General features: G+C 61.3%; 43 protein-coding genes, 1 tRNA gene and 1 riboswitch (1 of these 45 running past the window's edge). Of the genes, 23 read left to right on the plus strand and 21 right to left on the minus strand.

Going from position 1 to position 43,177, the window contains the following annotated elements:
* The 6 genes from FXV83_RS16585 to FXV83_RS16610 form a co-directional block, all read left to right on the plus strand.
* On the plus strand, positions 1–266 hold the 3' portion of the coding sequence (locus FXV83_RS16585; RefSeq protein ID WP_148740482.1) for a hypothetical protein. The gene continues 211 nt to the left of window position 1, outside the view; only the last 266 of its 477 coding nucleotides appear in the window; its start codon lies beyond the left edge, outside the window; it ends in the stop codon at positions 264–266.
* Positions 267–285: 19 nt separating this feature from the next.
* A complete protein-coding gene (locus FXV83_RS16590; protein ID WP_148740483.1) occupies positions 286–471 on the plus strand; it encodes a hypothetical protein in 186 nt (61 codons plus the stop codon).
* Positions 471–806: a hypothetical protein gene (locus FXV83_RS16595; protein WP_148740484.1), complete on the plus strand. Its 336-nt coding sequence runs from the start codon at positions 471–473 to the stop codon at positions 804–806. The genes FXV83_RS16590 and FXV83_RS16595 overlap by 1 nt, the downstream gene beginning before the upstream one ends.
* 119 nt (positions 807–925) lie before the next feature.
* Positions 926–2,884: a hypothetical protein gene (locus tag FXV83_RS16600; protein WP_148740485.1), complete on the plus strand. Its 1,959-nt coding sequence runs from the start codon at positions 926–928 to the stop codon at positions 2,882–2,884.
* Between the two features lie 32 nt (positions 2,885–2,916).
* Positions 2,917–3,600: a nucleoside/nucleotide kinase family protein gene (locus tag FXV83_RS16605; RefSeq protein ID WP_148740486.1), complete on the plus strand. Its 684-nt coding sequence runs from the start codon at positions 2,917–2,919 to the stop codon at positions 3,598–3,600.
* Positions 3,600–3,857, plus strand: coding sequence for a DUF7220 family protein (locus tag FXV83_RS16610; RefSeq protein WP_148740487.1), 258 nt, complete (start codon positions 3,600–3,602; stop codon positions 3,855–3,857). The genes FXV83_RS16605 and FXV83_RS16610 overlap by 1 nt, the downstream gene beginning before the upstream one ends.
* 25 nt (positions 3,858–3,882) lie before the next feature.
* On the opposite strand, the gene FXV83_RS44065 is transcribed toward FXV83_RS16610, so the two are convergent.
* The 3 genes from FXV83_RS44065 to FXV83_RS16620 all read right to left on the minus strand — a co-directional run bounded on the left by FXV83_RS44065 (position 3,883) and on the right by FXV83_RS16620 (position 5,461).
* Positions 3,883–4,521: a hypothetical protein gene (locus tag FXV83_RS44065; RefSeq protein WP_235939707.1), complete on the minus strand. Its 639-nt coding sequence runs from the start codon at positions 4,519–4,521 to the stop codon at positions 3,883–3,885.
* 93 nt (positions 4,522–4,614) lie between these two features.
* The gene (locus tag FXV83_RS44070; RefSeq protein ID WP_235939710.1) at positions 4,615–4,890 is read right to left on the minus strand and encodes a hypothetical protein; all 276 of its coding nucleotides are present in this window, start codon (positions 4,888–4,890) and stop codon (positions 4,615–4,617) included.
* A 16-nt stretch (positions 4,891–4,906) separates the two neighbouring features.
* Positions 4,907–5,461 (minus strand): cyclin-dependent kinase inhibitor 3 family protein, encoded by a 555-nt coding sequence (locus FXV83_RS16620; RefSeq protein WP_148740488.1) that lies wholly within the window; start codon positions 5,459–5,461, stop codon positions 4,907–4,909.
* Between the two features lie 540 nt (positions 5,462–6,001).
* On the opposite strand from FXV83_RS16620, the gene FXV83_RS16625 reads away from it, so the two are divergent.
* From FXV83_RS16625 to FXV83_RS16640, 4 genes are all read left to right on the plus strand, one after another.
* Positions 6,002–7,387: a hypothetical protein gene (locus FXV83_RS16625; RefSeq protein ID WP_148740489.1), complete on the plus strand. Its 1,386-nt coding sequence runs from the start codon at positions 6,002–6,004 to the stop codon at positions 7,385–7,387.
* Complete coding sequence (locus FXV83_RS16630; protein WP_148740490.1) at positions 7,384–10,530, plus strand: helicase-related protein; 3,147 nt, start codon at positions 7,384–7,386, stop codon at positions 10,528–10,530. Before FXV83_RS16625 ends, FXV83_RS16630 begins: the two co-directional genes overlap by 4 nt.
* A 4-nt stretch (positions 10,531–10,534) precedes the next feature.
* Positions 10,535–14,011, plus strand: a complete 3,477-nt coding sequence (locus tag FXV83_RS16635; RefSeq protein WP_187435953.1) for a type ISP restriction/modification enzyme — start codon at positions 10,535–10,537, stop codon at positions 14,009–14,011.
* 127 nt (positions 14,012–14,138) lie between these two features.
* A riboswitch (SAM-I-IV-variant riboswitch) is annotated at positions 14,139–14,244 on the plus strand.
* A 41-nt stretch (positions 14,245–14,285) separates the two neighbouring features.
* Positions 14,286–14,660: a hypothetical protein gene (locus FXV83_RS16640; RefSeq protein WP_148740492.1), complete on the plus strand. Its 375-nt coding sequence runs from the start codon at positions 14,286–14,288 to the stop codon at positions 14,658–14,660.
* Positions 14,661–14,816: 156 nt separating this feature from the next.
* Here the strand turns inward: FXV83_RS16640 and FXV83_RS16645 are convergent, their stop codons facing one another.
* The 10 genes from FXV83_RS16645 to FXV83_RS16690 all read right to left on the minus strand — a co-directional run bounded on the left by FXV83_RS16645 (position 14,817) and on the right by FXV83_RS16690 (position 18,603).
* A complete protein-coding gene (locus FXV83_RS16645) occupies positions 14,817–15,044 on the minus strand; it encodes a hypothetical protein (RefSeq protein WP_148740493.1) in 228 nt (75 codons plus the stop codon).
* Positions 15,041–15,577, minus strand: a complete 537-nt coding sequence (locus FXV83_RS16650) for a CHAP domain-containing protein (protein ID WP_148740494.1) — start codon at positions 15,575–15,577, stop codon at positions 15,041–15,043. The genes FXV83_RS16645 and FXV83_RS16650 overlap by 4 nt, the downstream gene beginning before the upstream one ends.
* 12 nt (positions 15,578–15,589) lie before the next feature.
* The gene (locus FXV83_RS16655; RefSeq protein ID WP_148740495.1) at positions 15,590–15,934 is read right to left on the minus strand and encodes a hypothetical protein; all 345 of its coding nucleotides are present in this window, start codon (positions 15,932–15,934) and stop codon (positions 15,590–15,592) included.
* On the minus strand, positions 15,931–16,551 hold the full coding sequence (locus FXV83_RS16660; RefSeq protein WP_148740496.1) for an MT-A70 family methyltransferase: 621 nt from the start codon (positions 16,549–16,551) through the stop codon (positions 15,931–15,933). Before FXV83_RS16660 ends, FXV83_RS16655 begins: the two co-directional genes overlap by 4 nt.
* A 59-nt stretch (positions 16,552–16,610) precedes the next feature.
* The gene (locus tag FXV83_RS16665; RefSeq protein ID WP_148740497.1) at positions 16,611–16,790 is read right to left on the minus strand and encodes a hypothetical protein; all 180 of its coding nucleotides are present in this window, start codon (positions 16,788–16,790) and stop codon (positions 16,611–16,613) included.
* Positions 16,790–16,984 (minus strand): hypothetical protein, encoded by a 195-nt coding sequence (locus FXV83_RS16670; protein WP_148740498.1) that lies wholly within the window; start codon positions 16,982–16,984, stop codon positions 16,790–16,792. The genes FXV83_RS16665 and FXV83_RS16670 overlap by 1 nt, the downstream gene beginning before the upstream one ends.
* Entirely contained in the window at positions 16,981–17,205 is a 225-nt protein-coding gene (locus FXV83_RS16675; protein WP_148740499.1) for a hypothetical protein, read from the minus strand. Before FXV83_RS16675 ends, FXV83_RS16670 begins: the two co-directional genes overlap by 4 nt.
* A 65-nt stretch (positions 17,206–17,270) precedes the next feature.
* On the minus strand, positions 17,271–17,747 hold the full coding sequence (locus tag FXV83_RS16680; protein ID WP_148740500.1) for a deoxycytidylate deaminase: 477 nt from the start codon (positions 17,745–17,747) through the stop codon (positions 17,271–17,273).
* Positions 17,744–18,010, minus strand: a complete 267-nt coding sequence (locus tag FXV83_RS16685; RefSeq protein ID WP_148740501.1) for a DUF3850 domain-containing protein — start codon at positions 18,008–18,010, stop codon at positions 17,744–17,746. Before FXV83_RS16685 ends, FXV83_RS16680 begins: the two co-directional genes overlap by 4 nt.
* The gene (locus FXV83_RS16690; RefSeq protein ID WP_148740502.1) at positions 18,010–18,603 is read right to left on the minus strand and encodes a hypothetical protein; all 594 of its coding nucleotides are present in this window, start codon (positions 18,601–18,603) and stop codon (positions 18,010–18,012) included. The genes FXV83_RS16685 and FXV83_RS16690 overlap by 1 nt, the downstream gene beginning before the upstream one ends.
* Before the next feature lie 368 nt (positions 18,604–18,971).
* Between FXV83_RS16690 and FXV83_RS42770 the strand changes: the two genes are divergently transcribed.
* Positions 18,972–19,271 (plus strand): hypothetical protein, encoded by a 300-nt coding sequence (locus tag FXV83_RS42770; RefSeq protein WP_187435955.1) that lies wholly within the window; start codon positions 18,972–18,974, stop codon positions 19,269–19,271.
* An 11-nt stretch (positions 19,272–19,282) separates the two neighbouring features.
* Complete coding sequence (locus FXV83_RS16695; protein WP_187435956.1) at positions 19,283–19,879, plus strand: DUF4118 domain-containing protein; 597 nt, start codon at positions 19,283–19,285, stop codon at positions 19,877–19,879.
* On the opposite strand, the gene FXV83_RS45435 is transcribed toward FXV83_RS16695, so the two are convergent.
* The 4 genes from FXV83_RS45435 to FXV83_RS16715 form a co-directional block, all read right to left on the minus strand.
* Positions 19,824–20,207: an SLOG family protein gene (locus tag FXV83_RS45435; RefSeq protein WP_148740504.1), complete on the minus strand. Its 384-nt coding sequence runs from the start codon at positions 20,205–20,207 to the stop codon at positions 19,824–19,826. The genes FXV83_RS16695 and FXV83_RS45435 overlap by 56 nt on opposite strands.
* Positions 20,204–22,714 carry a type I restriction endonuclease gene (locus FXV83_RS16705; protein ID WP_148740505.1) on the minus strand — a complete coding sequence of 837 codons (2,511 nt, stop codon included), beginning with the start codon at positions 22,712–22,714 and terminating at the stop codon, positions 20,204–20,206. Before FXV83_RS16705 ends, FXV83_RS45435 begins: the two co-directional genes overlap by 4 nt.
* Before the next feature lie 531 nt (positions 22,715–23,245).
* Positions 23,246–23,321 (minus strand) — tRNA-Ile (locus FXV83_RS16710).
* Between the two features lie 340 nt (positions 23,322–23,661).
* Positions 23,662–24,639, minus strand: coding sequence for a Bug family tripartite tricarboxylate transporter substrate binding protein (locus tag FXV83_RS16715; RefSeq protein WP_148740506.1), 978 nt, complete (start codon positions 24,637–24,639; stop codon positions 23,662–23,664).
* 121 nt (positions 24,640–24,760) lie between these two features.
* On the opposite strand from FXV83_RS16715, the gene FXV83_RS16720 reads away from it, so the two are divergent.
* On the plus strand, positions 24,761–25,723 hold the full coding sequence (locus FXV83_RS16720) for a TAXI family TRAP transporter solute-binding subunit (protein ID WP_148740523.1): 963 nt from the start codon (positions 24,761–24,763) through the stop codon (positions 25,721–25,723).
* A 129-nt stretch (positions 25,724–25,852) separates the two neighbouring features.
* Here the strand turns inward: FXV83_RS16720 and FXV83_RS16725 are convergent, their stop codons facing one another.
* The gene (locus tag FXV83_RS16725; protein ID WP_148740507.1) at positions 25,853–27,067 is read right to left on the minus strand and encodes an ABC transporter substrate-binding protein; all 1,215 of its coding nucleotides are present in this window, start codon (positions 27,065–27,067) and stop codon (positions 25,853–25,855) included.
* Between the two features lie 104 nt (positions 27,068–27,171).
* A complete protein-coding gene (locus FXV83_RS16730) occupies positions 27,172–28,065 on the minus strand; it encodes a substrate-binding domain-containing protein (RefSeq protein WP_148740508.1) in 894 nt (297 codons plus the stop codon).
* Between the two features lie 304 nt (positions 28,066–28,369).
* Here FXV83_RS16730 and FXV83_RS16735 point away from each other — a divergent pair, with 304 nt between their 5' ends.
* Genes FXV83_RS16735 through FXV83_RS16745 form a run of 3 tightly spaced genes read left to right on the plus strand, consistent with a single transcriptional unit; the run spans position 28,370 to position 32,312 of the window.
* Positions 28,370–29,200 (plus strand): ABC transporter substrate-binding protein, encoded by an 831-nt coding sequence (locus FXV83_RS16735; RefSeq protein ID WP_148740509.1) that lies wholly within the window; start codon positions 28,370–28,372, stop codon positions 29,198–29,200.
* Between the two features lie 54 nt (positions 29,201–29,254).
* Positions 29,255–30,361 carry a molybdopterin-binding protein gene (locus FXV83_RS16740; protein WP_148740510.1) on the plus strand — a complete coding sequence of 369 codons (1,107 nt, stop codon included), beginning with the start codon at positions 29,255–29,257 and terminating at the stop codon, positions 30,359–30,361.
* Positions 30,362–30,374: 13 nt separating this feature from the next.
* Complete coding sequence (locus FXV83_RS16745; protein WP_187435957.1) at positions 30,375–32,312, plus strand: molybdopterin biosynthesis protein; 1,938 nt, start codon at positions 30,375–30,377, stop codon at positions 32,310–32,312.
* Between the two features lie 17 nt (positions 32,313–32,329).
* On the opposite strand, the gene mobA is transcribed toward FXV83_RS16745, so the two are convergent.
* A complete protein-coding gene (gene mobA, locus FXV83_RS16750) occupies positions 32,330–32,956 on the minus strand; it encodes a molybdenum cofactor guanylyltransferase MobA (RefSeq protein ID WP_235939713.1) in 627 nt (208 codons plus the stop codon).
* A gap of 1 nt (position 32,957) precedes the next feature.
* Positions 32,958–33,848 (minus strand): formate dehydrogenase accessory sulfurtransferase FdhD, encoded by an 891-nt coding sequence (gene fdhD, locus FXV83_RS16755; RefSeq protein WP_148740513.1) that lies wholly within the window; start codon positions 33,846–33,848, stop codon positions 32,958–32,960.
* Positions 33,849–34,054: 206 nt separating this feature from the next.
* On the opposite strand from fdhD, the gene mobB reads away from it, so the two are divergent.
* The 7 genes from mobB (at position 34,055) to fdhF (ending at position 43,099) form a co-directional block, all read left to right on the plus strand.
* Positions 34,055–34,582 carry a molybdopterin-guanine dinucleotide biosynthesis protein B gene (gene mobB / locus FXV83_RS16760; RefSeq protein WP_148740514.1) on the plus strand — a complete coding sequence of 176 codons (528 nt, stop codon included), beginning with the start codon at positions 34,055–34,057 and terminating at the stop codon, positions 34,580–34,582.
* A gap of 9 nt (positions 34,583–34,591) precedes the next feature.
* Positions 34,592–35,848 carry a molybdopterin molybdotransferase MoeA gene (locus tag FXV83_RS16765; RefSeq protein WP_148740515.1) on the plus strand — a complete coding sequence of 419 codons (1,257 nt, stop codon included), beginning with the start codon at positions 34,592–34,594 and terminating at the stop codon, positions 35,846–35,848.
* Between the two features lie 44 nt (positions 35,849–35,892).
* Positions 35,893–36,120: a sulfurtransferase TusA family protein gene (locus FXV83_RS16770; protein WP_148740516.1), complete on the plus strand. Its 228-nt coding sequence runs from the start codon at positions 35,893–35,895 to the stop codon at positions 36,118–36,120.
* Between the two features lie 349 nt (positions 36,121–36,469).
* Positions 36,470–38,125 (plus strand): OFA family MFS transporter, encoded by a 1,656-nt coding sequence (locus FXV83_RS16775; protein ID WP_148740517.1) that lies wholly within the window; start codon positions 36,470–36,472, stop codon positions 38,123–38,125.
* A gap of 77 nt (positions 38,126–38,202) precedes the next feature.
* Positions 38,203–38,484: a hypothetical protein gene (locus FXV83_RS16780; RefSeq protein WP_148740518.1), complete on the plus strand. Its 282-nt coding sequence runs from the start codon at positions 38,203–38,205 to the stop codon at positions 38,482–38,484.
* A gap of 149 nt (positions 38,485–38,633) precedes the next feature.
* Positions 38,634–40,337, plus strand: coding sequence for an NADH-ubiquinone oxidoreductase-F iron-sulfur binding region domain-containing protein (locus tag FXV83_RS16785; protein WP_148740519.1), 1,704 nt, complete (start codon positions 38,634–38,636; stop codon positions 40,335–40,337).
* Positions 40,334–43,099, plus strand: a complete 2,766-nt coding sequence (gene fdhF / locus FXV83_RS16790; RefSeq protein WP_148740520.1) for a formate dehydrogenase subunit alpha — start codon at positions 40,334–40,336, stop codon at positions 43,097–43,099. Before FXV83_RS16785 ends, fdhF begins: the two co-directional genes overlap by 4 nt.
* The last annotated feature ends 78 nt before the right edge of the window (positions 43,100–43,177 follow it).

A 43,177-nucleotide genomic window follows, 5' to 3' on the forward strand; every position in this document is an offset into this window, starting at 1 on the left:
AGCGGTCGAAGCCGGCTCCTCAGCCGGAGATCCCCGTCTGGCAGTGCAATGGCCCGAAAGAGACGCGCCATCCGCAGTGTCCGGACGAAGGCGCGGCCGATCGCGCGGACCAACTGGCGGGGCAACACGCCGAGTCCGAGGCGGCGAAGGCCAAACTCGAAAAGAAGGTCAAGGACTATGAAACGCAGCTGGCCCGCCGGCCTGCGAAGGCTGGGACTTTTACTCTGTCTCCCGCTGACGCTCGCAGCCTGCAAAACATTCGGTGATGCGTCGCCGCAGGAGCGGATGGACATCCAGTCCTGCATGCGCCTCGCCACCACCGTGGAGCTTCCGCCCATTAAGGCCGGCATGGATGCCCGGGCCGTGATCGCCCGCTACCGGGCCGCCCTGGCGAGCGCGAACGCCAACGTCAACGACACCAAGGCCTGTTTGGCCCTGCTCGATAGGGCAGAACAGGAGGGGACCTTTTAATGGCCCTCGCAGACGTAACGCTAGAGACGGTGCTCAGCCTCGCGGGGCCGACCATCGCAGCCGCCGGCTTCGTGTCCGGCGTCTGGTATCGCATGGAGACGAAGGTGGAGACCGTCCGCAGGGACGCCACCACCGCGGTTCATGCCGTGGAGAAGGAGCTGGCCGAGTTCAAGCTCAAGGTCGCCGAGGAGTACGCCTCCTGGGAGACCGTGAAGGCGATCGAGGCACGGCTCACCGAGCGCATGGATATGCTCTCCGAGAACGTGATGAAGATGCCTGACGCCATCGTTGGGCGCATCGTCGACATGGTCAAGCTTGCTCAACTTAAGTCTTGACGTTAGCTCGTTTGCATTCTAAATTTGCATGAATGCAAATAATGTGCTACCCCCGGGACCATAGATCTCGGGGGTGGTCACACCCCTAGAGATGGGTTCCCCACCATCAATAGGGTCAAATGACGCTCTCAAACGAAGAACGTGCTCGCAGAAAGAAGGTCATCGAAGATCTCCTGCAGCTGGGTTACCATCCGCAAGGGCAGCGTGGAGGCCTCGCCTCCGCTACCAAGACTGCGGAGCGCCGCGAAGGCATCAATTTTCCGAACTGGGTTCGCGCCGAAGAGGCGCTGAAGCGCAAGCGCAAGCCGCATTACGCGGTCGATTGGTCGCTGTATGTGCCGCCCGTCAAAACCGCCACCGTGATCAGAGGGTCCGAAGAAGCTGGCGAAGAACTGTCCGCCGAAGACCACGCCCACATGCGGGCGCTGGCCCTCTCGACGGAGGTTACCGAACTCATCACCAAGTCGAAGTATCCGGTCGTCAACCCGGAGTCCATCATCGTTGACAGCTACATGACCCGTCGCTGGGATCGTGAAGAGCAGGCCTACGTGCTGCGCGAGGGCAAGCCCCGCACCTGGATGAGCGACACCCTGCGTGTCGAGCCAATCAAGGACAGCCGCGGCAAGAGCTTCATCTTCACGGCAGCGCAGAACGACTCCATGCTCCATGAGGAGTTCTGGGCCAACCTCCAGGCCTATGCCGCCCACCTCAACGCCGAGATCGTTGTCGGGCCGTTCACCTACGAGACGCAGTGGTGGGCCGAGAACAATCCCCAGGCGCGTGAATACGCCCCCGAGCTGGCGGAGTTCATGTGCTTCGGCCAGATGAAGATCGGCTCGAACTTCGTGTTCTGCGGCGAGATGAACACGCTGCCGACAGCGGCGCAGCCGATCTCGGATCTCGTGACGTATAGCCGGGGCCGCTGGGCCGTGTTCCCGCACGCCAAGCGCCAGCTGAAGTCCGTCCCGTCAGACGATCCGGCCGTGCAGGCGCACCAGGTTATGACGTCGGGCTGCGTCACGCGGCCGAAGGTCATCCCGCGCAAGGCGGGCGTGAAGTCCATCTTTCACCAGGTGATCGGCGCCACCATCGTCCAGTTCGATGATGACGGCGACATCTTCTGCCGCCAGATCACCGCCAGCGACGACGGATCGTTCTACGATCTGGACGCCTGTGTGGCGAACGCTGAGGTGACGACCGGGCACCGGGTGACGGCGATCACCATGCCGGACATCCACGTCCGGAAGATCGACCAGAACAACTGCATGGCCATCTTCGGATGGGACATGCGGGGTGGCCGCGCGCAGTATCGCAACAGCATGATCGACGTTCTCAATCCCGAGAACATCATCCTGCACGACATCTTCGACAACGAGGCACGGAACCACCACCACATTCACGACAACGCCCACAGCTACGAGATGGCCATCCGTGGCCGCGACAGCGTGGAGGACGAGGTCGAGGGCGTCGGCGACTTCTTGGCGCTGCTGGCTCGCGAGGACCGCAAGACGATCATCGCCGAGGGCAACCACGACCTGGCGCTGGAGAAGTACGTCCGTGAGGGCCGGTACCGCATGGATGGCACGAACATCCGCTACGGCCTCCAGCTGGAGGATGCGTACCTCGGCTACGTCGAGGCGCGCTCGCATGCGCTCGACAACGAGCTGCCGGTGCCGAAGTTCTCGATGCTGGAGCACGCCGTCCGCCTCAAGCGCCCCGAGCTGGGCGCGTGGGTCGAGTGGTGTGTCGACGGCTACAGTTACCTGATCGACGGAATCCAGGTCGGCAACCACGGTTTCCGCGGCCCCAACGGCGCGCGTGGCACCGTGGCCGGCTTCGCGCGGGCAGGGCGCAAGATGTCGATCGGAGACAAGCATAGCCCCGAGATTATGGAGGGCGTCTACGTCTCCGGCGTCATGAACCTGCGCCACGGCTACAACAAGGGCCTGTCGGGTTGGGCGGTCACCGTGACCATCCAGTATCCGGATGGGAAGCGCTCGCTCGCGACGTTGCAGAACGGAAAGTGGCGGCCGGGGAAGCGGGTTATCCGCATGCCGGCGCCGTCTTTGGCTGCCTGAACGTTTGTTTGAATGCAAAGGAGAATGCAAATATGACGGTTATCGGCCTCTCGGGCTTCGCACAGTCGGGTAAGACCACGGCGGCGTTGTACCTGGAGAAGAAGTACGGCGTGCGGCGCAAGCACATTGCTGAGCCGCTGCGGGCCATGCTCGCGGTGCTGCTGAAGGCGAACGGCATGAAGTCCGACGAGATCACGCGCTACCTGGAGGGCGATCTCAAGGAGCAGATCATTCCGTGCCTGGGTGTCACGTCGCGCTACGCCCAGATCACGATCGGCACCGAGTGGGGCCGTGAGCTGATCAGCCAGGACCTGTGGGCCAACACCTGGGCGCGCGGCATCCATGATGGCGAGAGCGTCATGAACGACAGCGTGCGCTTCCCGAACGAGGCGGAGGCCATCCGACAGCTCGGCGGCGTGGTGATCATGATCAAGCGCCCCGGCACCAAGCCGGCGAAGTTCAAGTGGGGCAAGATCGGCGGGTTCCTGTACGACAAGTTCGGCCTGATGTGGGGCGTCCACGACAGCGAACGCAGCGACCGGATCAAGGCCGACTTCGTCATCCACAACGACGCCAGCGTCGAGCAGCTCTATGCCGACCTAGACGACGCGATGGCGGCGCACTTCAAGAAGGTGCAGCAGACCTCGTTTGATGGATCCCCGAAGGCGGCCGGTGCCGCTGTTGGGCTGGCGCTGGCAAGCGTAGTGGGACTGTAATGCAGTCCCGCGTCATGTCGCTGGTAGAGGTCGCGACGTCGAGCCTGATCGGGTTCGTCGTCTCGATCTTCGCCAACTGGGCGGTGCTGCCGATGTTCGGCATGCACCCCAGCTTCCATCAGAGCTTCTGGATCACCCTGATCTTCATGGTGATCTCGATCATCCGCAGCTACCTGGTCCGCCGGTTCTTCCACGTCTACGTGACGCGCTTCATGAACGGAGGAAATCGTGATAATTGCAGAAGCTGCCCCCAGTGACTCTGGGATGGCATCAGGGGGGCTGTCAGGACCAAGTGCGAGCAATTCGGGAGAACATCGGCGATGCGCGCCCATAACTGACCAGTTTGACATCAAGATCAAAATTTGACGCAAGCTGGATGGCGCGGACCAAGGCTTCTTCTATCCAGCTCTCGTCATTTCCGAAAGCACCGCCACCAAGACTCGTGAGCAGCACGATCTTTGAACCGCCACGCCGCGCGTTTAGTACGGCCGCCCAGAGCGTCGCTTCGTAAGCCGCTTCCAGAACGAGCGAGGCAAAAGCAGACCAATGCTGCGGAGAGATCTGACTATAGGCGACCGGAAGAGCCGAGCAAAAGGCTTGCGAGACCACCGGAAAGGGCTGGGCTGCGTCTGTGACCTCGACGTCGTGATGCAGCCCGATGCGCAGTCTGCCGCGGAGCCAATCAATTTCGTCGGACGTACTGCGCCCAAGAAGACCAGCAATGGCCTTGAGGCCGGATCCGCTACCGAGCGCATAGCCGTTTTTCATCGTCCAAAGTTCGCTGACCTGCATCGTAAGGCGCTCACTCAGCGCGATGCCGAGATCCGCCAAGGCGTCCAGCTGCCGCTCGCTCGTTTGTCCGGACTGCCCGCCGACGGCGGCGAAGTAATTGCGGTAGATGGTGGCGGCCCCGGCAGCCATTGCGCATGCCGGCCCCTGGGTTCGATCATGCTGATAGATGGTGACACCGTCTTCCGGCGTCCTGTCCGGCCCAACCATCTCCAAAAGATTGAACTATGAAGCCACCTGAAACAGTGCACCCGCATATTCAGCACGTCTGTGCATCTCTCTCACGTCGCCACTCACCGGTGAGACTTTCAATCGCCCGGGCGGCTGGTGAGACCTCACCTGATCTCGAAGCGTCGATAGTGACACCAGTTCAAGGTGTCCGGTGCAATAACTCTTGCCATTGACCAGTGATTTCAGCCGATAACCATCAACTTCGAGCCTGGCCCGCGTGGCGGTATAATTCGCCTCGCGAAATCCGGTCAGTCTTTCAAACCAATCCACGCGGCGCCTCCACAGATCAAGCGATGGGTTTAGCTCCTCGAACTACATCTTCTTGAGCGCGTGTTTCGATCGCGCCTTCGCGCTTCGACCGTACTAGCCGCATTGCCTCGTCAGGCGCCATGCCGAGTTCGGCCAACAGGCGCGCCGCTATCATGCCGGCGCGTCCTTGGCCGCCCTTGCAGTGGACAACGATGTGGGAGCCGTCGCGCAGCAGGTGACGGATGCGCTCGCCATGTGTCAACCAGCTCTTCTCGAACAATGCAGAGGGCACACTAGCGTCCCGTATTGGTAAATGGAGCCACTCCATGCCTCGGGCCTCGACCCCGGCACCCAGGTCGGTTACATGCAGTTGTTCGAGCTCCTCCTTCTCCACCAGTGTGAGGATCAGGCTTGCGCCCCACTTTTTGATCTCATCGAGATCAAGGCCGAGATCTCGCTGCCATGCGCCGGTAGCGGCATTCAAGTCGTGCTTCCCCGGACAGAACGTGATGCCTATCCGTCCGTGTTGCAGGCTTGCCTGCACTTCAGCAATCTTGAGCGGGTGGGTTTTGCTGGTGCGAACAAAATTCAAGGACTGCCCCGTCGGGAATGACAGCGATAATTTTCAAGTTTAGCAGAATTGCGCGGCTATAGGTTACTCCGAAGCGATCTTGCTAACATCCACTCTGCAGCTTCTGGCTCCACGGCTGCTCACCTGAGGCCGCATCCGCAACTTCATTGGAATCGATCGGAGGTCGTGGAAAGATGCGGCCAAGAAGAGGCAGGGGCTTTTGATGAGTGGCTTCAGTCGGCCGGGTACGAAATCCCATCCATTTCTGGATTTCCGTCCTGGTTTCGATCGGCCCGTAAGGCATCAATGTTAGATTGTGCAGCGCACCATGGGGGCAGCCCTGTGCTCCGCAGGACCATCTGAAGTGACAAGCTTGACGAACAACCGGCGCTTGTGCATGTTGATGACGCTTCTGGATGGAAGCTGAAACAAGAACCCGAGACGGTTCTGGTAGTGGTGTCGCTGGATAGCGATGGTTTGGTGGGACATTTTGCGTCCCGATCGAACCGTCATACGCGGAAACCGCATCTAGAATCGGTCTCTCCTTTTGGAGAACCGAAAATGAATCCCGATAAAGTTGTTATTCGCTTTGAGCAGGTTTCCGAGCAAACCGAAGGCCCGGTCCGTCGAATTGTGGGCTTCGTCAGGGCCAAAAATATGCTGCAACTGTTTGATGCGGCGGATCTAGAAGCCAACCCTCGCGAAGCCAAAGCGGGCGCCGTCACAGCGGACATCATCGATAGTATCTGCGATACACCCGAGACTTTCCCTTTCAAGACCAAGGGGGTTCTTGTCGGCGCCTCAAACTATGTGGCGCTTGAGCGCAAACGCTACGAGATCCGCTTCGAGAATACCAAAATCGAAGGAATTTTGGACGGTGGGCACAATATGCTGGCTATCGGGACTTACGTTTTGGCTCGAGCGCTCGGCGATGATCGAATCTTCAAGAAGATCAAACGTTGGACGGAGCTCAAGGACGCTTGGGAAGCTAATCGTAAGGAAATTACAGAGCTAAAACGAGTCGCAGGCGAAGAGTCAGGAAGCGGGCCTCTCGATTTTCTTGTGCCGGTTGAGGTACTCGTTCCCGCTGACATCGAAAATGACGAGATCGTTGGCGAATTCAACAGCTCCCTTCTCGATATTTGCGCGGCGCGCAACAATAACGTCGAGCTTACCTTAGAAACCAAAGCAAATAAAAAGGGGTTCTACGAGTATCTGCGGAAATCCTTGCAGCCATTAATAGCGAACCGCGTTGAGTGGAAATCAAACGACGGCGGAGAAATCAAGGTGCGGGACCTGATTGCGCTCGCCTGGATCCCACTCTCTATTATCGACCTACCGGTCGATATCAAAATACCTCCCCAGAATCTCTATCGAAACAAGGGTGACCTTGCGAAGCACTTCGACACGCTGATGAGCGATGAAAAGGTCTCCAGCGTTTCGGATGGCGACTACACCCATGAGCTTCACAATACAGCCGTGCACAGCGCACTTGTCATTGCCGGCCAATTGCCCGAGCTCTACGACAAAATCTATCGGGATTTCCCGGCAGCCTATAACGGGGAGCGCGAGGGGCGATTTGGCGGGCTTGCTGTCGTCAAGATGGCCGACAGAATGCGCTCAAAGCCGCGAACGCACTTTACCGACGCGGAAGTGGATTACGCCTATCCAGATGGGCTCATTATGCCTTTGGTCTATGGCTTAAAGGCACTGATGGCAAAAGACGAAAACGGCCACGTTCGTTGGAAAGAGGATCCGTTTCGGTTCCTTGACGAGCATCTAGAATCTATTGTGAAGAAATATCGTGTCATTCTCGACGCCTTCCGCGCAGATCCGCAGAAGGTTGGCAAGAACGAGGGATCGTATGATCTCGTCCTCGACGCCTTCGAGACCGAGGTTTTGAAGCGTCAGGCCGTTGCTGCCTCTTCTCGGGGAGTGCGGTCATGAACGAGGAACGAAAGGGCCGCGATCTTTTCATTGTCGACAATAGTGTGTCGGGCTGGACTGCGCTTCGGTATCTCGAAGAGTGGACAGAAATAGCCAAAGGTTTTGATATCGCTACTGGCTATTTCGACATCGGCACCATCCTGGCGCTGGATGGAAAATGGCAGTCGCTTAGCAAAATCCGAATACTTATGGGGGCCGACAGCACGCATCGCACGCGAAAGGCGTTTTTGGACGCCGTGGTCAAAAAAGCTGTCGACGAACTCGACAAGAGCCTGGAAGCAACCAAAGATCCGAATCCGTTCCTTCGAGGTGTGCCGGCAATCATTGCGGCACTTCAATCCCGGCAGATCGAATGCCGGGTCTACGACCGCGAGAAATTTCACGCGAAAACATATATCACGCACGCGAAGCTCGACGTCGTCGGTTCACAAGCCTTGATTGGCTCAAGCAATTTTACGATGCCGGGCTTGACCAAGAATATTGAGTTGAACGTTCAAATTCAGAGCGCGCGTGAAGTCACCCAGCTACAGGAATGGTTCGATGCTCATTGGAACGAAGCGGCTGATGTAACCGATCTCATTTTTGAGGCGATATCTCGTCACGTCCGGCTCTATTCACCCTTCGACGTTTACACGAAAGCGTTGCAGGAATTCTTCCGTGGCCATGAACTGACCGCCACCGAGTGGGATGAGACCCGCTCTAAAATGTTTCCGAAAATTGATCGCTACCAGAAAGAGGCCTATTGGGCCTTGATGAAGATCGCGCGGCAACATTCAGGCGCGTTTCTCTGCGACGGCGTCGGCCTGGGCAAGACATTTGTTGGCTTGATGCTGATCGAACGCCTCGTCCTTCACGAAGGAAAGCGAGTTGTGCTGTTTGCACCGAAAGCAGCAAAAGACGGTGTTTGGGAGCCTCACCTGCGCGAATATCTGCCTCACATTGGCGGGGTTGGGGGCAATGCTGACTTCAGCAATCTGGCGGTCTTCAGCCACACGGATCTGGGACGGAAGGGCGAATTTCCGGAGCGATTTCGCCGTATAGCCGAGTTGGCGGATGTCGTGATCATTGACGAAGCCCATCATTTTCGCAATCCCGGAAGCCGCGCGGGCGTCGATGGCGAGGGCGTTCCGTCCCGCTATTATCAGCTCTACGACCTTCTGGACTCGTCGGTGCGGTCCAAGAGCCTCTTCATGCTTACGGCCACTCCGATCAATAATCGGATCAGCGATTTTCGGCATATGTCAGAGCTGTTCACTCGCCGCGACGAGGCCTATTTCGCGCGAACGCTGGGTGTAAATAACCTACGATCGCACTTCAACAATATAGAGAAACAGTTGCGCAAAACAGTCGGCCCTGAGGTCGCGGATGTCTCCGGGCACTTAGCGGAAGTCCAAGATTTTCTTGCTGCCGATGAGATCTTCAAAAATCTCGTTGTGCAGAGAAGCAGGGCGTATGCCCGTGAAAGCCAGATGCGAGAGTCGGGCAACGCAGCTGTTTTTCCAGATCGAAAGGCTCCTCAGGTTGCGGAGTATTCCATCCGGAAGACCTATGGTCACTTACTGGAGATGTTTGAAAAGGCATTTACCCGCACGAAACCGTTGTTCACATTACCGATGTACTACCCCCTTGCTTGGTACAAAGGCGCGGACAAAAGCATAGACCCCCTCGAAGAGGGACGTCAGGAGCAGGTTGTCGGACTCATCCGAACCAACTTTCTCAAGCGGTTCGAAAGTTCCGTGGCGGCGTTCGAACTCTCATGCGATCGGCTTCTGCGAAAGCTGCTGGCCTTTCTTGAAGTGCACAGTGAGACAGATGCAGAAAAGAAAAGGCTGGAGCGCTGGAAATCTCAGCACGCAGAGATTCTCGGTTACGCGGCGACGCGACAATTGGAATTTTGGGAGGATGACGACAACGATCCCGATGACGATATCGTGCCGCAGGAAATGCTCGATGCGGTAGAACGCCTCGATCGCAAAGATTACGACGTTGCTGAGATGATAAACGAGACAGTTCTAGATCTCGACCAGATCGTCCAGTTCATCGAGGAAGCCAGAAAATTCGAAACCAAACACGATGACAAGCTGCAGAAGCTCATTCGTCTACTAAAGTCCAAAGAACTGGCGGGCCAAAAGGTTCTAATTTTCACCGAGTTTGCCGACACCGCCCGGTATCTGAAACGTCAATTGGACAAGGCAGGCGTTGAGGGAGTAGCGCAGGTTGACAGCGCGACCAAAGCGAATCGGGCCGACGTCATCCAGCGGTTTTCGCCGTATTACAACGCTCACAGCACCAAGAGGCTGGCCGAAAATGGTCGCGAGGAAATCCGGGTTTTGATCTCAACCGATGTGCTCTCTGAAGGCCTCAACCTTCAAGATGCCTCCCGGATGATCAACTACGATATCCATTGGAATCCGGTTAGGCTAATGCAGCGCATTGGCCGTGTCGATCGCCGTATGAATCCGGAGATCGAGAAGCGGCTTATCAATGACCATCCAGAGGTCGCTTCTTCGCGCGGCAAAGTAAGCTTCTGGAATTTTTTGCCTCCCGCCGAATTGAACGCAATTTTGACGCTTTACACTAAGGTAACCCAGAAAACGCTTCTCATCTCCAAAACCTTCGGTATCGAAGGAAAGAAGCTTCTGACGCCTGAAGATGACTACGATGCGCTTAAGGAATTCAATCACGAATACGAAGGCACTAAAACTGCCATCGAGGACATGCACCTCGAGTATCAGGCCCTGCTTCTAGCGGACCCAGCCCTTCAGGATCGCCTCAGGGCATTGCCCGGCGGGATGTTTAGCGGCAGGCAAAGGCCGTCAAAGGGCACGACAGGGGTGTTCTTTTGCTATGGTCTACCCGCCCTCGACAAGGAGACCGGTGAGTTTACCCCAGAAGCGGGTACGACACGTTGGTATTTGTACGACCTCGGCCGCAACGCAATCTTGGAAGAGCCTGGCGATATCGTCGCCAGTATTCGCTCCAGTGTGGAAATGCCGCGACGGTGCACCTTCGACGAAAAGACTCTGTTGGATCTCCGTGGCAGGATCGAGAAGCACATCAAAAACACGTATCTTAAGCGCGTGGACGCGCCCGTCGGGGTCAAGCCTTCGCTCAAGTGCTGGATGGAACTTAACGAGGGTTGAGCCGATGCCGACAGATCACCGCGCCGCTCTCGCCATGATCAAGAGCTTTCCCCAACTTATTGCGTATCTGCGTGATGAGATGGGATGGCCTATCGCAAGAGACTCGTTCGAAGAGGTAGACGATCTCTTTTACGACTTCACAGCAGAAGAACTCGGTATTGATCCAAAGACGGCTGCCAAGATCGAGAGCATTAAGCGCCTGCGTCCGCTCTCACCCAAACAGCCATGGGGTATTTTCTTCGTCAAGTTCGAGCCGAAGAATCTTCCGGTTGTCGCCCTGCGCCGTATCCTGGGGCAGGTGGCGCTCAAAAAGCGTCCATCCGCAAATAGCGCCGAGCGAGCAGCATGGGCGGCAGATGATCTGCTCTTCATCTCAAACTATGGCGAAGGCGATAAACGCCAGATTACGTTCGCACACTTCTCGAAGGCCGCGGATGGTCACGATCTGCCAACGCTCAAGGTGCTGGGCTGGGACAACCTGGATACTGCACTGCACCTCGATGCTGTCGCCAAAGAGCTGACGCAGCATCTCTCCTGGCCCCATGACGATACCAACGTGCAAGCTTGGCGACAAAGCTGGCGCGCCGCGTTCAACCTCCGTCATCATGAAGTGGTCGCCACTTCGCGCGACCTATCTATCCGGCTGGCCGAACTAGCGCGCGCTATACGCGATCGCATCAAGGCCGCGCTCGCCATCGAAACCGAAGCCGGCCCTCTTACCACGTTCATGAAAGCGTTTCAGGAGGCGCTTGTCCATGATCTCGATTCGGACGGCTTCGCCGACATGTACGCGCAGACCATCGCCTATGGTCTCCTGTCGGCGAGGATCGCCGATCCGGACAAGAAGACCGCAGACGACTTCGCTGCTCACATGCGAACCAATCCGTTTTTGCGCGAGCTGATGGAAACATTCCTCAAGGTCGGCGGGCGGCGCGGCAAGGCGGGCGGACCGGGAATCGATTTCGATGAACTGGGTGTAAGCGAAGTCGTGGAGCTGCTGGACGATGCCAACATGGAAGCTGTCGTCCGCGATTTCGGAGATCGAAACCCGCAGGAAGACCCTGTCATCCACTTTTACGAGCTTTTCCTCAAAGAATACGATGCCAAAAAGCGGATGCAGCGCGGTGTCTTCTATACGCCGCGTCCGGTGGTCTCCTATATCGTGCGCTCCGTTGATATGTTGTTGCGGACAGAGTTTGGCCTCGTAGACGGCCTCGCTGACACCGCGACGTGGGGTGAGATGGCAAAGCGCCATAAAGACCTCAAAATTCCTCAGGGCGTCTCACCAAATCAGGACTTTGTTCAAATCCTTGACCCTGCGACGGGGACCGGCACTTTTCTCGTCGAAGTTATCGACCTCATCCATAGGTCGCTAGTCGCGAAGTGGACCGACCAAGGCTGTACTCAGAAAGAGATAGAAGCGTTCTGGAATGAGTACGTGGCAAAACATCTCCTGCCACGCCTGCACGGATACGAACTGTTAATGGCGCCTTACGCCATTGCCCATCTCAAGATTGGTCTCAAGTTATATGAAACGGGATACCGTTTCGGCAGCGACGAGAGAGCGCGAATTTATCTAACCAACGCCTTGGAGCCGGCGCACGATTTATCAAGTCGGTTCGAGTTCGCAATTCCTGCGCTTGCGCACGAGGCGAAAGCGGTCAATGAAATCAAGCGGAACGGCCAATTCACGGTAGTTATTGGCAACCCGCCATACGCAGGGCACTCTGCCAACGTAAGTAAGGATGCCGCCGGTAGGATCACGTTCATTGGACAATTGATAGAAGATTACAAGTCCGGGTGCCCTGAGCTTTTCAAGCCTGCTCAAGCAAAATGGCTCCATGATGATTACGTCAAGTTCATACGATTCGATCAATGGCTAATCGGCAAGGCCAAATCTGGCGTGCTTGGCCTTATCACGAACCATAGCTACATTGACAATCCGACGTTCCGGGGAATGCGAAGAGACTTGAAATCTCTTTTTGGGCAACTGCGTGTCCTAGATCTTCATGGAAGCAGCAAGAAAAAAGAGAGAGCCCCCTCGGGCGAGACGGAGGAAAACGTTTTCGACATTCAGCAGGGCGTGGCAATCTTGCTGGCGACTACCAGGACGGAAGATCCGGCCCGAAGCGGTGTATTCCACCTAGACGTTTGGGGAGCGCGGGATACCAAGTACAAATGGCTACTGTCCAGTTCCATCGCAGCAACCGACGTCTACTGGTCTTCAGTCCCGTCGCAAGAACCTCAGCATCTCTTCGAACCACAGGATCAGGACATTAAAGAAGAATACGAGCAGGGATGGAGAGTGCCTGAGATTTTCAGCGTGAACGGAGATCCCGCGCCAGGAATGGTGACTACCCAAGACGAGTTTGCTATCGCGTTTTCGAAGCGTGAAATAATCGAGCATGTCGAGACTTTGATTGATACGCGGACGGAAGCCGACGCCAGAAAGCATTTTCGCCTTTGCTCGCAGGCGCAGTGGAACTACAAGAACGCTAAACGCGAACTTAGGGCGAGCAATTGGCGAGATCAGGTCACGCCAGTACTGTATCGACCATTCGACGTCAGATGGACTGTTTTCAGCAGATATGTTGCCGTCCATAGGAGAGAGCGAGTTATGCGGCACATGCTTTCGGGCGAAAACATCGGACTTGTTACCGCCAGAAGCAACCGATCGCCAGACATGGATCATTTCCTCTGTTCGCGTCTACCAACGGAAACGAAATGCGGAGAATCTACTATCCAGTCATATCTTTTGCCGCTGTACCTCATGCCGGAAGATACTGTTAACGGGGGTACGCTCGACTTCGCGGAAGGCAAGCGGGTTAACCTAAGTGGTGGTTGGGTTAGTGAAATCAGCAAGTTAATCGAAGGGCCTCTACCAGAATTATCCTTCAATTTCATCTATGCAATTCTATACTCGCCGACCTATCGCACGCGCTATGCCGAATTTCTTAAGAGCGATTTTCCGCGCGTGCCTCTGCCTGGCAAGGTGGATATCTTCTTAGAATTATCGCGTCTTGGCCAAGAACTCGTCGAGCTTCACCTGCTAGAGTCATCTAGTCTTGAAAATTTGATCACCACGTTTACCGGGCCGAAGAATCCCGAGGTAGGCCGGGTCGGCTGGTCGAATGATACTGTCTGGCTTGACGCTCCTGCGACAAGAAAAGGTCAGCCCCCTATGCCCGGGACTATCGGCTTCCAAGGTGTGCCGGAAGCTGTATGGAACTTTCACGTAGGTGGTTATCAAGTCTGCGAGAAGTGGCTGAAGGACCGCAAGGGACGGACGCTCTCTAAGGCCGACATCGCGCACTACCAAAGGATTGTGGTTGCCCTCACCGAGACCATCCGCTTGATGAAAGACATTGACGAGGTAATCGAAACTCACGGGGGATGGCCCGGCGCGTTTCAGGCTGCAATAATGACCAATCCTCAGCATGCGGCGATGATGATCGAGAATGCGCCCTCAAAAGAGCCTTAGACATCAGGCCGAGCCGCCAAACGACCCGATTGAAATCGCTACAAGGCTACGATGGCGCTCGGATCGCAAAGGCTGCCTCACGGCGAATGTCAGGCCTTGACCGAGGTCTACTGCAAACCTACATTTGCTTATGCATCTAGAGAGGGGCTGACGCCCTCGCCAACCTGCCAACCCTGGGCAAGGTGGCTTCCCGCTAGGGAGATGCGGCCACTTCGGCAACGAAACAGGTCGCGGTAGTGTCAGCCTCCTCGGAGAATACCGATGGAGAGTTTTTTTGGTGCTGAAGAAATCCAGCGATGTAACGTCCGCCGGCATACCTTGGTCGGAAGTGCCGGAGTTCGTGCTCCCATACATGGAATGGATCGACAACCGACGGGGTGCGGCCACGCAAGCACTGCCGCCCGTCGATCAGGTGCGTACACCGGTCATCTTCGAGTCTCTTCCAAGACTTCATGGGGAGCGTCCCCGCGGTTCGAAGGCGATGCTTGACGTCAGCGGAGCCAAGTCTCGTCTCAAGGATTGTCGCCCTGGCGCGTGGCTGATCAGTCCCTTTACTGGATGGAAATGGGCGAAATGGCCTGACGGTGATGTGGGCTGGCTGCCGTCGAACGTCTACTTGCCGGAGTCGCTTCGTGTCGACGCACTCTGAGGAAATGCAGTCGTTCTCTGATCGGCCGGGTGCGGGCTTCTGTGAGCGCTTGCGGACTTATTTTTTGGAGCGTGCCTTGGAACGAGGGTGGGACCATGCGCGCGACGCTCGGGCGCTGAATTGCGCCTCCGAAAGTCAAGCAAAAGCGTCCGTTATCTACGCGAGAAGGAATGGGTGGCTTCCAGAGTCAGGCGGACTGTGATCGGGAATAATGCTCGCCTTCCAGCCCTTTGATTTAATGTACTGCCGCGCCTGGTCGTCTGTCTTGCCGACCAGGTATCTGATGATCGGCGCAGCTCGCCGCACCACGCCGTCAGTCTCGAAACCGGCAACGAAGTGCGGTGCCACCACACGCACGAGTCTCAGCTCGGCCGTGTGCTTCATGTGGGCGAGACCCACGCGCGGATGCGGTGGCGCGAATAGACCGCCTCACGCACGCGACCGCCGTTATTACCGCTGATGACGATCGGGTCGCCCTTGGCCGTAAAGCCCGAGACGATGCCGACGTGCCCGCCACCGCGGCGGCCCATGGTCACGACGGCGCCGACCTGCGGAGCAACGCGCTGGTGCCGTTCCCAGGACAGGGCGCGGTCATCGACGTCCTGAGCGCCCGTGACCTTGCGAAGGAATGCCGAGCACCAAAGGGTACCGCGGACGCCGACCTGGTGTGCCGTCTCACCGACGAACTGGCGGGCGCGCTCCACGACGCCGCTGCCGGTGCTGAAGCCGCTCTGGAAACCCGACTGGAAACCGCCGAAGAACGACTGCTCCTGCACAGGTTGGCGCGCGTCCACGCGCTCCACCCGATGGTGGGCGTGGTGGTGCCGGTGCTGGTGATGCCTCGGTCGGGCCTCAGCGGCCGAAAAAGACACAGCGAGGAGTGCGGCGCCAACGAGCGCCGTGGTCAGTTTTCTCAATTTACTCTCCTGTTATGCGAAGCGGTGCTGCTCGGTCGAAACCGCGGGTGCTTCTTCCGCTTCGTGGGATTGGCGCTGCTCAGCGGCAGCGCGGAATGCGGCGATGGAGGCCGCGTAGGTCGGCGAGCGTCGGATCCACTCGTCGTCGTATTCGCGGACGAACACCTGCGACGCCTGCTCGATGAAGAAGCGTGCTGCTGCTTCACCCATTCTCGCGACGATCTCGTCGCCTACGAGCATGTTGAATTGCATCGGGTGCTTCCGGCCGTTGTCTTCCTCCAGGCGCACGGCTTGGAAGGTGATGAGGCCAGCCTCCACCTTCGCGACTTCGACGTGTTTCATTCGGCTGATGGTCATGCGGCCTCTGCTTCTGCTTGGGGATTGAACTTCGTGGTTTCCTTGCCCCAGGCGTCCCAGCCGATCCGCTGCTCGCGGGCGAAGATGTCGGCCTTCGGATATGGCCCAGCCATCTTTGCGGCCTCGACGTAGCCCTGCTCGGGCTTGCGCGAGTGCTCGCGGCGCGGCTCCAGGATCGCGGAGCGAATGTTGCGGGAGTGGATGCGTGGCTTGCCGATCTTCCCGATCAGGAAGGGCTCATGGCAGTTGCGCAGCACGTATCCGGTGCCGAAGGTCGGCCTGCTGCCGTCCTTGACCATCTTCACCCAGACGCCCTGGGTGACGTATTTGACGTTCCACTTGTCGAAGCAGGCGCGGGCAGCGTCGTACATCGGCGCGGTGGCGTAGAGCCAAACCCACATGCCATCGCGGTGAGCGAGGCGATCGATGTCGAGCGCGAAGATGTCGTCGAGCGACATGCAGCTGTAGTGCTGCTCCGCCGACTTCTCCTTGCCGTTCTCGGAATAGGTTTCGAACGTCCACGGCGGATCGATCTTGGCGAGGCCGTAGTGGTTCTCCTGGAGCGGCGCGAGGTTGAAGGCCGGCGCCGGCAGGATGGGGAAGGGTCTCAGGTTCATTTGCTCGTTTGCATTCAAGCAAGCGTCCGGGCGCACGTATCCCGTCGATGCTGGTTTCGTTACTTCACCAGTTCGGCGAAGCGTTTGTTGATCCGATCGATCCGCTCGACGTTGCAGTCGAAGCACCAGTTCCCCCAATGGGCCTTGTGGCACTCCGTTTTGCAGCCGTAGCAGCGGACGCGCTTCCCGGATTTGTAGTTCTCCGGATCGCGCCAGGGCTCCAGCGCTTCGCTCGCCATCACTTCGCCTCGGCGGCTGCGAGAGCGGCACGACCCGCATCGGTGATGCGGAACTGATTGCCGTACGCCGGGTGTTTCTCCTTCACGAAGTAGCCCAGCTCGGGCAGCTTCGCTGTCGTCTTCTGCTTGAAGAGTCCCCAGCCACCCGGGCGGGTCGCAGCATCCTTCAAGGCTTCAATCTCACGCGACTTCATCGCTTCTCCTTCCACTCCCTGGCCTCATCGAGGAGGCGCGGGTCGAGAACCTTGCTTTCGTCCGGCTCCATAATCGCCTGCACCAGCAGCGCATCCGGGAGCACCGACTGGCACGGGAGCTTTTTGTTCTCCCGCTTGCAGCCCGGCTCCGTCAGCTTCTCCCGAACCACGAACATCTCGCGGTCCGGTCCGAAGCGTTCGATCAGGCCGGCAATCTTCATCCGGCCTTCTCGATCGCACTGCTTGCAGGCGACGCGGACGTAGGGCAGGGGCCAATCACCCAGTTTCATCCGACGCCTTTCACGGGCTCGATGTCGATCAGATCGCAGCTGACGCCGGCCTCGTCGTAGAAGGCCTGCGCAGCCTCAAGCGAGGCCTTCCAGCGGACCTTGCGTTCTTCGTCCAAGGTCGGAGCGACGACGCGCTTGATGCCGGCCTGGATCACATGGAGCGCGCACCGCTCGCAGGTGAGAAAGGGCCAGGTGTACAGCGTGTAGCCATGCAGAGGCTCGCGCGCCGTCAGGATCGCGTTGATCTCGCCATGGACGACGAGCCCGTACTTCACGTCGCGGTCGTTCAGGCGATCGGCCGTGTCAGCGATCCCGCGGGGAAAGCCGTTGTAGCCGGTGGCCGCGACCGTGCGATCGGGGCGGGTGATGACAGCGCCAACCTTGGTGCTGGGGTCCTTCGACCCGTTGGCAATCTCGCGGGCGACGCCGAGGTGATACAGGTCCCACCAGAGCTGACTGCGCTTCTCCGTCATGCCAGCACCTTCAGGCTCAGGATGCAGTAGCCGGGCGAGAGCACGGCGCTGGAGAAGGCACACGGCACGGTGCGGTTCGCGATGTAGGACACCTCGACTTCCTGTTCCTCGCCCGTGTAGCGACCGTTGATGTTGTCGTACTCCTGGAGCACGATCACATCGCCGATCTGGTAGCCCTCGTCCTCACGCACGTCGTGAAGCTTCTGGCCGGCCTTGATGGCCTGGAAGAAGTGGGTCCAGGACTTCTTGTAGAACCGCGCCATTACTTCGTTTCCTGCTGCGTGAGGTGGTTGTAGCCATCGCTGTCGATGAACGGCGGGCACTTGGTGACCTTGCCATCCGCAACAGCTCGCTCGACGGCATCGAGCATCTCCGCGGAGATCACGCCCTTGTGGCCACCAGCGCGGAACCGCGAGACAGCGCGGGCACGAACCTGGATGCGGGGCGAGAGCGTCTCGATCAGGTCGCCAGACACCTTCGGCGCGGGCTCTGGGCGCGGCTCGTAGCGCTTCGGCATGCTCGGCGGCTTGCGGGGCTCAGCGGCGGCCTTGCGGCGCGCAGCGGCTTCCTCGATCGAGAGACCGAGCCGGATCTCTTCGTTCGTGCGGCGGAAGCGCGGAGCCTTATTCTCGTCACGCTTGGCGGCTTGAACCGGCTTCGCCTCAACGACCGCTTTTGTTTCCGGCTTCTGTGTCACCGGAGCAACACGGGCAGCCCTTGCCTGATCGGCGGTCAAGCCCAGACGGATCTCTTCCTTCGTGCGCTTGAACCGCTTGGCGCGCGGCAGTTCCGCATGCGCTTTCGGCTGCTCGACAACACCATGGTTTACAACCGGAGTTGCAGAATGGTCAGTCACGCTGACCTTTGCGTCGAGCGCCGGATCTGCCCGGAACACAGGCAAAACCTGCTTCAGTATTGATCTTATGTGTCGGCCGAACACGAACTGAAATCTCCCCTTGGCTTGCATTCTTCGTTTGCATTAAAGCAAATGGAGGCAAAAGGCAAGAAGTTGTCCCTGCCTCGTTCCAGGTTCCTTTTTGAATAGATGTTTATCGAATCTGCTGACCTAGAAGAGAGAAACGTTCGCCGTTTCTGTCCACAGGCGGGCAGGGCCGTAGTTCTACTGCCACCTTGTCCCGCTTGCATTGTGATGCAAATGTGATTAGCACAGCGGCCCTGAGGCCAGCCCGCGGTTGGGCTGCGGACACAACGAGAAACAGAACAATGGATACCTCTTTTGAGTATCGCTCCTACGTCGTGAGGCGTAGCGGGGCGACTTTCTGCGCCGAATCGACTGACGGGGAACGCTTTAAGATCAGATCGGCGAACCTGCTTCGGGTGACCCGGGCGATCGACACGATGTGGAACGCGCTGGAGGGCAAGGTTCCCGCGCCCGAATGGACATTTGGCTCAGATCTCGTCGACCTGGATGCAGCCGCCGACGCGATGCTCGTTGTGGGCCGCGGCGCCTCTGTCTTCCCGACCGTTCCCAGGGTCGGGTTGTCGGTGCAAGCAGCAGCCTAAGGTCTCTGCCCATGACAACCATCTACCGCAACTATTCGATCGCTCGGCTTGGTGACAAATTCGTCGCCAAGTCCAGCGACGACGACTGCCTGCTGATCAGCACCGATCAGCGCCGGCTGCATTCCGCAATCGATGCCCTTTGGGACTCGCTCGAAATGGGGATCGAGCCCAACTGGTTCGCTGGCAGCACCGCCATCGACCTCGACTCGTTCGGCCCGGAGTCGGCGCCGTCGAGCAGTGACCCGCCGACCAAGGTCAGGAAGATCAGTTGTCCGTTGTTCCTTGCCTCTGCGGTCGCAGTGTCGGCGCCGCTGTCTTACTTCATGGAGATCGAGAAGGCTCACGCCAGGATCGATGTCCTCCTCACCATCGGCGTTTGCGCCGTGGCCGTCGCCTTCGGGAAGAAGTTCGCCTTGATGGCGACCTTCGTCGCGACAATCGTCTTTAACTTCTTTGCGGTCGAGCCTCTGCTGTCCTTCACCGTTCCGACATTCGATGAGGCCATCCTTTTTCTGATGAACCTCATCGCGTCGTGGGGCATCCCGGAGCTGCTCAAGCTGCGAGACTGGTTGGGCACGCTGGTGAAAGACCGTACTCCAGGGACCTGATCGTCATATCCCTGGTGCCGGTTCCGCCAGGGCAAGCAACAGCGAACTGCGGGCGACCTTCCCGCAGCATCTGTTCATTGCGGACGTGGCCAGCCAGCGCGTCGTAGAGCTTGCCGTATTTGTTTCTTCTGACCGCTGCGCCTGGCCGCTCGATGTTGTCCCAATCAGCCGGGTAGGGATCGACCGCGACGCCGCCCTCCTCAGCCCATTCCCGAGCCAGCCTGTCGGCTCCCGACGCCTCCCCCGGGATCTCGCCCCGCTCACATCCAACTTTTCGGGAGTCGAATCGGTCGTCCCGGCGTTCTGGATAATCGTTTGACCGGCTCACGACCTACGCTGAGGTCGGCTGCGAGTAGGGACCGGCGCTGACCTGGCAGTGAATGGAGTATTCAGATGGGCCAAAGCCTTTTCGATATTCTCAACAGCGGCACGACCACCTAATCCATGTTCTTCATAAAAAGCATGGCGCTTGCAGCGACGCGTATATTCAAAGCGGATGTGGTCGCTGAGTATCTTCATGATCTTCAGCCTACTGGTGTAGTTAAGTTCTGGACGGTGGTCCTGACCAGCCCACAACAGGCCGATGTCGTGGGCAGCTTCGCGGGAAGCAAAATTCAAATTGGTCGTGATACCGATGAGGTATTCGTTGCGTTCCAAGAAAAAGCGCATGTGGATGAAGCCGGAAGCATGCATCCTGATCGCGTCGTCTTCCGACAGCCTATCGACAACCAGGCTCTCAGGTTCGATGAGACCCCACTTAACGACGGTGCCGATTGCCTTGAAGGCGTCTTCCTCATCGTAGCCAAGCTGGCTCATCTTTTTAAGGACGGTGCCAATGGTGGCGTACCCCTCCTGGGTGAAGTCGATCTTCGCTTTTCGATTTCGTATCAAATACTCAAGGATGTCGGGGATCAGAAGATTGCTCGGCCGATTGTACTCCGGGTCGGCGTAAAGGATGTTGTGAATGTATAGAGAGCGGCCGTTATAGTATTTCTGGCGGCCCCTCATCAGCGCGCGGATGATGGGGTTTTCCCGAATCCGCATTTCACCGCCGGATAGGACTGAACCCGTGATTTGCCCCGTTGGGATGTGGGGTGAGACGATGATGTCGCCAAACATGCCAAGCGCCCGCCGCACGTCCTTTGCGACTAGCGCTTCCAAGGCGGACGCGACCTTCACCGACCTGTCGTCGAACATCGACAGGTAGATTCCCAATAGGAATTCGCCAAGCCGGGTGGCCGGATATTTGATCTTCAGGCCGGACGCGAGAGCGTATTCCTGCTGGGGGTCGACTTCGGTCTGAAGTGTTTCCATTACCAATTCGAGCCGCTTGCGTATCACTTGCGCAAACCGCGGCGGCCGGATGTAGAAATTGATTGCGTTTATGAACGCATCAAGCGGTGCTTCGTCGCGATGCGCTTCGAAAGTGGAATCGCGCAGATTGACGAGAACCAGTGATTTGGTCAGTTCCTTGAACCACTGGGCGGCTTCAAATATCGCGAGTTGCTGATCTCGCGACCGTTTATCGACATTATCAAATACGATGACGATACCGAGGCTCATCTCGCCGGAAAAATGCCTGGCGATCGCCTCAGCAAGCTTCACGGGGTCTTTTGCCAGCTGATCGAGCAAGTCCGTGCGGCGGCGCACGTACTCGGTTCGGTCGTTGTTTTTCAGGGCCTTTGCCGGGCTACGCTCAAAACGTCGAAGCTCGACACCGAAGATCTTCTCGATCTGGTCGGCTTCGTAGATGTCGATGTTGTTGATCTCGGCAAACGAGTGGGCGAACTGCTCGGCAATCCACGTCCTCAGGCCTTCGAGCCCAGGTGGCATGACGTTGAAGTTGAGGAAGGCCCACCGGGTTTTCTTGCTGACCTCATGCGACATCAGCCGCCGGTAGAAACGACGGATAAAAGTGCTCTTGCCGGCGCCGACCGAACCGATGATGAGCTGAACGCGGGCATTCGTAGACGGGCTGAGAGAAAACTTCTGGATTTCAGATGAAATACCCGTGGCCGTGTTCTTGCTTGTGACGATCGGCTTGAGCTGGTTTCCCGCAATTTTGTCGGTACGGTCCTTAAGGTAGGTTTCCAGAACGCCCTCGTAATTGCCGAGTTCGTCTGAGGTCACGTACGCACGGTCGATCACCTCGTCAGGCGTTTCGTCGGAATTGCTGCCGAAGTATTTCGTTATCGTGCTGAATAGCGGTTCAGCGAAGTCGTTGACGCCCAGCTGTTGTGCCAGCCTCGATGGCCCTCCCATGAACGACGCAACGCTGTAGAAGGTGCGCGCCTGGAAGTGAGGGCCAAGTTTCTCCACACGGGCCTGCAGGGCATCCACGCCGATCGCGCTCTGAATCGCGGCGAGCAGGGCGGTTCCGGGTTGAACGTCGGCACACGGCGCGATAAGGGCTCCAACCTCGCTGTCCCAAGCCGAAAGTCCGAACTGCACGCCGTTACAGGCGAGCACGAACCCAATCGGATTTACCTCTGGCGGATAGCGCTTGTTTACCTCGGAGGCATAGAGACGGGCTTCGCGCATCCCAACCTCAATTGTCACATCCGTCGCTTTCGCCTCGACGATGACAAGGGGGATGCTGTTCACCCAGACGGAAAAATCCGGGAAATAACCGTAACGCTTTCCGGCGGCCTTATCGATCTCGGTCGGGGTCATGTACTCTTTGGTACGTATCCAACTGGAGCGAAGGCCGAGATATCCGGGGTTGACCAGAAAAGGCATGATGACCTTCTGCTCAACATCACTTTCCGTGCGGAGTTCGTTCGGCTTGACGATGGGTACGACCGGCAATGGCTTGCTGGGTAGGCGAGTGACCACGGGTTAGCCTCAGGTGATTCGGCATTGTAGCCGGAACCCGGGCGGAGTCAGCCATAACACACATGAAAATAACGGAGGATCCGCCTCAGCCATTCGGCGGTCGCCATTGTCGGAAGTAGCGCGCGGTCATCGGAATGCCTTGCACGCGTCGCCGCTCCGGAAGGTGCCGGACGGGCAGGAATGCCCCTCAATCTTCGGATAGGCACGCGGGGTGTCCCGGTGGAGCGCCTCGCACTTGTCGCCCTTTCCGACGTAGCCAGTCGGGCATGAACCAGTCCTCGGGATACGCTCCCGCCCGTCACGAGTCGGCGTCGGGTACGGACTCTCAGCGAGCGCCGGAGCGGCGATGAAGAGGGCAGTGAGCAGCGTCCCGAGCACGCAACGCACGAGCGTTGTTGTCATGATGTTCTCTCTTTTTCGGGTCGTGATATGGTGGACAGAACAGGCACAGAGGGAGACCAATGGGCTAACCAATCTGGTCCCCAATCTGGTCCCCACGAAATCAGCGATTTCGCAAATGCCTGTTTTTACTGGTGGGCCCGGCAGGACTCGAACCTGCAACCAGACCGTTATGAGCGGCCGGCTCTAACCATTGAGCTACAGGCCCCGCCGCGAGACGGCCGCTTGGGCAGCGGCCGGCAACGGTGCGCGGTTCGTTTACAAGGCCGGAGGCGAGGGTGCAATGCCGGCCCTGAGGCGGGAACGCCCGCGTCGCGCAGTCCAAGCGCTGCGCGTCGGTCGATTGCCGGGATGAGTGATGATGGCATTATGCCGGTGTTTTGCCCGACGGGTCAAATGCCCGGGCGAGGGGCTTGTTTTTCGCTTCTGTAACCCGCTGTGATCGCGCGCCTTTTCTACTGTGCATGGGGTTGTTTTCGCACTTTTTGATTCGAGGGGGCCGCCGGCCCCCCAATATCTTGCCGGCAGAGCCCCGCGGCGGGCCGGCTCTAGTCGACCGACACCCCAGCGAACTCCACCACCTTGCGCCATTTCTCGGTCTCGTCGGTGACCAGCTTGCCGAACTCGGCCGGCGTCATCGGCTTGGGGATGCCGCCGGTCTCGGCGAGGCGGGCCACCAGCTTCGGGTCCTTCAGCGCCTCGCCCACGGCCTTGTTGAGGATCTCGATCACTTCGGGCGGCGTGCCCTTCGGCGCGGAGATGCCGTAGAAGCCGACCGATTCGAATCCCGGCACGGTCTCGGCGATCGCGGGCACGTCGGGGACGATCGGCCAGCGCTGCGGCGAGGTGACGCCGAGCGCGCGGACAGTGCCGCCCTTGGCCTGCTCCAGCGCGGAAGGAAGGTTGTCGAAGATCAGCTGCACCTTGTTGGAGATGATGTCGGGGAAGGCGATCGCCGAGCCCCGATAGGGCACATGCACCATGTCGCACTTGGTCATCACCTTGAACAGCTCCGCCGACATGTGCACCGAGGTGCCGTTGCCGGACGAGGCAAAGGAGATCTTGCCGGGATTGGCCTTGCAGTAGTCGATGAACTCCTGGACCGTCTTGGCCGGAAACGCGTTGGAGACGACCAGCATGTTGGTGAGCTGCATGATGCTGGCGACAGGGACGGTGTCGCGCAAAAAGTCGAACGGCAGCTTCTTGTAGAGCGAGGTCGAGATCGCGTTGTTGGGCGCGACGAACAGCAGCGTGTAGCCGTCCGGCGGCGAGCTGATTGCGGCTGCGGCCGCGATGTTGCCGCCGGAGCCGGTGCGGTTCTCGACGATGAATTGCTGGCCGAGACGTTCCGACAGCCACTGCGCCATCATCCGCGACACGATGTCGACCGGGCCGCCAGCGGCGAAGCCGATCAGCCAGTGCACGGGGCGGCTCGGGTAGTCGGCGGCGGAGGCGGCAGGTGCGGCGCTGAACAAGCCTGACATCAACGCAAGCCCAACACCAGCGCACCGCAAAATTCGCAACATGACGTCTCCCATTGCTTTATTGTCGTTGTGCCCATGCTTTCATAAAAACCGCCCGCTGCCTACATCGCCTCAAGTCGATGTTGACGCGGAGCGGCCGGGACTCGTCATGAAACTCGTCGTCATGAAACTCGCATCATCCATCCTTCTCGCCGCGGCGCTGCTCGCGAGCCCCGCTGTGGCCCAAACCGAAGACAAGGCCATTTCGACTACTATCAGTCTCGGGACTGCCACACCCGGCGGCGGCTTTCCGCTCTATGGCAACGCCTTTGCGGAGGTGATGAACGCGGCCGATCCGCAGCTGACAATCGCCCCGCGCAACACCAAGGGCAGCAACGAGAACATTCCGCTGCTGGAGAAGGGCGAGCTCGATCTCGCGCTGGTCGCCGGCGAGCCGGCCTATGAGGCCTTTGCCGGCATCAGCCGGGCGCCGGTGCGCCTGAAGATACTCACCGCGATCTATTCCAATCCCGGAATGTTCGTGGTGCGCGCGGACAGTCCCTACAAGACCATCCGCGATCTCGTCGGCCAGCCGGTGGCCTTCGGCGCCAAGGGCTCCGGCCTGCCGATCCTGGCGCGCTATGTGCTCGACGGGCTCGGCTTGAGGCAGGACGAGGACTTCAAGGCGATCTATCTCGACCGCGCCGGCGACGGCCCCGCGATGGTCGAGGACGGCCGCGTTGCGGCGCTGTGGGACGCCGGCATCGGCTGGCCCGGCTTTGCGGCAGTGGCGTCGAGCGCATCAGGCGCGCGCTTCATCGCGCCAAGTGCCGACGAGATTGCCCGCATCCGCGCCAAACACTCGTTCCTGAAGCCGCTGACCGTGCCGGCCGGCAGCTATCCAAACCAGTCCGAGCCGATCGCCTCGCTCGGCTCCTGGAGCTTTGTCCTGACGCGCGAGGACCTGCCCGACGACATCGCCTATCGCCTCGCGAAAACGCTGCACGGCGTTGAGCCGACGTTCTGCAAGAAGCTCGCGCAGGCCTGCGAGACCACGGCCGCGAACACGGTTGCCGCCGCGCCGAAGCCGGAGCTGCTTCATCCCGGCGTCGCAAAATACTTCCGCGAGATCGGCGTGGTGAAATAGGACGCGGTGCTCGCCACAATCGTCATGCCTGGTTTTGTCCCGGGCATCCTCGTTCTTGGTGCCGCACGAAGATCGTGGATGGCCGGGACAAGCCCGGCCATGACGACATCTCCGTGTTTCGCTACGCCGTCACTTCTTCACCATCGCGCACGCCGGGTCCGGCGGACCGAACGCCTTGTCGCCGGAGATGGTCGTGAGGATCTTGTAATAGTCCCACGGATATTTGCTCTCCTCCGGCGTCTTCACCTGCACCAGCCAGAGATCGTGCACCATCAGATTGTCATCGCGTAAGCGGCCGTTGCGGGCGAAGAAGTCCTCGATCGGCTTCTCGCGCATTTTCGCCGCGACCTTGAGCGGATCGTCGGTGCCGGCTTCCTTGATGGCGTTGAGATAGTGCATCACGCTCGAATAGACCCCGGCCTGCCACATCGTTGGCATCTTGTTCATCTTGGCGAAGTAGCGCTTGGACCATTCGCGGGTTTTGTCGTCCATGTCCCAATAGAACGACGTGGTCAGCAACAGCCCCTGCGCAGCCTGGAGGCCGAGGCCGTGGATGTCGGTGATCAGCGCCAGCAGCGCCGCCATCTGCTGGCCGCCCTTGAACACGCCGAACTCCGAGCCGGTCTTGATCTCGTTCATGTTATTGGGCGGACCGGCGGCGATGCCGATGATCTTGGCTTTTGACGCCTGCGCCTGCAGCACAAAGGAGGACAGATCGGGCGTCGCCAGCGGCGGCCGCACCGAGCCCAGCACCTTGCCGCCGTTGGCGGTGACGACGCTGGAGGCGTCGCGCTCCAGCGAATGGCCGAAGGCGTAGTCGTCGGTGATGAAGAACCAGCTGTCGCCGCCGCGCTTGACCACCGCATCCGCGGTGCCGACCGCGAGCGCGCGGGTGTCGAACACCCACTGGATCGCGTAGGGCGAGCAGAACTTGCCGTGGAAATCGGCGGTGCCGGTGGAGTGGGTGATGAACAGGCGCTTTTTCTCGGTGGCGACGTTCTGCACCGCAAGCCCCACCGCGGAGACCGGCACGTCGACGATCAGATCGACCTGGTCGACGTCGTACCAGCGCCGCGCGATGGCGCCGCCGACGTCGGCTTTGAGCTGATGGTCGCCGGTCACGATGCTGATCGGCTTGCCGAGCACGGTGCCGCCGAAATCGTCAATCGCCATTTGCGTCGCCGTCACCGACCCCGGGCCGGTCGCGGCCGAGGCCGGGCCGTTCATGTCGGTGAGCACGCCGATCTTGACGGCATTGTCCGAAACCTGCGCCGACGCCGCACCCGATACGAGCACCGCGGCGAGCGCGGCCGCAACCGGCAGCCCAAATCTGACTGGATTCACGCTTGTCCTCCCCTGATCCGGCTCGTTGGCCGGTGTTGCTTTTTTCCGGGTATGACCCGGCTGAATTGGTTTCTTTTGCAACTATTTGGGGGCGGACGTCAACGTCAGGCCGAAAAGCGGATCTGTCCGGCCGGCGAGGGATCGTAGCCGGTCAGCTCCTCGGCCCGCTGCTGCAGCCGTCTTTCGCCGAGGAAGCGGATCAGGGCCTGCATGGCGGGGCGGAAATAGCTACGTTGCCGCATCGCAAGATCGAAGTTTTCCCAGACCAGCGGCACGAAATCGAGGCCGGCGGAGCGCGCCACCGCTCGCGTCGCCACCCCGCAATCGGCCAGGCCGGCGCGGATCACCTCGGCCAGATCCGGACCGGTCTGCGACGGCGCCTCGCCCCGGCGCAAATCCCGCATCGTGGCGCCGGCGCGCTTGAGGAGCACGTCGAGCAACATCTGCGCGCCTGTGCCTTGTTGTGGCATTGCCATCCTGGCGCCCAGCGCGAGCACGTCGGACAGGCCGCGCAGCCGCTTGGGATTGCCCGGCGGCAGCAGGAGACCCTGCTCGCGGCGCACGAATGCGACCAGCACGGCATCGTGCAGGTCCGGTGCGGCCCGCAGCGCCTCGACGCTGGCGTCGCTGGCCAGGTTGTCGGCGGCATCGAGGCTGTGGAAGTGCACCGCCGCGGCCATCACCTCGTCGCGCTGCAGGCGCTCGAGTCCGCGCGCGCTGCCCTCGCTCATCGATCCCAGCCCGGAGCCGGATTCGCGCAGGCTCCAGTCCAAAAGCTCGTCCTGGCTGCCGCCCACGACCGGCGGCGGATCGGCGGTCCGCATGCCGGCCGGACGCGCCAGTCCCGACAACACCCAGAGGTCGAGCTCGTGCCGGGGAAAAAGCCACTTGCCGGTCACCTTGGTGCAGGGGATCGCTCCGTTGGTGACGAGTTCGTACAGCTTGCGTTCGCCGAGCCGGAGATAGTCGGCGGCTTCGCTGGTCGTCAGGAATTCCATCCTGCATTCCTATGCAAATTCTTGCTTCTTTTTTGACGTGCGACGCAGGTGGAATTCTGCAGTTCATTTTCGTCCGCGGGACAATGCCCGATCATCTTGCTGCTTTGCAACGCATCCTCACTCGCGCTTTTCGCCTTGGTGAATGATCCCCAAGCGTCGCGTGACGCGGGCCTTGCGGCTGTCTCGGCCGCGATTGCTCAGCACGTTGCCGAAATTTCCCGAGCGGGAGCGCAATGGGCGAACACGCCACGAGTGCGGCGCAATCGATCATCAAGATCGCGCCATATCCAAAGGGAGCCAGCTCATGGCCTTTCGCCTCTCCGCTGCATTTGCGCTTCTCTGCGGCCTCGCCGCTGGCGTTGCGGCGTCATCCGCGGAGGACCGCCAGATCGTGCTGGCCACGACGACGGCAACGCAGGAATCAGGCCTGCTCGACTATCTGCTGCCGATCTTCCGCGACAAGACCGGCATCGAGGTGACGGTGATTGCACGGCGCGCCGACGAGGTGCTCGACGGAGCGCGAAGGGGTGAGGTCGATGTCGTGCTGATGCATGCGCGTCCGCAGGAGGAGAAATTCGTCGCCGACGGCTTCGGCGCCAAACGCTTCGACGTGATGTACAATGACTATGTGCTGATCGGGCCCAGAAGCGATCCCGCCGGCGTGAAGGGCAAGGACATCGCGACCGCGCTGAAGGCGATCGAGGCCAAGGGCGCCCCGTTCGTGACGCGCGGCGATCGCTCCGGCGCCCATGCGGCGGAGCTTGCGCTCTGGATCGTCGCCGGCATCGACATCGCCAGCGCCAAGGGCGCCTGGTATCGCGAGGCCGGGAAGGGCATGGCCGCGGCCCTCGACGCCGCGCGCGCGGCGAAAGCGTATGTGCTGTCCGATCGCGGCAGCTGGATCTCCTTCAAGGAGCGCGGCGATCTCGACATCGTCGTCGAAGGCGACAAGCGGCTGCTCAACCAATACGGCGTGATGCTGGTGAATCCGGAGAAGTTTCCGAACGTGAAGGAGGAACTCGCGCAGGCCTTTATCGACTGGCTGATCTCGCCGGAGGGGCAGGCGGTGATCGCCGCCTACAAGGTCGATGGGCAGCAGCTGTTCTTTCCCAATGCGGACAAATCGGGCGGCTGATGTCCGCATCGGGAGCGGTTGCCAAACTGCACGATGCGTGGTCCATCATGGCGCATGACCCAGCGCCTGCCGCCGTCGCTCACATCGCTCGATATCGCGCTCGCGGCGTTGCTGCGCGGTGTTGATCCGGTCGCGCCGGTCGAGCTGCCGCTCGCAGAGGCAGCGGGTTGCATCGCAGCGGGCACGCCGCTGCTCGCGGCCTATCCGTCACGTGACATCGCGGCCGCAGATGGCTGGGCGTTGCGCGCCAACGATCTCGTCGGTGCGTCTTCGTACTCGCCGCTGCCTCTGGCGAACCTTCCGGTCTGGGTCGATGCCGGTGACGCGATGCCGGAGCAATGCGATTGCGTGCTCGATGCCGATGCGGTCGACATCTCGGGGCCGCTTGCGCAGGTGTTGGCGGAGGGGCTGCCGGGACAGGGCGTGAGGCGTGCCGGCAGCGACATCGCCGAACGCACGCCGGTCGTTGCAGAGGGATGTGCGATTGGTGCGGCCGCTCTGCTGCTCGCGCGGATCGCCCGGGTGGATAGCTTGAGCGTTCGCCGGCCGCGGCTGCGCATCGTCAATCTGCCGGGTGCAACGGCGACAACGCATATGATCGCCGGCATCGCGCGTGCGGCGGGACTGGATGTGAGAACGCATGACGCCGGCGCGCGAGACGCGGGATCGATTGCCGATGAGCTCGATGGTTCAGCCTGCGATCTCGTGCTGACGATCGGCGGCAGCGGCGTCGGGCGCCAGGATGCTGCCGTGACGGCGCTGGCTCGACGTGGCGAGGTGATTGCCCATGGCCTTGCGCTCCAGCCCGGGCGCACCGCCGCTGTTGGGCGGCTTGGAAAAGTTCCCGCCATCGTCTTGCCCGGCTCGCCGGATCATGCGCTCGCTGCATGGCTCGCGCTTGCCCTTCCGCTGATCGATCGATTGTCGGCACGGCGGCCGCGCCTGTCGCTAACCTTGCCGCTCGCGCGCAAGATTGCCTCGGGCGTCGGCATCGCCGAAATCGCGTTGTTGGCGCAAGAGCAGGGCGCCTGGCTGCCGCTTGCGGTCGGCGAATGGCCGCTACAGGCAATTGCCCGTACGGATGCATGGCTGCTCATTCCCGGCAGCAGCGAGGGATTTGGTGCGGGCACGCCGGTCGATGCCTATCTGATGCGGGAATGAATTGGGTTCCGACATGTCCATGACTCCGCAGCTGCAACTCGAGCAGGAGCAATTCCTCAAGATCCTGACGCGTGAGGATGCGTTGGCGCGCTTCGAGGCTGCGCTGTTCCCGCGGGCGCTGCCGCGCGAAACGCGCAAGCTTGCCGATGCGCTCGGCGCCGCGCTCGCCGAAGATATCACGGCGCCGGTGGACGTTCCGCCCTTCGACCGTTCCAATGTCGATGGGTTTGCCGTGCGCTCGGCGGACCTCGCCGCGGCCGGCGAAGGCGCGCCTGTTCGCCTCGCGCTGAACGGCGAGACCGTCCACTGCGGCATCGCGCCGGCGCTGCAAGTGGCGGCGGGAACCGCGACGCCGATCGCCACCGGCGGTCCGCTGCCGCGCGGCGCCGACGCCGTCGTGATGGTGGAGCACACCCAGCCGGCCGGATCGGAAGCGATCGACGTCCGTCGCGCGGCCTCGCCGGGGCAATTCGTATCCTACGCAGGGTCCGACATCGCGCGCGGCGAGGCACTGCTGCGCGCCGGCACGATCATCGGCTCGCGCGAGATCGGCATGCTGGCGGCCTGCGGTCTCGCCGAGGTGACGGTCGCACGCAAGCCCCGGGTCGCCGTGATCTCTACCGGCGACGAACTGATTCAGCCCGGTCAGCCGCTTCCGCCTGCCGCGATCTACGACACCAATGGCGCAATCGTCGCCGCTGCGATCGACGAGAACGGAGGCGAGGCGATCTTCCTGGGCGCCATTCCCGACGATGAAGCGAAGCTCGAATCCGCAATGCGCGAAGCGCTGACCGACGCCGACATGCTGGTGCTCTCGGGCGGCACATCGAAGGGCGCAGGTGATCTGTCCCACCTCATCATCGGCCGGCTCGGCAAGCCCGGCATCATCGCCCATGGCGTTGCGCTCAAGCCCGGCAAGCCGCTGTGCCTCGCGGTGTGCGACAGCAAGCCGGTGGTGATCCTGCCGGGCTTCCCGACCTCGGCGATGTTCACCTTCCACGACATGATCGTGCCGGTGCTGCGCAAGATGGCCGGACTGCCGTCGCGCTCTGACGCCAAGGTGAGCGCGACCGTGCCGGTGCGCATTGCCTCCGAACTTGGCCGCACCGAGTTCGTCATGGTTTCGCTGGTCGACGGCAAGGACGGCCTGATCGCCTATCCCTCCGGCAAGGGCTCCGGTGCAATCACCTCGTTCGCGCAGGCCGACGGCTTTCTGCGGATCGATGCGCTTGCCGACCAGATGCCGGCCGGGACCGCGACCGAGGTCACGCTGTTCACGCCGCATGTGCGCGTGCCCGATCTTGTCATCGTCGGCAGCCACTGCACCGGGCTCGATCTCGTCACCGCGCCGCTTGCGCATGACGGTCTGACCGTGCGCTCGATCGCGGTGGGCAGCCTTGGCGGGCTTGCGGCGGCACGGCGCGGCGAATGCGATCTGGCGCCGATCCATCTGTTCGACGACAAGAGCGAAACCTACAACACGCCTTTTCTCGTCGAAGGACTCGAACTCGTCCCCGGCTGGCGGCGGATGCAGGGCATTGTGTTTCGCAAAGGTGACAAGCGTTTCGAAGGGCTCTCCGCGAAGCAGGCTGTCGCAAAAGCGCTCATTGACCCCACCTGCATCATGGTCAACCGCAATCAGGGCGCCGGCACGCGTATTCTGATCGACCGCCTGCTCGGCGGCGCGCGCCCGGAAGGTTACTGGAACCAGCCGCGCTCGCACAATGCCGTGGCCGCAGCCGTCGCGCAGCACCGCGCGGACTGGGGCATGAGCATTGCGCCGGTCGCCGATGCTTCAGGCCTCGGCTTCATTCCGCTTGCCGAAGAGCATTACGATTTTGCACTGGTCAGCGCGCGCAAGCAGCGTCCGGCGGTGCAGGCCTTCCTCGACGCACTCGGCTCAGGAGAGTCTCGCGCGGCGCTGGAGCGAGCCGGATTCCGGCCGGCCTAGACCAACGAGGCGGCGGTTCAACCCGGGCGCGCCTCATCCAGTGCCGCCAGCCGCTCGGCTTCGGCAATATCCTCGACCGTATTGGCATTGAAGAACGGGTCGAGCGGCTCGGTCGGCCACGTCACCGTCGCGAGCGGATAGCGCGCTGTCCAGCGGTCGATCTTGCGGAGATCCTCGACCACCAGCGCTTGCCGTAATTGGTCGCGCAAGTCGACGCGCCACAGGCCGATCACCGGATGCGACTGGCCGTCTGATGCGGCCACCGCAAGCTGCGCGCTTTCTCGCTCCCGCGCCTCATGCAGCCGCGCGACGAGATCGCGCGGCAGGAACGGGCAGTCGCCGGCGGCGCTGAGCACCCACTCCACCTTCGGCCGGTTCGCCGCGGTCCAGTCCAGCGCGGCGAGGATGCCGGCGAGCGGGCCCGGAAAATCGGGGACATTGTCGGGAACGACCGTCAATCCGAACGCGGCAAAGCGCGCCGGATCGCCATTCGCGTTGAGGATCAGCCCATCGCATTGCGGCGTCAGGCGCGCGATCACGCGGTCCAGGATGGTGCGGCCACCGATGGTGCGCATCGGCTTGTCGCCGCCCCCCATGCGCCGCGCTAGACCGCCCGCGAGCAGCACGCCTTGCGTGGCTGGCATCTCAGTCGTCACCACCTTCGCCCTTGCGCTTGTGCTTCGCCGACTCTTCCTCGACATAGGCAAGGTTCTGATCGTAGACGATGCGCTCTTCTCCCGACAGCACGATGAACCGCTTGCCGCGCGTACGTCCGACCAGCGTCAGCCCGACCTGCCTTGCGAGATCGACGCCCCAGGCGGTGAAGCCGGAGCGCGACACCAGGATCGGAATTCCCATCCGCACCGTCTTGATCACCATCTCCGAAGTCAGCCGTCCCGTGGTGTAGAGGATCTTATCGGATGGATCGACGCCGTGGCGGTACATCCAGCCCGCGATCTTGTCGACGGCGTTGTGACGGCCGACATCCTCGGTGTAGCACAGCGGCGTTCCTTCCTTGCACAGCACGCAGCCGTGGATTGCGCCGGCTTCGAGATAGAGCGAAGGCATGGTGTTGATGGTCTGCGTCATCTGGTACAGCCAGGAGGTGCGCAGCTCGGCCTTCGGCAGGGCGACGCTCTCGACGGCTTCGAGCAGGTCACCGAAGGCGGTGCCCTGCGCGCAGCCCGAGGTCTGCGTGCGCTTCTTCAGCTTGGCTTCGAAATTGGTGTGATGTTCGGTGCGCACCACAACGACCTGGAGGTCGTCGTCGTATTCGACCTCGCTGACCGCGTCATTGTATTTCAGCATGTTCTGGTTGAGCAGGTAGCCCAGCGCCAGATACTCCGGATAGTCGCCGATCGTCATCATGGTGACGATCTCCTGTGCATTTAGGTAGAGGGTCAGCGGTCGCTCCATCGGCACCTTGATCTCGACCTTGGCGCCGGCCTGGTCGGTCCCGGTCACGCTCCGGGTGAGGCGCGGGTCGCCCGTATCAGGAACGATCAGGGGGACGGGGGCTTTGTCCATCTTCATCATGGGTGCGAGGTTAGCATGACATTCGGCTCAAGCCGATATAAGCATGGCGGGGAGAACGGAAATTCCTCCCGTCGTCATTGCGAGCGAAGCGAAGCAATCCAGAAATGCATCCGCGGAGACACCCTGGATTGCTTCGCTTCGCTCGCAATGACGAAGGAAACAGCGGTTCCATCAAAGAGCAAGTCGCTCGCGGAGACGGACCTGGAATGAAAGTCATCGGCCTTGCAGGCTGGAGCGGTGCGGGCAAGACCACGCTGTTGACGCGGCTGATCCCGCATTTCAACGCGCAAGGCCTGCGCGTCTCCGTCATCAAGCATGCGCATCACCAGTTCGACGTCGACGTGCCCGGCAAGGATTCCTGGCGCCATCGCGAGGCGGGCGCGGCCGAGGTGCTGGTGTCCTCGGCGAACCGCTGGGCCTTGATGCACGAATTGCGCGGGGCTGCGGAGCCGCGCCTGCCCGAGTTGTTGGACAAGCTGTCAGCGGTCGATCTCGTCGTGGTTGAAGGCTTCAAGCGCGAGCCACATCGCAAGATCGAGGTACATCGCGCAGGGAATGACAAGCCGCTGCTGTTCCCCAACGATCCCGGAATTGCCGGAATCGCGACCGACATCGCGGTTGAAACCCGGCTGCCGACCGTCCATCTCGATGATATCCCGGCTGCTGCGGCATTGCTGCTGCGCGCGGCGATGCCGGTCGAGGAAGTGGCCGCTAGAAGCGCTGCGATGCGCTGACGAGGCAACATGGCGCAACTGTCCGACGATTGCTTTGCCTTCGGTGGACCGATGATGTCGGTCGACGAGGCCGTTGGCCTGATCACGACGCGCGTCAATGCCATTGCCGATCTTGAGACGGTAATGCTCGCCGATGCCGACGGGCGCGTGCTGGCGCGTGATATCGCAGCGCCCGTGCCGCTGCCGCCTTTCACCAACTCCGCCGTCGACGGATATGCCGTGCGCAATACGGACCTTCCGCAAGCAGAGGAACGGGCGCTTCCGCTCGACGGTCGTATCCAGGCTGGCGGCCCCGCAAACGTCGCGGTCAAGCCCGGCCACACCGCGCGCATTTTCACCGGCGCCCCGATGCCGCCGGGCGCCGGGACCGTCTTCATGCAGGAGGATGTCCGCATTGACGAGGCCGGCAAGATCGTGCTGCCGCCCGGGCTGAAGCCTGGTGCGAACGTCCGCCCCGCGGGCGAGGACATTTCCGAAGGGCATATTGCGCTGCGTGCCGGCCAACGGCTGCGGCCGCAACATGTCGCGCTTGCCGCCGCGTTCGGCCTGACCCGGCTTGACGCCGTCAGGCGCATCCGGGTCGCGGTGTTCTCGACCGGCGACGAGTTGGCCTCGCCCGGCGCGCCGCGCAGCGCCTCGCAGCTGTTCGACTCCAACCGCTTCATGCTGATGGCGATGCTGCGCCGGCTCGGCTGCGAGGTCAGCGACCTCGGCATTTTGCGCGACGACCGCAGCTTGCTTGCGGACGGCCTGAAGCGGGTCGCAGGCACGCATGATCTGATCCTCACCACCGGCGGCGTCTCGACCGGCGAGGAGGATCACGTCAAGTCGGCGGTCGAGAGCGTCGGCTCGCTGGTGCTGTGGCGGATGGCGATCAAGCCCGGCCGGCCCGTGGCGATGGGCATCATCGGCGGCACGCCGCTGATCGGATTGCCCGGCAATCCCGTCGCGAGCTTTGTCACGTTTGTCCATGTGGTGCGGCCGACCGTGCTGGCGCTGGCCGGCAGCCTGCCCGAGCCGCTCACGCCGATGCCGCTACGCGCGGCTTTCAGCTACAAGAAGAAGGCGGGCCGGCGCGAATATGTTCGCGCCACCTTGCGGCGCGGCGACGACGGCGCGTTGGAGGCGGTCAAGTTTCCGCGCGAAGGTGCCGGGCTGTTGTCCTCGCTGGTCGAGACCGACGGGCTCGTTGAGCTTGGTGAGAACATCACCGGTGTCGAGCCGGGGCAGAGTGTAGGTTTCTTGCCCTATGCCGGTCTGATCTGAGCGATCGCGTTGACGCGATCGACTCACCTCGCCATGTTGCCCCCATGACCAGAACCACGCTTGATCTGACGGGGCTGAAGTGCCCGCTGCCCGCCTTGAAGACGCGTAAAGCGTTAAAGCCGTTGCAGCCGGGCGATCAGCTCGAAGTGCACTGTACCGATCCCTTGTCGGTGATTGACATTCCAAACTTGATCCGCGAGACCGGCGACAAGGTGGAGGTCACCGAGCGCAACGCCGCGCGCATCGTGTTTCTGATAGAGAAGTCCGATTGATCGATAGGGAAAACCAATGGCGCGTCGCCTGCTTAGCGAGCGGTCACGCGGTTGATACCTACCTTTTGTCTATCGACATCGATCATCAGTTCTGCCCCAATTGACTACCGCCGCCGAGACGCGGAGGTTCAGTCGTGCCTGCGATCCGCTGAGCAAACGGGCCGTCGAATGAGGCCTGAACGTCGGGCATAGACTCTGGCTTAAGGGGTTAACGTCTCAAACGCGCGTGATGATCCTGGCGCGCGTTTAACATTGTGCGGGGCAGCTGGGACATAGGCTGCGCCAAAGGGCTGAGGATCAGGATCCTAGTGGCAGGCCGCTCAGAAGGGCGGCTGTAGAGGGGGAATGCATGGCTACAATTGAAGGCGCTGGGACACTTTCGGGCGCTGGCGCAGGAATTCTTGATCGCGAGCACACGGTCGCCAAGGCCGGCTTCAATCGCTGGCTGGTGCCGCCGGCGGCACTCTGCATCCATCTCTGCATCGGCATGGCCTATGGCTTCTCGGTATTCTGGCTGCCGCTGTCGCGCGCGATCGGCATCACGCAGAGCAAAGCGTGCCCGGACATGTCGCTGTGGCAGGAGTTGTTCACCACGACCTGCGACTGGAAGGTCGCGAGCCTGGGCTGGATGTACACGCTGTTTTTCGTCCTGCTCGGCGTTTCCGCCGCGATCTGGGGCGGCTGGCTCGAGCGCGCCGGTCCGCGTAAGGCGGGCGCCGTCGCCGCCTGCTGCTGGGGCGGTGGTCTTCTGATCGGTGCTTTCGGTGTGTACGTCCACCAGCTCTGGATCATGTGGCTCGGCGCTGGCGTGATCGGTGGCGTGGGACTTGGACTCGGCTACATCTCCCCGGTGTCGACCTTGATCAAATGGTTTCCGGATCGCCGCGGCATGGCGACTGGCATGGCCATCATGGGATTTGGCGGCGGTGCCATGATTGGGGCGCCTCTGGCCAATCTCTTGATCAACTACTTCAAGACGCCCACCTCGGTCGGCGTATGGGAGACCTTCGTCACGATGGGGGTGATCTACTTCGTCTTCATGATGATCGGCGCGTTCGCCTATCGCGTGACTCCGGCCGGCTGGCAGCCCGAAGGCTGGACCCCGCCGAGTGAGAAGAAGTCGATGATCACCGAGCACCATGTGCACCTCAACAACGCGCACAAGACGCCGCAGTTCTGGCTGATCTGGTGGGTGCTCTGCTTGAACGTTTCGGCGGGTATCGGCGTGATCGGCATGGCCTCGCCCATGCTCCAGGAGATCTTCGCGGGCAAGTTGATCGGGCATCCGGAGCTGACCTTCGGCCAGCTTTCGGTTGAACAGAAGGCAACGATCGCTGCGATCGCTGCGGGCTTTGCCGGTCTGCTGTCATTGTTCAACATCGGCGGCCGGTTCTTCTGGGCGTCGATGTCGGACCTCATGGGTCGCAAGAACACCTACTACACGTTCTTCATCCTCGGCATCGCGCTCTATGCGCTGGCGCCGACCTTCGCGGCGATGGGCTCGAAACTGCTGTTCGTACTCGGCTTCGGCATCATCCTGTCGATGTATGGCGGCGGCTTCGCGACCGTGCCGGCCTATCTCGCCGACATGTTCGGCACGCAGTTCGTCGGCGCCATTCACGGCCGGCTGCTGACGGCGTGGTCGACTGCAGGCATCATTGGCCCGGTCGTGGTGAACTACATCCGCGAGTTCCAGCTCGCGGCGGGCGTTCCGCGCGACCAGCTTTACAACACCACCATGTACATCCTGTGCGCCATGCTGATCGCGGGCCTGATCTGCAACTATTTGATCAAGCCGGTCGATCCGAAGTGGAACATGAGCAACGAGGAACTCGCCAGACTCCAGGCGGCCAGCGCCAAGACCGAAGCCGGCGTCCAGCATGGTTCGTTTGGCATCGGCACGGGTGGCCTCGACGTCAAGGCTGCGCTGTTCTGGGCATTCGTTGGTGTTCCACTGGCTTGGGGTGTGTGGAAGACCCTGGAGAGCGCGGTCAAGATTCTCTGATTGCAACATCACCGCCGCGGCGCGCGTTCCGTGCGCCGCGGTCGCCTTACCGCAACAAGGAATAGCTGGGGGACTCCATGGTTCGTAATTTGGTCTGCCTTGCCGCAATACTGCTCGTGGCCGGCTCGCTCCACGCCGCATCCGCTCAGACCGCAACGGTGCCTGCGGCACCCGCCGCAACGACCGACGCCAAGCCGCCGGGCAAGATCAAGCTCACCATGCAAAAGCTCAAGGACATGAAGGCCAAGTGGGCAGCCAACAAGCCCAAGCTCAAGGCCTGTCGCGCCGACGTGAAATCCAAAGGCCTCGCAGGCGACGACCGCTGGTTCTATATCGAAGAGTGCATGAACAAGACGTGAGACTGCGCGACAATCGAGTCGGTGAGGGGGCATGGAGCTGGCGGCTGCATGCCCCCTTAAACGCTTATTGGAACGCATGAATTCTCTTGGCATCTGGTATGCCAGGAGTTAGACTTAGACTGTTCTAAAGAGATTTACGAGACGCATCGATGAGCCATGACGTGCACGAGGTTCGCTCGTTCGAACATCCGGGCGAGGGACGGAAGCGAGCCAAGGCTACCCCCAAGGGGCGGCAGGTTGACCCCACGGCCGCGCACGAGATCGAGCAATTGCTCGGCGACAGGCCGCGGCGGCGCGATCTGCTGATCGAATATCTCCACCTGATCCAGGACAAGTATCGGCAGATTTCGGCCGCGCATCTCGCGGCTCTGGCCGACGAAATGAAGCTCGCTTTCGCCGAGGTGTTCGAGACCGCGACCTTCTATGCGCATTTCGACGTGGTGAAGGAAGGCGAGGCGGATATCGCGCCGCTGACGATCCGCGTTTGCGATTCGCTCACCTGCGCGATGCTCGGTGGAGAGAAGCTGCTCGAGGATCTGCAAAGCGCATCCGGCCCCGGCATTCGCGTGGTGCGCGCGCCCTGCGTCGGCCGCTGCGATACGGCGCCTGCTGCGGAGGTGGGACATAATTTCGTCGACCATGCGACTGTGGGCAATGTGCTGGCGGCGGCGAAGGCCGGCGATACCCACGCGCATCTGCCGAAATATGTCGACTACGACGCGTATGTTGCGGGCGGCGGTTACAAGCTGCTCAATCGCCTGCGCTCGGGCGAACTGCCGACCGACGATTTGCTGAAGGCGCTCGACGATGCCTCGCTGCGCGGCCTCGGCGGCGCCGGCTTCCCGACGGGACGCAAATGGCGGGCGGTACTCGGCGAGCCCGGCCCGCGGCTGATGGCGATCAACGGCGACGAGGGCGAGCCCGGCACGTTCAAGGACCGCGTCTATCTCGAAACCGACCCTCATCGCTTTATCGAAGGCATGCTGATCGGGGCGCATGTGGTGCAGGCGTCCGACGTCTACATCTACATTCGCGATGAGTATCCGGCGGCGCGCGCCATCCTCGAACGTGAGATCGCAAAACTGCCTGCGGGCGGGCCGATCCTCCACATGCGCCGCGGCGCCGGCGCCTACATCTGCGGCGAGGAATCCTCGCTGCTTGAGAGCATCGAGGGCAAGCGCGGCCTGCCCAGGCACAAGCCGCCTTATCCGTTCCAGGTCGGCCTGTTCGGCCTGCCGACGCTGATCAACAACATCGAGACGCTGTGGTGGGTGCGCGACATCGTCGAGAAGGGGGCGGACTGGTGGAAAGGCCACGGCCGCCACGAGCGGCACGGCCTGCGCAGCTTCTCCGTCTCGGGCCGGGTCAAGACTCCCGGCATGAAGCTCGCGCCCGCCGGCATCACCGTGCGGGAGCTGATCGAGGAATATTGCGGCGGCATGGCCGACGGCCATCAGTTCTACGCCTACTTACCGGGCGGCGCGTCCGGCGGCATCTTGCCGGCGTCCATGGATGACATCCCGCTCGATTTCGGCACGCTGGAAAAATACGGCTGCTTCATCGGCTCGGCCGCGATCGTGATCCTGTCGCAGCAGGACAGTGTGAAGGCGGCAGCGTTGAACCTGATGAAGTTCTTCGAGGACGAGAGCTGCGGCCAGTGCACACCGTGCCGCGTCGGAACCGAGAAGGCGGCGCTCTTGATGCAGCAGCCGGTCTGGAACCGCGCACTTCTGGAAGAATTGAGCCAGGCGATGCGTGATGCCTCGATCTGCGGGCTCGGACAGGCGGCGTCGAACCCGCTCTCATCCGTGATCAAATATTTCCCTGACGAGTTCAAGGAAGCGACCGAATGACCAAAATTACGTTCGAGCTCGATGGCAAGCAGGTCGAGGCCAGCGCCGGCGAGACCATCTGGCAGGTGGCCAAGCGCCAGGGTCGCGAGATTCCGCACCTGTGCTATTCACCGGAGCCGGATTACCGTCCCGACGGCAATTGCCGCGCCTGCATGGTCGAGATCGAGGGCGAGCGCGTGCTGGCGGCCTCCTGCAAGCGCACGCCGTCGGTCGGCATGAAGGTGAAGACCGAAAGCCACCGCGCGGTCGCCGCGCAAAAAATGGTGATGGAGCTGCTCGTCGCCGACCAACCGGCGCGCGCGACCTCGCACGATCCGGAGTCCAAATTCTGGCACTGGGCCGAGACCACCGGCGTCACCGAGAGCCGCTTCCCCGCCGCCGAGCGCTGGAGCACCGATGCCAGCCATCCGGCGATGCGCGTTAATCTAGATGCCTGCATCCAATGCGGCCTGTGCGTGCGCGCCTGCCGCGAGGTCCAGGTCAACGACGTCATCGGTATGGCCTATCGCAATCACGAGTCGAAGATCGTGTTCGACTTCGACGATCCCATGGGCGAGTCCACCTGCGTCGCCTGCGGCGAATGCGTGCAGGCGTGCCCGACCGGCGCCCTGATGCCGGCCGTGATGCTCGACGACAAGCAGACCCGCGTCACCTACGCCGACAAGAAGGTCGACTCGCTCTGCCCGTTCTGCGGCGTCGGCTGCCAGGTGACCTATCAGGTCAAGGACGAGAAGGTGATCTATGCGGAGGGCCGCGATGGCCCGGCCAATCACAACCGTCTCTGCGTCAAGGGCCGCTTCGGCTTCGACTACATCCACCACCCGCATCGGCTGACCAAGCCGTTAGTGCGGCTGCCCAATGCGCAGAAGGATGCCAACGACCAGGTCGATCCGGCCAATCCCTTCACGCATTTCCGCGAGGCGAGCTGGGAGGAGGCGCTTGATATCGCCGCCAAGGGCCTGGTCAAGATTCGCGACGAAAAGGGCGTGAAGGCACTCGCCGGTTTCGGCTCGGCCAAGGGCTCGAACGAAGAGGCCTATCTGTTCCAGAAGCTGGTGCGCACGGGCTTCGGCTCCAACAATGTCGATCACTGCACCCGCCTGTGCCACGCCTCGTCGGTGGCTGCGCTGTTCGAGGGCCTGAGCTCAGGCGCGGTGTCGGCGCCGTTCGCGGCCGCCATGGATGCCGAGGTGATCTGGGTAATCGGTGCCAACCCGACGGTGAACCACCCGGTCGCGGCAACCTATATCAAGAACGCCGCCAAGAATGGCGCAAAGCTCTTCGTCATGGATCCGCGCCGGCAGAGCCTGTCGCGTCACGCGACCGAGCATCTGCAGTTCAAGCCGGGCTCCGACGTTGCCATGCTGAACGCGATGATCAACACGATCATCACCGAGGGCCTGACCGACGACCAGTACATCGCGGGCTATACCGAGGGCTTTGACGAGCTCAAGGAGAAGATCAAGGACTTCACGCCGGAGAAGATGGAGCCGATCTGCGGCGTCCCGGCGCAAACCTTGCGCGAGGTGGCACGAACCTATGCGCGGGCTAAATCGTCGATCATCTTCTGGGGCATGGGCATCAGCCAGCATGTCCACGGCACCGACAATGCGCGCTGCTTGATTGCGCTGGCGCTGATCACCGGTCAGGTCGGCCGGCCCGGCACGGGCTTGCATCCGCTACGCGGCCAGAACAACGTGCAGGGCGCTTCCGATGCCGGCCTGATCCCGATGTTCCTGCCGGACTATCAGCCAGTCGGCCGCGACGATCTGCGCGCGAGCTTCGAAAAGCTGTGGGGACAAGACCTCGATCCCGTCCGCGGCCTGACCGTGGTCGAGATCATGAACGCGATCCATGCCGGCGAGATCACGGGCATGTATATCGAGGGCGAGAACCCCGCGATGTCCGACCCCGACCTCCAGCATGCGCGCCAGGCGCTCGCGATGCTCGACCATCTCGTGGTGCAGGATCTTTTCGTCACCGAGACCGCGTTCCACGCTGACGTTATCCTGCCGGCCTCGGCGTTCGCGGAGAAGGATGGCTCCTTCACCAACACCGACCGCCGCGTGCAGCTTGCACGCCAGGTGATCAAGCCGCCGGGCGATGCGCGGCAGGATCTCTGGATCATCCAGGAGATCGGCAAGCGCATGGGCCTGCCCTGGAATTATTCCGGCCCGGGCGAGGTCTTCACCGAGATGGCGGAATTGATGCCGTCGCTGAAAAACATCACCTGGGAACGGCTGGTGCGCGAAGGCGCGGTAACCTATCCCGTCGACGATCCCGACAAGCCTGGCAACGAGATCATCTTCACCACCGGATTCCCGACCGCGAGCGGTCGCGGGAAGATCGTGCCGGCCCACGTCATCCCGCCGGATGAAGTACCCGACGCCGAGTATCCGATGGTGCTCTCGACCGGTCGTGTGCTCGAGCACTGGCACACCGGTTCGATGACGCGCCGCGCCCAGGTGCTCGACCAGATCGAGCCGGAAGCGGTCGCCTTCATGTCGCCGAAGGACATGCGCAGGAAGAAGCTCGCACCCGGCGATTTCATCCGCCTGGAGACCCGCCGCGGCGCGGTCGAGGTCAAGGTCCGCTCCGACCGTGACGTGCCGGAAAACATGGTGTTCATGCCGTTCTGCTACGCTGAGGCGGCAGCGAATCTCTTGACCAATCCGGCGCTCGATCCGTTCGGCAAGATTCCGGAGTTCAAGTTCTGCGCGGCGAGAGCCGAGCGCGCCGAGATGCGCGACGCGGCGGAGTAGGCCCTCCACCGGTTTCCTGGGGCACGACAGGGCCCAATCAAAGCTGTCGTCCCGGCGCAGGCCCATTGGCGCTAAAAT

This window comes from Bradyrhizobium hipponense, assembly GCF_008123965.1.
GTDB classification, from domain to species: domain Bacteria; phylum Pseudomonadota; class Alphaproteobacteria; order Rhizobiales; family Xanthobacteraceae; genus Bradyrhizobium; species Bradyrhizobium hipponense.

Bases quoted from the DNA above. Each gene is read 5' to 3' on its own strand.
- FXV83_RS16695 (WP_187435956.1), top strand. From the start codon at position 19,283: ATGACAACCATCTACCGCAACTATTCGATCGCTCGGCTTGGTGACAAA.
- FXV83_RS16745 (WP_187435957.1), top strand. From the start codon at position 30,375: ATGTCCATGACTCCGCAGCTGCAACTCGAGCAGGAGCAATTCCTCAAG.
- FXV83_RS16675 (WP_148740499.1), bottom strand. From the start codon at position 17,205: ATGAAGATTGCCGGCCTGATCGAACGCTTCGGACCGGACCGCGAGATG.
- FXV83_RS16680 (WP_148740500.1), bottom strand. From the start codon at position 17,747: ATGACGGAGAAGCGCAGTCAGCTCTGGTGGGACCTGTATCACCTCGGC.
- FXV83_RS16645 (WP_148740493.1), bottom strand. From the start codon at position 15,044: ATGAAGCACACGGCCGAGCTGAGACTCGTGCGTGTGGTGGCACCGCAC.
- FXV83_RS16775 (WP_148740517.1), top strand. From the start codon at position 36,470: ATGGCTACAATTGAAGGCGCTGGGACACTTTCGGGCGCTGGCGCAGGA.
- FXV83_RS16630 (WP_148740490.1), top strand. From the start codon at position 7,384: ATGAACGAGGAACGAAAGGGCCGCGATCTTTTCATTGTCGACAATAGT.
- FXV83_RS16670 (WP_148740498.1), bottom strand. From the start codon at position 16,984: ATGAAGTCGCGTGAGATTGAAGCCTTGAAGGATGCTGCGACCCGCCCG.
- FXV83_RS16590 (WP_148740483.1), top strand. From the start codon at position 286: ATGGACATCCAGTCCTGCATGCGCCTCGCCACCACCGTGGAGCTTCCG.
- FXV83_RS16610 (WP_148740487.1), top strand. From the start codon at position 3,600: ATGCAGTCCCGCGTCATGTCGCTGGTAGAGGTCGCGACGTCGAGCCTG.
- FXV83_RS16730 (WP_148740508.1), bottom strand. From the start codon at position 28,065: ATGGAATTCCTGACGACCAGCGAAGCCGCCGACTATCTCCGGCTCGGC.
- mobB (WP_148740514.1), top strand. From the start codon at position 34,055: ATGAAAGTCATCGGCCTTGCAGGCTGGAGCGGTGCGGGCAAGACCACG.
- FXV83_RS16765 (WP_148740515.1), top strand. From the start codon at position 34,592: ATGGCGCAACTGTCCGACGATTGCTTTGCCTTCGGTGGACCGATGATG.
- FXV83_RS16605 (WP_148740486.1), top strand. From the start codon at position 2,917: ATGACGGTTATCGGCCTCTCGGGCTTCGCACAGTCGGGTAAGACCACG.
- FXV83_RS16735 (WP_148740509.1), top strand. From the start codon at position 28,370: ATGGCCTTTCGCCTCTCCGCTGCATTTGCGCTTCTCTGCGGCCTCGCC.
- FXV83_RS16595 (WP_148740484.1), top strand. From the start codon at position 471: ATGGCCCTCGCAGACGTAACGCTAGAGACGGTGCTCAGCCTCGCGGGG.
- FXV83_RS16770 (WP_148740516.1), top strand. From the start codon at position 35,893: ATGACCAGAACCACGCTTGATCTGACGGGGCTGAAGTGCCCGCTGCCC.
- FXV83_RS16720 (WP_148740523.1), top strand. From the start codon at position 24,761: ATGAAACTCGCATCATCCATCCTTCTCGCCGCGGCGCTGCTCGCGAGC.
- fdhF (WP_148740520.1), top strand. From the start codon at position 40,334: ATGACCAAAATTACGTTCGAGCTCGATGGCAAGCAGGTCGAGGCCAGC.
- FXV83_RS16655 (WP_148740495.1), bottom strand. From the start codon at position 15,934: ATGACCATCAGCCGAATGAAACACGTCGAAGTCGCGAAGGTGGAGGCT.
- FXV83_RS42770 (WP_187435955.1), top strand. From the start codon at position 18,972: ATGGATACCTCTTTTGAGTATCGCTCCTACGTCGTGAGGCGTAGCGGG.
- FXV83_RS16785 (WP_148740519.1), top strand. From the start codon at position 38,634: ATGAGCCATGACGTGCACGAGGTTCGCTCGTTCGAACATCCGGGCGAG.
- FXV83_RS16740 (WP_148740510.1), top strand. From the start codon at position 29,255: ATGACCCAGCGCCTGCCGCCGTCGCTCACATCGCTCGATATCGCGCTC.
- fdhD (WP_148740513.1), bottom strand. From the start codon at position 33,848: ATGATGAAGATGGACAAAGCCCCCGTCCCCCTGATCGTTCCTGATACG.
- FXV83_RS16660 (WP_148740496.1), bottom strand. From the start codon at position 16,551: ATGAACCTGAGACCCTTCCCCATCCTGCCGGCGCCGGCCTTCAACCTC.
- FXV83_RS16665 (WP_148740497.1), bottom strand. From the start codon at position 16,790: ATGGCGAGCGAAGCGCTGGAGCCCTGGCGCGATCCGGAGAACTACAAA.
- FXV83_RS16780 (WP_148740518.1), top strand. From the start codon at position 38,203: ATGGTTCGTAATTTGGTCTGCCTTGCCGCAATACTGCTCGTGGCCGGC.
- FXV83_RS16635 (WP_187435953.1), top strand. From the start codon at position 10,535: ATGCCGACAGATCACCGCGCCGCTCTCGCCATGATCAAGAGCTTTCCC.
- FXV83_RS16685 (WP_148740501.1), bottom strand. From the start codon at position 18,010: ATGGCGCGGTTCTACAAGAAGTCCTGGACCCACTTCTTCCAGGCCATC.
- mobA (WP_235939713.1), bottom strand. From the start codon at position 32,956: ATGCCAGCCACGCAAGGCGTGCTGCTCGCGGGCGGTCTAGCGCGGCGC.
- FXV83_RS44065 (WP_235939707.1), bottom strand. From the start codon at position 4,521: ATGGCTGCCGGGGCCGCCACCATCTACCGCAATTACTTCGCCGCCGTC.
- FXV83_RS16625 (WP_148740489.1), top strand. From the start codon at position 6,002: ATGAATCCCGATAAAGTTGTTATTCGCTTTGAGCAGGTTTCCGAGCAA.
- FXV83_RS16715 (WP_148740506.1), bottom strand. From the start codon at position 24,639: ATGTTGCGAATTTTGCGGTGCGCTGGTGTTGGGCTTGCGTTGATGTCA.
- FXV83_RS16600 (WP_148740485.1), top strand. From the start codon at position 926: ATGACGCTCTCAAACGAAGAACGTGCTCGCAGAAAGAAGGTCATCGAA.